Source organism: Streptomyces sp. NPDC051555, from assembly GCF_044454405.1.
In the GTDB taxonomy this organism is placed as follows: Bacteria; Actinomycetota; Actinomycetes; order Streptomycetales; family Streptomycetaceae; genus Streptomyces.
The window spans coordinates 39,661-89,900 of record NZ_JBITDP010000009.1; the positions used below are offsets into that span (position 1 = coordinate 39,661).

At 73.2% G+C, this 50,240-nt stretch carries 46 protein-coding genes; 20 read left to right on the forward strand and 26 right to left on the reverse strand.

The features are described from left to right. Positions 1–117: 117 nt before the first annotated feature. The 3 genes from ACIBEA_RS19845 to ACIBEA_RS19855 all read right to left on the reverse strand — a co-directional run bounded on the left by ACIBEA_RS19845 (position 118) and on the right by ACIBEA_RS19855 (position 2,731). On the reverse strand, positions 118–708 hold the full coding sequence (locus ACIBEA_RS19845) for an N-acetylmuramoyl-L-alanine amidase (RefSeq protein WP_399262576.1): 591 nt from the start codon (positions 706–708) through the stop codon (positions 118–120). A 211-nt stretch (positions 709–919) separates the two neighbouring features. Further along, positions 920–2,116, reverse strand: coding sequence for a globin domain-containing protein (locus tag ACIBEA_RS19850; protein ID WP_399262578.1), 1,197 nt, complete (start codon positions 2,114–2,116; stop codon positions 920–922). Between the two features lie 153 nt (positions 2,117–2,269). Continuing rightward, positions 2,270–2,731 carry an RrF2 family transcriptional regulator gene (locus ACIBEA_RS19855; protein ID WP_399262580.1) on the reverse strand — a complete coding sequence of 154 codons (462 nt, stop codon included), beginning with the start codon at positions 2,729–2,731 and terminating at the stop codon, positions 2,270–2,272. A 245-nt stretch (positions 2,732–2,976) separates the two neighbouring features. On the opposite strand from ACIBEA_RS19855, the gene ACIBEA_RS19860 reads away from it, so the two are divergent. The 3 genes from ACIBEA_RS19860 to ACIBEA_RS19870 all read left to right on the forward strand — a co-directional run bounded on the left by ACIBEA_RS19860 (position 2,977) and on the right by ACIBEA_RS19870 (position 6,218). Further along, positions 2,977–4,389 (forward strand): family 2B encapsulin nanocompartment shell protein, encoded by a 1,413-nt coding sequence (locus tag ACIBEA_RS19860; RefSeq protein ID WP_399262582.1) that lies wholly within the window; start codon positions 2,977–2,979, stop codon positions 4,387–4,389. Positions 4,390–4,414: 25 nt separating this feature from the next. Further along, entirely contained in the window at positions 4,415–5,491 is a 1,077-nt protein-coding gene (locus ACIBEA_RS19865) for a family 2 encapsulin nanocompartment cargo protein polyprenyl transferase (RefSeq protein WP_399262584.1), read from the forward strand. Between the two features lie 142 nt (positions 5,492–5,633). Further along, positions 5,634–6,218 carry a GNAT family N-acetyltransferase gene (locus ACIBEA_RS19870; protein WP_399262978.1) on the forward strand — a complete coding sequence of 195 codons (585 nt, stop codon included), beginning with the start codon at positions 5,634–5,636 and terminating at the stop codon, positions 6,216–6,218. Between the two features lie 160 nt (positions 6,219–6,378). On the opposite strand, the gene snpA is transcribed toward ACIBEA_RS19870, so the two are convergent. Then, entirely contained in the window at positions 6,379–7,044 is a 666-nt protein-coding gene (snpA, locus tag ACIBEA_RS19875; protein ID WP_399262586.1) for a snapalysin, read from the reverse strand. 212 nt (positions 7,045–7,256) lie between these two features. On the opposite strand from snpA, the gene ACIBEA_RS19880 reads away from it, so the two are divergent. Beyond that, entirely contained in the window at positions 7,257–8,252 is a 996-nt protein-coding gene (locus ACIBEA_RS19880) for a LysR family transcriptional regulator (protein WP_399262588.1), read from the forward strand. A 30-nt stretch (positions 8,253–8,282) separates the two neighbouring features. Here the strand turns inward: ACIBEA_RS19880 and ACIBEA_RS19885 are convergent, their stop codons facing one another. Then, entirely contained in the window at positions 8,283–9,104 is an 822-nt protein-coding gene (locus tag ACIBEA_RS19885) for a hypothetical protein (protein ID WP_399262590.1), read from the reverse strand. A gap of 199 nt (positions 9,105–9,303) precedes the next feature. On the opposite strand from ACIBEA_RS19885, the gene ACIBEA_RS19890 reads away from it, so the two are divergent. Together ACIBEA_RS19890 and ACIBEA_RS19895 are read left to right on the forward strand one after the other, a co-directional pair. Continuing rightward, on the forward strand, positions 9,304–10,233 hold the full coding sequence (locus ACIBEA_RS19890) for a DUF4097 family beta strand repeat-containing protein (RefSeq protein WP_399262592.1): 930 nt from the start codon (positions 9,304–9,306) through the stop codon (positions 10,231–10,233). Between the two features lies 1 nt (position 10,234). Further along, positions 10,235–11,146 carry a helix-turn-helix transcriptional regulator gene (locus ACIBEA_RS19895; RefSeq protein WP_399262594.1) on the forward strand — a complete coding sequence of 304 codons (912 nt, stop codon included), beginning with the start codon at positions 10,235–10,237 and terminating at the stop codon, positions 11,144–11,146. Positions 11,147–11,171: 25 nt separating this feature from the next. On the opposite strand, the gene ACIBEA_RS19900 is transcribed toward ACIBEA_RS19895, so the two are convergent. The 4 genes from ACIBEA_RS19900 to sodN all read right to left on the reverse strand — a co-directional run bounded on the left by ACIBEA_RS19900 (position 11,172) and on the right by sodN (position 13,751). Next, the gene (locus ACIBEA_RS19900; RefSeq protein ID WP_399262596.1) at positions 11,172–11,705 is read right to left on the reverse strand and encodes a Clp protease N-terminal domain-containing protein; all 534 of its coding nucleotides are present in this window, start codon (positions 11,703–11,705) and stop codon (positions 11,172–11,174) included. After that, positions 11,705–11,914: a helix-turn-helix domain-containing protein gene (locus ACIBEA_RS19905; protein WP_399262598.1), complete on the reverse strand. Its 210-nt coding sequence runs from the start codon at positions 11,912–11,914 to the stop codon at positions 11,705–11,707. Before ACIBEA_RS19905 ends, ACIBEA_RS19900 begins: the two co-directional genes overlap by 1 nt. A 105-nt stretch (positions 11,915–12,019) precedes the next feature. Further along, positions 12,020–12,982: a zinc-binding dehydrogenase gene (locus ACIBEA_RS19910; protein ID WP_399262600.1), complete on the reverse strand. Its 963-nt coding sequence runs from the start codon at positions 12,980–12,982 to the stop codon at positions 12,020–12,022. Positions 12,983–13,355: 373 nt separating this feature from the next. Continuing rightward, a complete protein-coding gene (sodN, locus tag ACIBEA_RS19915; protein WP_399262602.1) occupies positions 13,356–13,751 on the reverse strand; it encodes a superoxide dismutase, Ni in 396 nt (131 codons plus the stop codon). 153 nt (positions 13,752–13,904) lie between these two features. Between sodN and sodX the strand changes: the two genes are divergently transcribed. Beyond that, positions 13,905–14,306, forward strand: a complete 402-nt coding sequence (gene sodX / locus ACIBEA_RS19920; RefSeq protein WP_399262604.1) for a nickel-type superoxide dismutase maturation protease — start codon at positions 13,905–13,907, stop codon at positions 14,304–14,306. Here the strand turns inward: sodX and ACIBEA_RS19925 are convergent. Continuing rightward, entirely contained in the window at positions 14,210–14,839 is a 630-nt protein-coding gene (locus tag ACIBEA_RS19925) for a CGNR zinc finger domain-containing protein (protein WP_399262606.1), read from the reverse strand. The genes sodX and ACIBEA_RS19925 overlap by 97 nt on opposite strands. A 94-nt stretch (positions 14,840–14,933) precedes the next feature. Between ACIBEA_RS19925 and ACIBEA_RS19930 the strand changes: the two genes are divergently transcribed. Then, positions 14,934–15,695, forward strand: coding sequence for a class I SAM-dependent methyltransferase (locus ACIBEA_RS19930; protein ID WP_399262608.1), 762 nt, complete (start codon positions 14,934–14,936; stop codon positions 15,693–15,695). 88 nt (positions 15,696–15,783) lie between these two features. Here the strand turns inward: ACIBEA_RS19930 and ACIBEA_RS19935 are convergent, their stop codons facing one another. The 3 genes from ACIBEA_RS19935 to ACIBEA_RS19945 are packed head-to-tail and all read right to left on the reverse strand — an operon-like array spanning position 15,784 to position 18,472. Then, positions 15,784–16,536, reverse strand: coding sequence for an amino acid ABC transporter ATP-binding protein (locus ACIBEA_RS19935; RefSeq protein ID WP_399262980.1), 753 nt, complete (start codon positions 16,534–16,536; stop codon positions 15,784–15,786). 11 nt (positions 16,537–16,547) lie between these two features. Next, on the reverse strand, positions 16,548–17,489 hold the full coding sequence (locus ACIBEA_RS19940) for an amino acid ABC transporter permease (RefSeq protein WP_399262610.1): 942 nt from the start codon (positions 17,487–17,489) through the stop codon (positions 16,548–16,550). A 29-nt stretch (positions 17,490–17,518) separates the two neighbouring features. Next, positions 17,519–18,472, reverse strand: a complete 954-nt coding sequence (locus ACIBEA_RS19945; RefSeq protein ID WP_399262612.1) for an ABC transporter substrate-binding protein — start codon at positions 18,470–18,472, stop codon at positions 17,519–17,521. 528 nt (positions 18,473–19,000) lie between these two features. On the opposite strand from ACIBEA_RS19945, the gene ACIBEA_RS19950 reads away from it, so the two are divergent. After that, positions 19,001–20,203 (forward strand): NADP-dependent malic enzyme, encoded by a 1,203-nt coding sequence (locus tag ACIBEA_RS19950; RefSeq protein ID WP_399262614.1) that lies wholly within the window; start codon positions 19,001–19,003, stop codon positions 20,201–20,203. 98 nt (positions 20,204–20,301) lie between these two features. Here ACIBEA_RS19950 and ACIBEA_RS19955 read toward each other — a convergent pair whose 3' ends face one another. Continuing rightward, entirely contained in the window at positions 20,302–20,487 is a 186-nt protein-coding gene (locus ACIBEA_RS19955; RefSeq protein WP_356415216.1) for a DUF6104 family protein, read from the reverse strand. Positions 20,488–20,655: 168 nt separating this feature from the next. Here ACIBEA_RS19955 and ACIBEA_RS19960 point away from each other — a divergent pair, with 168 nt between their 5' ends. From ACIBEA_RS19960 to fxsT, 7 genes are all read left to right on the forward strand, one after another. After that, complete coding sequence (locus ACIBEA_RS19960) at positions 20,656–22,737, forward strand: trypsin-like peptidase domain-containing protein (RefSeq protein ID WP_399262616.1); 2,082 nt, start codon at positions 20,656–20,658, stop codon at positions 22,735–22,737. Between the two features lie 88 nt (positions 22,738–22,825). Then, positions 22,826–23,836 (forward strand): AAA family ATPase, encoded by a 1,011-nt coding sequence (locus ACIBEA_RS19965; protein ID WP_399262618.1) that lies wholly within the window; start codon positions 22,826–22,828, stop codon positions 23,834–23,836. A 6-nt stretch (positions 23,837–23,842) separates the two neighbouring features. Further along, on the forward strand, positions 23,843–27,409 hold the full coding sequence (locus tag ACIBEA_RS19970; RefSeq protein WP_399262620.1) for an SAV_2336 N-terminal domain-related protein: 3,567 nt from the start codon (positions 23,843–23,845) through the stop codon (positions 27,407–27,409). Between the two features lie 103 nt (positions 27,410–27,512). Then, on the forward strand, positions 27,513–27,701 hold the full coding sequence (gene fxsA / locus ACIBEA_RS19975; protein ID WP_399262622.1) for an FxSxx-COOH cyclophane-containing RiPP peptide: 189 nt from the start codon (positions 27,513–27,515) through the stop codon (positions 27,699–27,701). Positions 27,702–27,845: 144 nt separating this feature from the next. Continuing rightward, the gene (locus tag ACIBEA_RS19980) at positions 27,846–29,150 is read left to right on the forward strand and encodes an FxsB family cyclophane-forming radical SAM/SPASM peptide maturase (protein ID WP_399262624.1); all 1,305 of its coding nucleotides are present in this window, start codon (positions 27,846–27,848) and stop codon (positions 29,148–29,150) included. Then, positions 29,147–30,430, forward strand: coding sequence for an HEXXH motif domain-containing protein (locus ACIBEA_RS19985; protein ID WP_399262626.1), 1,284 nt, complete (start codon positions 29,147–29,149; stop codon positions 30,428–30,430). The genes ACIBEA_RS19980 and ACIBEA_RS19985 overlap by 4 nt, the downstream gene beginning before the upstream one ends. Positions 30,431–30,504: 74 nt before the next feature. Further along, positions 30,505–33,507: an FxSxx-COOH system tetratricopeptide repeat protein gene (gene fxsT, locus ACIBEA_RS19990; protein WP_399262628.1), complete on the forward strand. Its 3,003-nt coding sequence runs from the start codon at positions 30,505–30,507 to the stop codon at positions 33,505–33,507. 12 nt (positions 33,508–33,519) lie between these two features. On the opposite strand, the gene ACIBEA_RS19995 is transcribed toward fxsT, so the two are convergent. The 6 genes from ACIBEA_RS19995 to ACIBEA_RS20020 all read right to left on the reverse strand — a co-directional run bounded on the left by ACIBEA_RS19995 (position 33,520) and on the right by ACIBEA_RS20020 (position 36,742). Then, entirely contained in the window at positions 33,520–34,689 is a 1,170-nt protein-coding gene (locus ACIBEA_RS19995) for a methyltransferase domain-containing protein (RefSeq protein ID WP_399262630.1), read from the reverse strand. 6 nt (positions 34,690–34,695) lie between these two features. Next, a complete protein-coding gene (locus ACIBEA_RS20000; RefSeq protein WP_399262632.1) occupies positions 34,696–34,845 on the reverse strand; it encodes a hypothetical protein in 150 nt (49 codons plus the stop codon). Between the two features lie 14 nt (positions 34,846–34,859). Beyond that, the gene (locus tag ACIBEA_RS20005) at positions 34,860–35,084 is read right to left on the reverse strand and encodes a hypothetical protein (protein WP_399262634.1); all 225 of its coding nucleotides are present in this window, start codon (positions 35,082–35,084) and stop codon (positions 34,860–34,862) included. A 61-nt stretch (positions 35,085–35,145) separates the two neighbouring features. After that, on the reverse strand, positions 35,146–36,024 hold the full coding sequence (locus tag ACIBEA_RS20010; protein WP_399262636.1) for a helix-turn-helix domain-containing protein: 879 nt from the start codon (positions 36,022–36,024) through the stop codon (positions 35,146–35,148). A gap of 9 nt (positions 36,025–36,033) precedes the next feature. Beyond that, positions 36,034–36,552 (reverse strand): DUF6879 family protein, encoded by a 519-nt coding sequence (locus ACIBEA_RS20015; protein ID WP_399262638.1) that lies wholly within the window; start codon positions 36,550–36,552, stop codon positions 36,034–36,036. Continuing rightward, positions 36,533–36,742, reverse strand: a complete 210-nt coding sequence (locus ACIBEA_RS20020; protein ID WP_399262982.1) for a hypothetical protein — start codon at positions 36,740–36,742, stop codon at positions 36,533–36,535. Before ACIBEA_RS20020 ends, ACIBEA_RS20015 begins: the two co-directional genes overlap by 20 nt. 218 nt (positions 36,743–36,960) lie before the next feature. On the opposite strand from ACIBEA_RS20020, the gene ACIBEA_RS20025 reads away from it, so the two are divergent. Further along, positions 36,961–37,197: a hypothetical protein gene (locus tag ACIBEA_RS20025; RefSeq protein WP_399262984.1), complete on the forward strand. Its 237-nt coding sequence runs from the start codon at positions 36,961–36,963 to the stop codon at positions 37,195–37,197. A 98-nt stretch (positions 37,198–37,295) separates the two neighbouring features. Here the strand turns inward: ACIBEA_RS20025 and ACIBEA_RS20030 are convergent, their stop codons facing one another. The 5 genes from ACIBEA_RS20030 to ACIBEA_RS20050 form a co-directional block, all read right to left on the reverse strand. Then, on the reverse strand, positions 37,296–41,183 hold the full coding sequence (locus tag ACIBEA_RS20030) for a multifunctional oxoglutarate decarboxylase/oxoglutarate dehydrogenase thiamine pyrophosphate-binding subunit/dihydrolipoyllysine-residue succinyltransferase subunit (RefSeq protein ID WP_399262640.1): 3,888 nt from the start codon (positions 41,181–41,183) through the stop codon (positions 37,296–37,298). Positions 41,184–41,453: 270 nt separating this feature from the next. After that, a complete protein-coding gene (locus ACIBEA_RS20035) occupies positions 41,454–42,521 on the reverse strand; it encodes an ATP-binding protein (RefSeq protein WP_399262641.1) in 1,068 nt (355 codons plus the stop codon). Beyond that, complete coding sequence (locus ACIBEA_RS20040; protein WP_354382789.1) at positions 42,518–43,267, reverse strand: response regulator transcription factor; 750 nt, start codon at positions 43,265–43,267, stop codon at positions 42,518–42,520. The genes ACIBEA_RS20035 and ACIBEA_RS20040 overlap by 4 nt, the downstream gene beginning before the upstream one ends. Positions 43,268–43,349: 82 nt before the next feature. Next, positions 43,350–44,150, reverse strand: coding sequence for a spermidine synthase (locus ACIBEA_RS20045; RefSeq protein WP_399262643.1), 801 nt, complete (start codon positions 44,148–44,150; stop codon positions 43,350–43,352). A gap of 179 nt (positions 44,151–44,329) precedes the next feature. Next, positions 44,330–46,132 carry a glycoside hydrolase family 3 protein gene (locus ACIBEA_RS20050; protein WP_399262645.1) on the reverse strand — a complete coding sequence of 601 codons (1,803 nt, stop codon included), beginning with the start codon at positions 46,130–46,132 and terminating at the stop codon, positions 44,330–44,332. Between the two features lie 138 nt (positions 46,133–46,270). Here ACIBEA_RS20050 and ACIBEA_RS20055 point away from each other — a divergent pair, with 138 nt between their 5' ends. Beyond that, positions 46,271–47,005, forward strand: coding sequence for a TetR/AcrR family transcriptional regulator (locus ACIBEA_RS20055; RefSeq protein ID WP_399262647.1), 735 nt, complete (start codon positions 46,271–46,273; stop codon positions 47,003–47,005). 57 nt (positions 47,006–47,062) lie between these two features. Here the strand turns inward: ACIBEA_RS20055 and ACIBEA_RS20060 are convergent, their stop codons facing one another. Then, a complete protein-coding gene (locus ACIBEA_RS20060; protein WP_399262649.1) occupies positions 47,063–47,662 on the reverse strand; it encodes a hypothetical protein in 600 nt (199 codons plus the stop codon). Positions 47,663–47,698: 36 nt separating this feature from the next. On the opposite strand from ACIBEA_RS20060, the gene ACIBEA_RS20065 reads away from it, so the two are divergent. Further along, a complete protein-coding gene (locus tag ACIBEA_RS20065; RefSeq protein ID WP_399262651.1) occupies positions 47,699–49,102 on the forward strand; it encodes a glycosyltransferase family 39 protein in 1,404 nt (467 codons plus the stop codon). A gap of 58 nt (positions 49,103–49,160) precedes the next feature. Further along, on the forward strand, positions 49,161–50,003 hold the full coding sequence (locus tag ACIBEA_RS20070; protein ID WP_399262653.1) for a sulfurtransferase: 843 nt from the start codon (positions 49,161–49,163) through the stop codon (positions 50,001–50,003). Positions 50,004–50,240: the final 237 nt, after the last annotated feature.

Consider the following 50,240-nt stretch of genomic DNA (forward strand, 5'->3'; position numbering starts at 1 on the left):
CGGGCGGGGGGCGGGCCCGGGGGGGGGGGGGGGGGGGGGGGGGGGGGGGGGCCCCCCCCCCCGGGGGGGGGGGGGGGGGGGCGGGGGCGGGGGGCCCCCCCCCCCCCCCCGGCCAGGTCATTTCAGGAGCTCCGTGACGCGGTCCCGCATCGACCGCATCGTGAACCCCTTCGGATCGATCTTGCCCGGCTGCCATTCGAGGTGGCCGATGACCGAGCGGGCGGTCCACCCGTGCACCCGGCAGAGGGCCGCCGCCGCGCGGGCGATGGCGTCGAGCTGGACCTCGGGCCAGGGGTCCTCGCCATCGCCGAGGTTCTCGCACTCGAACCCGTAGAAGCGGGAGTTGCCGTCGGTGTCGGCCCGGTCGTCCGGCGGCAGCGCCTTCTCGGCGATCACCGCGGCCAGGACGTCCCGGTCGCCGGCCCCCGCGTGGTTGGCGCGGCCGTAGCCCACGAGGTGGACCGTGCCGTCCTTGGTGATGACCCCGTGGCACAGCGGGCCGGGAAGCTCGTCGTAGCCGTCGCGACAGATCTCGACGGTGTGCTCGGCCCCGTGGGTGACGGTGTGGTGGATCATCACGCCGTTGACGGGGCCCCAGGGGCCCTTGTGGTTGCGGTTGTGGGTGCGCCAGGAGCCGACTTGGACGACGGTCAGTTCCTCGCCCCGTAGTGCCCTGATGAACCGGTCCGCGGACATGGGTGCGGCCACGGCCACCTCCTTTGCGGTGCGCGACAGTCACCTTGAGTGTCCGTCTCGTTACGCAACGGGTGTAGCGGAGGCGATCCACGTGGAGCCAGGTCGTTCGTACGGCGTACGAGTCGTGTGCGAGCCGATCCGGACAGTCGGACTCTGTCCCCGGCCGCCCCGCACACCCCTCGCATCCCGCACGCCCCTCGCGCCCCTTGGTCCCCGGCGGGCCTCAGGCCGCGGCGAGCCACAGGTCGGGCCCGAACACCTCGTAGTGGATGTCGGCCGCCGCCACGCCCTTGGCCAGCAGCTGCTCCCGCACCGCCCGCATGAAGGGCAGCGGTCCGCAGAGGTACGCCTGCGTGCCGGGGGCGACGGGGACGTCCGTCAGATCGACCCGGCCCGCGCGGTCGCCGGCCTCGGGCTCCGCCTCGTACCAGAACAGGGCTTCGGGGCCGGCGAGCTTGCCCGCGACCGCCCGGTGGTCGGTGCGCAGCGCGTGGTCGGCGGGGGAGCGGTCGGCGTGCACGACGGTGACGGGGGTCGCGTGGCCGGTGTCGGCGAGGTGCTCCAGCATCGACAGCATGGGGGTGCAGCCGATCCCGGCCGAGGCGAGCAGCAGCGGCGCCCCGGGGGCGCGCAGGACCAGGTCGCCGTAGGGCGCCGAGACGCGCAGCCGGTCGCCGGGGCGGACGTGCGCGTGCAGGTGCCCGGAGACCTCGCCGTCGGGGCCCGCGGCCGCCGGGCCGTGCACCCGCTTGACGGTGAGGGAGCGGGTGGGTACGCCGGGGGCGCTGGAGAGGCTGTACTGGCGGATCTGGCGCGCACCGTCGGCGAGGGCGACCTGGACGGAGACGTACTGGCCGGGCTTGAAGTCCGGCGCCGGGGCGCCGTCGGCGGGGACGAGGTGGAAGGTGGCGCAGTCCGCGGTCTCCTCGGTCCGGCCGGCGACGGTCCACTCGCGCCAGACGTCGCCGGCGGTGACCCGCTGCTCGGCGTACAGGCGCTCCTCGATGGCGATGAGGGCGTTCGCCATCAGCCAGTAGACCTCGTCCCAGGCCGCGGCCACCTCGGGGGTGACGGCCTCGCCCAGGACCTCGACGATGGCGGCGAAGAGGTGGGTGTGGACGACCGGGTACTGCTCGCGGGTGACGCCGAGCGAGGCGTGCTTGTGGGCGATGCGGTGCAGCATCACGTCGGGGCGCACGTCCGGGTGCTCCACCAGGTGGGTGGCGAAGGCGGCTATGGAGCCGGCCAGCGCTTGCTTCTGCAGGCCGGCTGCTTGGTTGCCGCGGTTGAAGAGGTCGCGCAGCAGCTCCGGGTGGGCGGCGAACAGCTTCGTGTAGAAGAGCTCCGTGATGTCGCCGATCGCCGCCCCGACGGCGGGCAGGGTGGCTCGGACGGTGGTGGTCGACTTCTCGGACAGCACTGGTGCACCTCGCGTAGTGGATACCGTAAGTGGTATATAAAACTCATATTTAAGGGTGAAGGGAACTCCACCGCGGTGCGGAATTCCGTTCGAACCGCCCCTCGGGATCAGGCTAGGCAGCCGGACGGCCGTCGCGTATCGGCCAACCGGCCCTCATCGCGCGGGACTTTGGGCCCCCGGTGCGGCGCCGCTGCCGAGGCCCAGCAGGAGCGGCCCGGTCGGGGCCGCCACCAGGCTGTTCACCGTCAGCGGGTCCAGTGCGGCGAAGAAGGCCTCCTGGGCCCGGCGCAGCGCGCCGCGCAGGATGCACGCGGAGCGCAGCGGGCACGGGACCGTGCCGTCGCAGTCGACGACGTCCCCCGCCCCCTCCAGCTCGCGGACGATCCCGCCGACCGATGCCGAGCGCCCGGCGGCCGTGAGCGCCAGCCCGCCGCCGCGCCCGCGCCGCGCCTCGACCAGTCCCAGGTGCTGCAGTTTCGCGACCACCTTGGCCGTGTGCGTGTAGGGCACCTCCATCGCGGCCGCCACCTCGCGGGTGGTGGGGAGGTCCGTCTCCTCGACGGCCAGGCGCATCAGGACGCGCAGTGCCAGGTCGGTGAATCGGGTGAGGCGCATGCCGCCACTCTAGAAAACTTGCATCTTCGAGGCAAATTAAAGGTGATGGGGTGGCGGAGGCTCGGCGCGGGAGGGGGAGATGGCTGGAACCGGTGGGGTCCCAGAGGGGCGTGGGGCGTGTGGGGGCCCATCACCATGCCCATCCCCCGGACGGAGTAGTCCCACCCTTTTGTGTAATGGTCCCACCACACTCCGTGCTGCAAGGCTTCACTCGCAGACCCATGGAGTGATCGAAAGGGAAACACATGTCGGTCCAGGCAGGTTCCGAGTCCGAGGCCCAGCCTCAGCAGCCGCAGCGCAGTCTCGCGACAGCAGCCGCGCGGAACTTGGCAACCACCACCAAGTCCAAGCCGCAGATGCAGGAGATCACCTCGCGGTGGCTGCTGAAGATGCTGCCGTGGGTTTCGGTGCAGGGTGGCACCTACCGGGTGAACCGCCGCCTCACCTACACCGTCGGCGACGGTCGCGTGGAGTTCATCAAGACCGGTACCCAGGTCCAGGTGATCCCGGCCGAGCTCGGTGAACTGCCCCTGCTGCGCGAGTACGAGGACCTCGACGTCCTCACCGAGCTCGCCCAGCGCTGCCAGCAGGTCGACTTCGAGGTCGGCCAGGAGCTGACCTCCTTCGGCAACAGCGCGGACCGGGTGTTCCTGCTCGCCCACGGCCGGATCGACCAGATCGGCCCGGGTCCCTACGGCGAGGACGCCGTCTTGCGCACGGTCGCCGACGGCGCGTACTTCGGGGAGAACGCGCTCACCGACGACGAGGCGATCTGGGAGTACACCGCCCGCGCCGCCACCTCCGGCACCGCGCTCGTCCTGTCCCGCCAGGACTTCCAGCTGCTCGCCGACCGGGTGGACTCGCTCCGGGCCCACGTCGAGCAGGTGCGCTCCCAGCCGGCCCACGACACCAACAAGCACGGCGAGGCCGCCATCGACCTCTCCGCCGGTCACCGCGGCGAGGCCGTCCTGCCCGGCACCTTCGTGGACTACGAGGCCCGGCCCCGCGAGTACGAGCTCAGCATCGCCCAGACCGTCCTGCGGGTGCACACCCGCGTCGCGGACCTCTACAACCAGCCGATGAACCAGACCGAGGAGCAGTTGCGGCTCACGGTCGAGGCGCTGCGCGAGCGCCAGGAATTCGAAATGATCAACAATCGCGAGTTCGGCCTGCTCCACAACGCCGAGTACGACCAGCGGATCCAGCCGCACGACGGCGCCCCCAGCCCCGACGACATGGACCAGCTGCTCAGCATGCGCCGCGGGTCCAAGATGTTCCTCGCCCACCCCAAGGCCATCGCCGCCTTCGGCCGCGAGTGCAACAAGCGCGGGCTGTACCCGGAGTCGATCGACATCGGCGGCCACCGGGTGCCGTCCTGGCGCGGCGTGCCGATCTTCCCGAGCAGCAAGATCCCGGTCAGTGACGCCCGTACGACCTCCATCCTCTGCATGCGCACCGGCGAGGACGACGGCGGTGTGATCGGCCTGCACCAGCCCGGCATCCCCGACGAGATCGAGCCGAGCATGTCGGTCCGGTTCATGGGGATCAGCGAGCAGGCGATCATCTCCTACCTGGTCACGGCCTACTTCTCGGCCGCGGTCCTGGTGCCGGACGCCCTCGGCGTGCTGGAGAACGTCGAGATCGGGCGCTGGCGCTGAGCCGGCGGCCCGGGGGGACGACGGCATGACGGCCACCGAGGAACGGCCGGTCGGCGAGGGGGCGGCGACCGGTCCGGAGGCACCGCCCGGCGACGGGCAGGAAGCCGCGCTCCTGCTGGCCAGGACAAGAGAAACGGTCAACCCGCGACTGCGCCGAACGGTCGAGGGCCTGCCCGGTTCGATGCGCAGCGTGGCCATGTACCACTTCGGCTGGGAGCAGGCCGACGGGACCCCGGCCGAGGGCCAGGCGGGCAAGGCCATCCGGCCCGCCCTGGTCCTCGCGTCCGCCCAGGCGCTGGGCGGGCACGCGGACGACGCCGTACCGGCGGCCGTCGCGGTGGAACTGGCGCACAACTTCACCCTGCTGCACGACGACGTGATCGACGAGGACGTGCGCAGGCGCGGCCGGGCCACCGCCTGGAGCGTCTTCGGGGTGCCGGAGGCGATCATCTCCGGTGACGCGATGATGGCGCTGGCGCTCCAGCAGCTCGCGGAAGATCCTCACCCGGCCTCGGGGCGGGCCTCGGCCCGGCTCTCGGCCTGCGTCATCGAACTGTGCGGCGGTCAGCAGGCGGACATCGGCTTCGAGCGCCGCGAGCGCGTCTCGCTCGACGAATGCCTGTCCATGGCGATGGCCAAGACCGGGGCGTTGCTGGGGTGCGCCTGCGCCCTCGGGGCGCTCTACGCCGGGGCCGGCCCCGAGGAGGTCGACGCGATGGACGCCTTCGGTCGGGAGGCCGGACTGGCCTTCCAGCTGATCGACGACCTGATCGGCATCTGGGGGGACCCGGAGCACACCGGCAAGCCCGCGGGCGCCGATCTGAGGGCGCGCAAGAAGTCCCTGCCCGTCGTGGCCGCCCTCACCTCGGGCACCGCGGCGGGAGCCGAACTGGCCGCCCTGTACGCCGGCCCCATGGAGGCGGCCGACGTGCGCCGGGCGGCGGACGCGGTGGAGCGGGCCGGCGGGCGGGACTGGGCGCAGGCCCACGCCGCCGACCGGATGGGACGGGCCGTACAGCAGCTCGCCCGGGCCGTGCCGGATCCCGGGGCGGCGGACGGGCTGCTGGCCCTGGCGGAGTTCGTGACCCGCCGGACGCGCTGAGACGCGCCGGCGGGCGGCAGGAGGCCGGTTCCGGTACCGCAAGGTGCCGGAACCGGCCTTTCCGCTGCCTCGGCTCAACTCTAGGATCGCGCAAGGTTGTTACGCGTGGCGAAAGGTGAGGCTGATGGGTGCGGAGACGGTCATGGAGATACGCGCCGGCGGGCCGGGCGACCGGGACGCGGTGGCGCGACTGCTCGACGCGGCCTTCTTCGACGATCCGGTCAGCACCTGGGTCTTCCCGGAACCGGAGCACCGGCGCGCCGTGCACGCCGCGTTCCTCGGCGTCTTCGTCGACGTGGCCCTGGCCGAGGGGCGGATCGACTGCGCGGCCGACGGCTCGGCCGCGGCGCTGTGGCTGCGGATCCCGGCCGGCGAACCGGAGGGCGAGGACGAGGTGCCGGCGCGCATGCGCGAGGCCGCGGACCCGGACAACGAGCGGTGCGAGCTGGTGGGCCGGCTCATGGGCGAGGTGCACCCCACGTCCGAGGAGCACGAGTACCTGCTCATGATCGCGGTCGACCCGGACCGGCAGGGCGAGGGGCTGGGCACCGAGTTGATCCGCCCCGTGCTGGAGCGCTGCGACCGGGACGGCGTGGCGGCGTACCTGGAGGCCAGCAGCGAGCGGAGCATGCGGCTCTACGAGCGGCTCGGATGGGAGTTCACGGGCACCCCGGTGCGGCTTCCCGACGGCCCGCCGATGTGGCCGATGTGGCGCAAGCCGCGCTGATCCGCGGGCCGTTCGCGCGAGGGGCGAGAGGGTGCTCCTGAGCGGCGCCCTGGTGGGGCAGGAGCGCTCGCTCAAGGAGCCGGACGGTCCGATCCGGCGGCCGCGGACGGCCCGGGTCCCTGGCGGGAACCCGGGCCGCCCCCCGTGCGGCCGGGCCGGATCAGCCCTTGGTACCGAGGCCCGAGGCGAAGCCGTTGACCCACAGCTGGTTCACGCGGGAGCGCTCGGCGGCGTTCGGGTTGGGGTTCTGACACGACGTGCCGGGTCCGCCGCCCGACATCAACTCGCTGCACGGGCCCGAGTAGTGGTCCGGCAGCCCGAGGACGTGCCCGGTCTCGTGGGCGGTCACGCGGGTGGAGTTGTACTGCTGGTTCTGCGCGTAGTCGAGGAAGATGTAGCCCCGGCCGTGCCCGTCCGTGCTGGCGTACGAGCCGCGCGAGTCGTTGCCCTCGCGGTACGAGAAGTTCCCGCCCGAGGACACCTCCTGCAACTTGACGTTGGAGACCGAGGAGTTCCAGATCTGCGTGGAGCGGGATATCTGGCTGCGGAAGCTGGGCGCGCTGCGGGTGTTGTAGGTGACCGTGACGGCCATCAGGCCCGGGTTCGCGGCGCGCTGTTCGGCGACCGAGCGCTGCACGGCCTCGAAGAAGGCGCGGTTGGCGTTCGCGTTCTCCGTGGAACGCTCGTAGGCCGCGTACGACGCCGGGCTGCCGGTGGGGGCGGCGGCCGGGGCGGCGCTGGCGCTGGTGGCGGGGAGGACACCGAGGGCCGCGGCGAGGCCGAGTCCTGCGGCGGAGGCGAGCACGGTTCGTCGGGAGTGGCGCATGTGGGGGCTCCTGCTCATCCGGTGCGGTGGGGGGTGGAGGGTCGTTCGGTACCGGAGTCTGCGGGAGCCGGAGCGGGCGGCGGATGATGTCAGCGGCCGATAGCGCGGGACTATCGGTGAGATTTCGGCAGGGCAACTTCCGTGAGAATGGCGGGATTCGGGGGGCTATCAGTGGCTGGTGCGGTCCACGGGGGCCGCCCTACTCTCGGGACATGGAGCTCGAGGTGAGGCACTTGCGCGCGCTGTGCGCCATCGCCGACGCCGGCAGCCTGCACAAGGCGGCGCGGCAGCTCGGGGTGAGCCAGCCCTCCCTGACGACCCAACTGCGCCGGATCGAGAGGGCCCTGGACGGCGAGCTGTTCCTGCGCGAGCGCACGGGGTGTCGGCCCACTCCCTTCGGACGGACCGTACTCGGCCGGGCGAGACCCCTGTTGGAGGACATGGCGGCCCTGGTGGCCGAGGCGCGGGCGCTCGCCCACGGGCCGCGGCTGCGGATCGGCTCGACCGCCAGCAGCGCGCTGCCGGGCTGGCTGCGCAGGCTGCACCGGCGGCTGCCGGACACCGACACCTCGCTCGTGGTGGACGTATCGGCCAACGCGCTGCTGCGGATGGTGGCTTCGGGACAGCTTGACGTGGCCTTCGTGCACGAGGTGGAGGGCTTCCCGCTGCGGGTGCCGCAGGGGCTGGAGGTGCACGTGCTGATGGAGCGCGAGCCGCAGTTCGTCTCGATGGCGCGGGACCATCCGGCGGCCAGCCGGCCGGTGGTGGAACTACGGGAGTTCGCCACCGACCGGTGGACGGTGGACCCCTCCGTCGACGGAGAGTGGGACGGGCTGCGGCGGGTCCTCGCGGGTGCCGGACTGCATCCCCCGGTGCTCCACGCCGACTACCACACCGCCGCGTCGCTGATCGTCTCCGGCGAGGCGGTCGCCCCCTGCCAGCCGACCTCCGGGCCGCGCGAGGACATGGCGATCCGCCCGCTGTACGGGGACCCGCTCGCGGTGCGCCTGCTGCTGGCCACCCGCCCCGGGGCGCACGCGGAGGTCTACGAGGACCTGCGCGCGGCCTACCGCGAGGCGGCGCTGGGCACCCCGCCGTACCGCGCCTGGCTCCACCACCACGAGAGCCCGTTACTGGAGGCGGACGCGGAGGTGGGGGCGGGCGCCGGCGCCGGCGCCGGCTCGGAGACGGAAGCCGAAGCGGCGTAACGATTCTTCACCGGCGGCGACGCCGGGCGACTAGGTCGTGCGGCGGGCGTGGTCGTAGGCGAGGCCCAGGGCGCCGTGTGCGACCAGGAGCGCGCCCGCCGTCAGCCAGCCGGAGTTGCGGCGGCGGGCCGCCCACAGCATCAGGGGGGCTCCGGCCGCGACCTGGGCCGCGCCCACGAGGCGGGCCCGGGGGCCGCGGAGCCAGGGGCCCAGCGGGCCGTCCTCCACGACGTCGAGTTCCGCCCGTACCGCGTGGCGCCAGCCGGACCACTCCAGGGCCTCGGCCCCCGGGGCGACGCGGGCCGCCTCCCGCAGCCGGTCGGCGCGCTCGCCGGGGGCCAGCCCGGCGGGCAGGGCCAGCCCGGCCCGGGCCAGCAGTGCGATCAGCCCCAGCAGCCGGGTCCCGCCGTCGGCGGCTTCGTCGGGGCGGGTGAGCCGCTCCAACTCCTCCAGGTCCAGTACGGGATCCAGGCCGAGCCGCGCGGTGAGCGTGCGCATGGCGTCCGGGTCGCCGAGCGGGGTCCCGTCCGCCGCCCATCCATAGGACACGGGCCGCCGCAGCCCCGACGCGAGGGCGAAGCCGCTCTCCCCGGACTCCCACCACACGCCCAGCACCGGCCAGTTGCCGCCGACCGCCAGCGCCGAGGTCCAGCCGGTCAGCACCTCGGCCAGGGACTCCTCGGCCCCGGACGCGCCGGCGGCCGGGTGGCGCTCGGGGACCAGGGCGCTCCAGTCGCCCGCCGGGGCGAGCACCAGGCGCTCGCGCAGGACGTGGGTGGCGGCGGGCCGGACGGTGGCGGGTTCGGCGCGGCAGAGCAGCAGTCCGCCCGCCGAGGTCTGGGAGATCGACATGCCCACACGCTAAGGCAAATCCCCCCAACCCACCCAAATGGAAGAGTGCGAAGGGGCGCGGCGCCACGCGGCGGCGCAGCGCCGCCCGAGCCGCTTGACTTCCGGCAACCGCGATATATCGTGTTACTCAGAAGACGCGATATGTTGCGTCATGCCGAACCCCGGCACCCCGCGCGTCCGCCCGAGGAGGATCAGCACCATGGCACACCAGACGACCTGGTCCATCGCCGAACCCCAGCAGCTCACCTTCGAGGAGCCGGTCGCCGAGCTCCGCGTCCGCGTCGTGGGCGGCACGGTGAATGTGGTCGCCGCCGCCGAGGGGCCGGCCCAGCTCCAGGTCACCGAGGTCAGCGGGCCGCCCCTGCACGTGGTGCAGGAGGGCGACGTCCTCACCGTCTCCTACGAGGACCTGCCCTGGAACGGCTCGCAGAACCTGCGCAAGTGGTTCGACTCCAAGCCGTGGAAGGCCTGGACGGGCTCCGGCTCCGAGGGCGGACGCAAGGCCTGGGAGCGCAGCGCCGTCATCTCGCTGACCGTGCCCGCCGCCACCCGCGTGCAGGTCGCGACCGTCAGCGCCACCGCCTTCGTCTCGGGCATCGCGGGCGCCACCGACGTCAACGGCGTCTCCGGCGACGCCACCCTGGTGGGGCTGTCCGGGGCCGTCAAGGCGCACACGGTCTCCGGCAGCGTGGAGGCCCAGGCGCTCAGCGGGACCCTCGGCTTCCACTCGGTCTCCGGCGGGCTGACCGTGGTCGAGGGCGCGGGCGGCAGCGTACGGGCCGACTCGGTCAGCGGTGACATGCTGCTGGACCTCGACCCGGACCAGACGTCCCCGCAGCCGGTGGACATCGCGCTCAACTCGGTCTCCGGGCAGGTCGCGATCCGGCTCCCGCACCCCACCGACGCCCGCGTCGAGGCCAACACCGCCACCGGCGGGGTCTCCAACGCCTTCGAGGACCTGCGGGTCTCCGGCCAGCTGGGCGCCAAGCGGATCACCGGCACACTGGGCTCCGGGACCGGCACGCTGCGGGCCACGACCGTCTCCGGTTCGATCGCGCTGCTGCGCCGCGAGCCGGCCGACGCGGCCGCTCCGTCCGCCCCCCTGGAACTCGAAAAGAAGGTGCTCTGACATGCCGCCCGTCTTCGCCCACGGCCGCCTGCGGCTCTACTTGCTGAAGCTGCTCGACGAGGCTCCGCGGCACGGGTACGAGGTGATCCGCCTGCTGGAGGAGCGCTTCCAGGGGCTGTACGCGCCCTCCGCGGGCACCGTGTACCCGCGGCTGGCCAAGCTGGAGGCGGAGGGGCTCGTCACGCACGCCACCGAAGGCGGGCGCAAGGTGTACTCGATCACCGAGGCGGGCCGCGCCGAACTGGCCGACCGCAGCGGTGAACTGGCCGATCTGGAGCTGGAGATCCGCGACTCCGTCTCCGAGCTGGCCGCCGAGATGCGCGACGACGTCCGGGGCGCCGCGGGCGACCTGCGGCGCGAGATGCGGGCGGCAGCGGCCGCCACCGCTTCCGACACCCGGGTCGAGGACGAGACCTGGCGACTGGCCAAGGAGGAGCTGCGCCGGGCCCGCCAGGAGTGGAAGGAGCAGGCCCGCCGGGCGAAGGACGAGAGCCGCCGGGCCCGCGAGGAGGCCCAGCAGGCCCGGCGCCAGGCGAAGGAGGCCCAGGACCGGGCCCGCGAGGAGGTCCAGCGCATCGCGAGCCAGCTCCAGGAGCAGTTCACGAAGTCCGGGGTCCGCGAGGGGCTGTCGGACTTCACCGACAAGATCGGCACCCTGGCGGGCGTCTGGCTGGGTTCCACCGCGACCCACGACGGGGCCAAGGCCCGGGCGGCGGAGTCCGGATGGGCCGAGGACCTGAATCCGACCGAGGACCCGGCGCGCGACCTCGACCGGCTGCTGGACCGCTTCCGTGACGAGGTGCGCGACGCGGCCCGCGACCACGGCGTCACCGCCGCCCGGCTGGAGGAGATCCGCGCCGACCTGGCGACGGCCGCGGCCCGCATCACCACCACGGTCCGCGCACCGCGCTGACGCGCCGCGGCCCCGGGCGCCCCGATCAGGCGGCGGCCGGGGCGGTGGCCGCGACACGGGCGTAGGTCACGCCCTGCGCGGCCAGCACGTCAGCCACCGGGCCCGGGTCGACGAGCAGGGCCAGGAGGAGATGGGTCTGCGTGATGGTCCTCTCGCGGCGGCCCACGGCGATCCGGAGCGACTGCGTCAGGGTCTTCTTCGCGCCCGGCGCGAAGCGGACGCGGGCGCTCTGCGGGCGGCCGCGCTGCGGGCGGGCCCCGGCCGCGGCGAGCGCGCCCTCGCCGTGGCTCTCCTCGACGCGGGCGACGATCTCGGCGAGGTCGATGCCCAGGCCCGCCAGGGCCTCCTCGTCGGCCTTCGACATCCCGCCCCGGCGCCGGGCCTCGGTCAGGGCGGCCGCGGTCGCCCCCCGGTCCACGCCGAGCCGGTCGAGCGCGCCCAGCTCCAGCAGGGCGAGCAGCAGGTGGTCCTCGGTGACCCGGGCGGCGCCGGTGCGGCGGGCCTCGTCGACCGCGCCCGTGACCGTGTCGCGCGCCCCGGCCGTGAACTTTTCGAACATCAGAGCCTCCCGTGCTTCTTGTGTACGGCCTGCCGGCTGACGCCCAGCTCGGCGGCGATGTCCTGCCAGGACCAGCCCTGGTTGCGGGCGCTGCGCACCTGTACCGCCTCCAGCTGCTCCAGCAGCCTGCGGAGGGCGGCCACGGCACGCAGGCCCACGCGCGGGTCGCGGTCACCGGCCCGTTCGGCGAGATCGGTTGCTTCCGTCATGCTGTCAATTTAGGTTGACGGGTGAGCCGTGTCAACCCGAATTGACAGACGGGGAGTGCCGCGGGCGCGGTGCGGACGGGGGAGGCGTGCGGGAGGGCCGGGCCGTCAGACCGTCAGCACCACCTTGCCGAAGAGGTCGCCCGACTCCAGCTTGGCGAAGCCTTCCCGGGCCCGGTCCAGCGGCAGCACCTCGTCGATGACCGGCCGCACCCCCGTGGTCGCGCAGAAGGACAGCAGGTCCTCCAGCTCCTCCTTCGTGCCCATGGTCGATCCGACGACCTTCAGCTCCAGGAAGAAGATCCGGGTCAGTTCCGCGTGCGCGGGCCGGTCGCCGCTCGTGGCGCCCGAGATCACCAGGGTGCCGCCCGGGCGCAGGGACTTCACCGAGTGCGACCAGGTCGCCGCGCCCACCGTCTCGATCACCGCGTCCACGCGCCGGGGCAGCCGCGCGCCGGGCTCGTACGCCTCCTGCGCGCCCAGCTCCACCGCGCGCTCGCGTTTGGCCGCGTCGCGGCTCGTCGCGTACATCCGCAGCCCGGCGGCCTTGCCGAGCACGATCGCGGCGGTCGCGACCCCGCCGCCCGCGCCCTGGACCAGGACCGAGTCCCCGGGGCGCACGCCGGCATTGGTGAAGAGCATCCGGTAGGCGGTGAGCCAGGCGGTCGGCAGGCAGGCGGCCTCCTCGAAGGACAGCTCCGCGGGCTTGCGCAGAACGTTCCAGGCCGGCACGGTGACCTGTTCGGCGAAGGTGCCCTGGTAGCGCTCGGTCAGGATCGAGCGCGGCTCGTCCGGCCCGACCCCGTGGCCGCTCTGGCCGATCACGGAGTGCAGGACGACCTCGTTGCCGTCCTGGTCGGTCCCGGCCGCGTCGCAGCCCAGGATCATCGGGAGCTTCTCCCGGCCGAGACCCACCCCGCGCAGCGACCACAGGTCGTGGTGGTTGAGGGAGGCGGCCCTGACGTTCACGGTCACCCAGCCGGGGCGTGCCTCGGGCGCCGGGCGCTCGCCCAGTTCGAGGCCGCTCAGCGGCTGGTCACGGTCGATTCGGGCGGCGTAGGCAGCGAACATGCGGCCAGACGCTACCGCCCGGTAGGGGGCCGCCGCCAGGGTTCCCGGCACACCCGGCCTGTCTTTCGGATCACGTCGGCCGGTCCGGCGGTCGGTCCCGCGGCACGGGCCTTCGGGCCTACCGGAACGGGCCTTCGGACCCCCGGTCGTACCGCAGAGCGGAATCTTTGTTCGATCGTCAAATACCTGTATGGGCAGCGCCCTTGTGTGTTCCATGGGGTTAACCGGAACGTCATGGGCAAGCCAGGAACCAGGGTACGATTCTGGCCAGGCGCCACCAGGCAGCCCTCCCGGCACGGGGGCCGGGAGGGATGTGCGCAGAGGGGCCCGGTCGCATCACAGCGACCGGGCCCCTCCGCGTGCGCGCCCGGGATCAGGCGGCCTTGGTCTCCCAGAAGATGCGGTCGATCTCCGCGATCAGTTCGAGGGCCTTCTGGCCCGTCGCCGGGTCGTTCGACGCCTTGGCGGCCGAGAGGGCCTTCAGGGTGTCGTTGACCAGGGAGTGCAGCTGCGGGTACTTCTCGAAGTGCGGCGGCTTGAAGTAGTCGCTCCACAGCACCGAGACGTGGTGCTTCGCGAGCTCTGCGCGCTGCTCCTTGATGGTGATGGCGCGGGCACGGAAGTCCGCGTCGTCGTTGGCCTGGTACTTCTCCTGCACGGCCTTGACGGACTCGGCCTCGATACGGGCCTGGGCGGGGTCGTAGACGCCGCACGGCAGGTCGCAGTGCGCGCTGACCGTGACCTTGGGAGCGAAGAAGCGGGAAAGCATGGGGGTGGGTCCTCCTCGTGATCGTCTTCTCAAGGGGGAGATTACTCCGTGAGAAAGCGGAATTCGCGGGCGGCCCCGTGGGCTTAGGACAAAAGTCCAGCGTCACGATGGGGGCGGTGAGCGAACGTACGGACGGAACCGGGAAGGTGTCACATGCACGTGCCGATCGGGATGGTGGAGGTGTACGGGCCCTCGATGGCCCCCACCCTGGACTCCGGCGATCAGCTGCTCGTCCACTACGGCGGGCGCGTGCGCCCCGGTGACGTCGTGGTGCTGCGCCACCCCCTCCAGCAGGACCTGCTGGTCGTCAAGCGGGCCGCCGAGCGGCGCGGGGGTGGCTGGTGGGTGCTCGGGGACAACGGCTTCAACGAGAGCGGGGACAGCGAGGACTACGGCGTGGTGCCCGACGAGCTCGTGCTGGGCGTCGGGCGGCTGCGCCTGCGGCCGCCCGCCGCCGGTCAGACCTCGCTGGCGGCCCGGGCGTCCTGGCTGGCCCGCGCGGTGCGTCCGCTGTTCCCGGACCCGAGCGCCTCCTCGCGCTTGCGGGCCCGGTAGGCGGCCACGTTGGCCCGGGTGGCGCAGCGGTCCGAGCAGTAGCGCCGGGACCGGTTGGTGGAGGTGTCGAGGTAGGCGTTGCGGCACGGCGGCGCCTGGCACAGGCCCAACCGGTCCGCGCCGTAGGACGTCAGGTGGAACGCCAGGCCCATGGAGGCGATCGCGGCGTACCCGGCCGAGGCGTTGGAGGGGTGGTCGGCGAGGTGCATGTGCCAGTTGGGCTCGCCGTCCGGGCCGGGCGTCTCGTGCCCGGAGATCTGCGGGCTCACGGGGAACTCCATCAGGAGCGAGTTCAGCAGGTCCACCGCCAGGACGTGGTCGCCCGAGTCGGCCGCCTCGAAGATCGCGCGCAGCCGCGCGCGGACGTTGCGGAAGCGGGTGACGTCGGCGTCGGTGACCCGGCGGGCGTCCTGGAGGCTGGGCCCGAACAGGGCCCGGGCCGTCTCCGCCGACGTCAGCGCATCCTTGCCACGGGCCGGCTCCTCGGTGTTGACCAGGCGCACGGCATAGTCCGAGTAATGGGCCAGTTCCACTTGTAGTCCTTACGGATGAGGATTAGTGTGCGGGTGTGCCGTTCGGGTAACGGCCACTATGCCTTCTAGGGTATTACGGGTGGAGGGGTTCGAGATGACGGACGCAGCGACCGGAACGGACTGGCAGGCCTGGCAGGACAGCTGGGACCGCCAGCAGGAGTGGTACCTCCCGGACCGCGAGGAGCGGTTCCGGGTCATGCTGGACATGGTCGAGGCGGTCGTCGGCACGGCGCCCCGGGTGCTGGATCTGGCGTGCGGTACGGGAAGTATCACGGACCGCGTCCTCAAACGGTTCCCGAACGCCACCAGTACGGGCGTCGACCTCGACCCCGCCCTGTTGACCATCGCCGAGGGTCACTTCGCGGGCGACCCGCGGGTCACCTTCGTCACCGCGGACCTCAAGGACCCCGACTGGGTCGCGCGGCTCCCGCACGACGGCTACGACGCGGTGCTCACCGCCACCGCCCTGCACTGGCTGCACAGCCCGCAGCTCGCCGTGCTCTACGGGCAGCTGGCGCCCCTGGTGCGCCCCGGCGGCGTCTTCATGAACGCCGACCACATGCCCGACCCGGCGACCCCGCTCCTCAATGCCGCCGAGCGCGCCCACCGCCACGCGGGCATGGACCGGGCCCGCGCCGAGGGCGTGCTCGACTGGGCCGAGTGGTGGGCCGTGGCCGCGGCCGACCCGGTGCTCGCCGAGCCCACGAAGAAGCGGTACGAGATCTACGGCGAGCACGCCGACGGGGACACCCCGGACGAGGCGTGGCACGCCCGCACCCTGCGCGAGGCGGGGTTCGCGGAGGCCCGTACCGTCTGGCGCTCGCCGTCGGACGCGCTGGTCCTAGGACTCAAGTAGGGGATTCGGGCCGCAGGCCGGCGGAGCGACGAAGAGGGGCGGTACGGACATCGTCCGTACCGCCCCTCTTCGCACCGCGTGCGCGGGGTTACAACACCTTGGACAGGAACGCCTTCGTCCGGTCGTGCTGCGGGTTGCCCAGGACGTCGCGCGGGTTGCCCGCCTCGACGACCACGCCGCCGTCCATGAACACCAGGCTGTCGCCGACCTCGCGGGCGAAGCCCATCTCGTGCGTGACCACGATCATGGTCATGCCCGATTCGGCCAGGTCCCGCATGACGTCGAGGACGTCGCCGACGAGCTCCGGGTCGAGCGCCGACGTGGGCTCGTCGAAGAGCATCAGCTTCGGCTCCATGGCGAGCGCGCGGGCGATCGCCACGCGCTGCTGCTGGCCGCCGGAGAGCTGCGAGGGGTAGTTCCCGCCCTTGTCGCCCAGGCCGACGCGGTCGAGGAGCTTGACGGCGCGCGCCCGCGCGACCGCCTTGCTCTCGCCCTTGACCATGACCGGGGCTTCCATGACGTTCTCTATGGCCGTCATGTGCGGGAACAGGTTGAACCGCTGGAAGACCATGCCGATGTCCCGGCGCTGGGCCGCGACCTCGCTGTCCTTCAGCTCGTGGAGCTTGTCGCCCTTCTGGCGGTACCCGACCAGCTGGCCGTCCACGTAGAGGCGGCCGGCGTTGACCTGCTCCAGGTGGTTGATGCACCGCAGGAAGGTGGACTTGCCGGAGCCGGACGGGCCGACCAGGCAGAACACCTCGCGCGGCGCGACCTCGAGGTCGATGCCCCGCAGGATGTGGGCGGCGCCGTAGGACTTGTGCACGGCCTCGGCTTTGACCATCGGCTGGGCGGTCACTTCGCCACCTCCGTACGGCGGAACATGTTCAGGTTGGCGCGCAGTCGCTGGAGCGGGGTCGGCGGCAGGCTGCGCAGCGAGCCGCGCGCGAAACGGCGCTCCAGGTAGTACTGGCCGACGCTGAACACGCTGGTCAGGGCGAGGTACCAGATCGACGCGACGATGAACATCTCCATCACCGCGAACGAGGTGGCCGCGATGTCCTGAGCGGCCCGCAGCAGGTCCGCGTACTGCACGGCGACGACCAGCGACGAGGTCTTGAGCATGTTGATGAACTCGTTGCCCGTCGGCGGCACGATCACGCGCATCGCCTGCGGGAGCACGACCCGGCGCATCGTCTGCGTGCGGGTCATGCCCAGTGCGTGGGACGCCTCCGACTGCCCTTCGTCGACCGACTGGATGCCGGCCCGGACGATCTCCGCCATGTACGCGCCCTCGTTGAGGCCGAGACCCAGCAGGGCGGCCAGGAAGGGGGTCATGACCTGGGTCATCTCGTCCTTGTAGAACCCGAGGTTCAGGATCGGGAAGATCAGGGCGAGGTTGAACCAGATGAGCAGCTGGACGTAGACCGGGGTGCCGCGGAAGAACCAGATGTAGAACCAGGAGATGGTGCTGGTCACCGGGTTCTTCGACAGCCGCATCACGGCGAAGGCGACGCCGAGGACCAGGCCGAGCGCCATCGCCGCGACGCTGATCAGGACCGTGTGCCACAGGCCGCTGAGGATGCTCGCGTCGAACAGCTTCTCGGGAACGGTCTGCCAGCGCACGTTGCCCTGGGAGAAGGCGTAGATGATCGCGCCGAACAGGACGAGCGCGATCACCCCGCTGATCCAGCGTCCGTAGTGCCGGACGGGGATGGCGCGGATCATTTCGGGCGGGACGGACCCGGCCGGCGGGGTGTCCGCCGGTCCGGGGACCTTTTCGAGCTTGTCAGTCACAGTGACTGCCCTTCAGTGCTGCGTGGGGGTCACTGACCTGCGTTGACCTGGGCCTTGGTAACGGCGCCGGAGGCCGCGTTCCACTTGTCCAGGGCGGCCTTGTAGCTGCCGTCCTTGATCGTCGCGTCGATGGCCGCGGCCAGGGCGTCGCGCAGCTCGGTGTTCTTCTTGTCGATGGCGATGCCGAAGAGGCCGGCGTCACCCGGGTTGGCGACGGCCTCGAAGTCGTTGCCGCCGCCCGCGGTCTGCGCGATGTACGCGGCGACCGGGGAGTCGTTCAGGTCGGCGACGGCGCCGCCGGCCTTCACACGGGTCTGCGCCTCGGCGTCGGTGTCGAAGGCCTCGATGGAGAGCTTCGCCTTGCCGTCCTTCTCGCACTTGGCGCTCTGGTCCTTGGCGGACTGCTCGTACGTCGTGCCGCGCTGGACGGCGAGCTTCTTGCCGCACAGGTCGTCGAGGGTCTTGATGCCCTCCGGGTTGCCCTTCTTGACCAGGATGCCGGTCGACGCGGTGAAGTAGTCGACGAAGTCGACGCCGTTACCGGTCTTCTGGCCCTTGTCGTCAAGGCCCTGCTGGCGGGCCTTGGTGTCGCTCATGGAGGACATGACGACGTCGGTGCGACCGGTGGGCAGACCGCCCAGCAGGGTGGCGAAGGTGCCGGAGGTGAACTCGAACTTCACGCCGAGCTGCTTGCTGAGGGCGGCGGCGATGTCGGGGTCGACACCGACGATCTTCTCGCCCTCCTTGAACTCCATCGGGGCGTAGGTGGCGTCGGTGCCGACCTTGATCACGCCGGCGTCCTGGATCTTCTTCGGGAGCTTCGAGAACAGCGGGGCGCTGCTCGTCTTGCCGCCCGTGTCGGAGCTCTTGTCGGTCTGGTCGCCACACCCGGTGAGGATCAGGGCGCCGGCGACCGCGATCGCGCCGACCGCGGCGATCCGGGACCGGGCGGCAGTCGTGCGGCGGGTGGTGCTTGCGGTCATGAGCTGGTTCCTCCGACAGGGGTGGAAAGCATCCGATGGCGGTCGGGCACGCACCTTCGAGTGTCGCGACCTTGTGTGATTACGGCATCTTGCCATTCGGACTGGCGCATTCAGGATGCCCATCAGGTCAAAATCGCATAACGGGCGACCCCGGTAACCCAACATCGCTGCGGGGATGGGCTGTCGCGGCCGGAGTATGCACCGTCCGAGGCCTTCTTTACCGGAGTTTTTGCGGCCCGTCTCGGGTGCTGGACACAGACTCTTGGACTTTTCGCCGAAACTAGGACAAGAGGCTTATGGTCGAGCAGGAATCGACTCGTCTGGGTGAGCGTTCTTCGGGTAGAACGGATCCTTACACCCCTCATCCGGGGCTCAGGGCGCGCGTGCGGCGCGCCCGCGCGTACGAACCTCCCCTTCGCGGAGACGGATCAACCAACCCGTCGACGCGGAGTACGGACGCGGTGCCCGCCCACCCCTTAACCAGGAGTGGTCACCCTCAACGAATTAAAGACTTAAGGGGTTAAGAAAGTGGCAGCGGAGATCGTCAATCCTCGCAGCGACAGCGTTACGGACAACAACCCGGATGCGGTGTTCGCGCTTCACCGCGGCGGAAAGATGGCCATCGTGGCCACCGTTCCCGTCCGGGACAAGGACGACCTGTCCCTCGCATACACGCCCGGCGTGGCCAAGGTCTGCACCGCCATCGCGGAGCAGCCCGAGCTGGTCCACGAGTACACCTGGAAGTCCAACGTGGTCGCCGTCGTCACCGACGGTACCGCCGTGCTCGGACTCGGTGACATCGGGCCGGAGGCCTCGCTCCCCGTCATGGAGGGCAAGGCCATTCTCTTCAAGCAGTTCGGCGGTGTCGACGCGGTTCCGATCGCGCTCGCCACCAAGGACACGGACGAGATCATCGAGACCATCGTCCGGCTCGCCCCCTCCTTCGGCGGGGTCAACCTGGAGGACATCTCGGCGCCCCGCTGCTTCGAGATCGAGCGCCGCCTCCAGGAGCGCGTGGACATCCCGATCTTCCACGACGACCAGCACGGCACCGCCATCGTGTCGCTGGCCGCCCTGCGCAACGCCGCCAAGCTCACCGGCCGCACCCTCGCGGACCTGCGCGCCGTGATCTCGGGCGCGGGCGCGGCCGGCATCGCCATCGCCAAGATCCTGGTGGACGCCGGCATCGGTGACGTCTGCGTCACCGACCGCAAGGGCGTCGTCTCCGCCGACCGCTCCGACCTCACGGACGTCAAGGCGGAGATCGCGGGCCTCACCAACAAGACCGGTCTGACCGGCTCCCTGGAGGACGCCCTCGTCGGCGCCGACGTCTTCATCGGCGTCTCCGGCGGTACGGTCCCCGAGGCCGCGGTGGCGACGATGGCGAAGGACTGCTTCGTCTTCGCCATGGCCAACCCGAACCCGGAGGTCCACCCCGACGTCGCGCACAAGTACGCGGCGGTCGTGGCCACGGGCCGCTCGGACTTCCCGAACCAGATCAACAACGTGCTGGCGTTCCCCGGCATCTTCGCGGGCGCCCTCAAGGTCCGGGCCTCCCGGATCACCGAGAACATGAAGATCGCCGCCGCCGACGCCATCGCCGGCGTCGTCGGTGACGAGCTGGCCGCCGACTACGTGATCCCGTCGCCCTTCGACGAGCGCGTCGCCGCGGCCGTCACCGCGGCCGTCGCCGCCGCGGCCCGCGCGGACGGCGTGGCGCGCCTCGCCTGAGCGAGCCGCCCGCAGCAAGGCGCAGTACCCAGTACGCCGAAGGCCCCGCCGCATCACTGCGGCGGGGCCTTCGGCGCATCCGGACGGGAAGGGGGCGACTACTCGTCGTCCTCGTCCTCGTCGTCGAGCCGGGCCAGCCAGGTGGCCAGCCGCTCGACCGGGACCTCGAAGTCGGGGTTCAGGTCCACGAAGGTGCGGAGCTGCTCGGCGAGCCACTCGAAGGTGACCTCCTCCGCGCCGCGCCGCTTCTCCAGCTCCTCGATGCCGCGATCGGTGAAGTACAAGACAGGCTCCGTGCGTGAGGGGGGTGTTTCCCGGCCAGGATAATCCGCGTCGGCCGGACACCTCCCGCCGGGCACCGGGCAGGGCTAGCCTGGATGGCCTCAACACGCTTGGCGGACGCAGTCGTTGGTTGCTGCTGGGTGCTGATTCACCGGGACCGGGGGCGGGGGATGGCGGACGGGCGCACGGGCGACTCCGCGCGCGCCTTCGAGCTCCTGGAACCCCTCGTCCAGGCCGCGACCGTACGCGTCCACGCCCCGCCGAACGGGTATGAGGACCCTGGGACCGGAGCCACCTGGGGCAGTGGGTTCTTCATCGCTCCCGGCTGGGTCCTGACGTGCGCGCACGTGGTGGGCGAAGGGGGCGGTGGGATGCGGCTGGTCGGACGGGAGGTCGGCATCACCTTTTCCTCCGGCGGGGACGGCGCCACCGGAACCGTCGCCGGACGCGTGGAATGCGTCCTGCCCGAGCGGCTGGAGCAGCGGCGGCCGGGCGGGCCCGGCCTGTGGGAGCTGCCCGACCTGGCGCTCGTGCGCGTCCTGGCCCCCGTCTCGCACGCCTGCGTCTGGCTCACCGACCGGGCCAGGCCCCGCTTCGACGAGGTCGCGTACTTCGGTTGCACCGAGGACCTGGGCGCCCCCGAGATCACCGGCCGCACCACCCGGTTGCGCGGCACCGCGGGCAACGGCGCCGCCATCCGGCTCGGCGCCGAGGACGAGATCGAGCACGGCATGTCCGGCGGCCCGGTCGTCGACCTGGCCCGCGGCGAGGTCGTCGGCGTGGTCAAGGCCCGCGCGCGCGGCGGCGGCGGGCTCGCCGTCTCCGTCGTCCAGCTGCGCACCCTGCCGATCTCCGCCAAGAGCCGGATCGGGCTCTACCGCCGCGTCATGCAGGCCCACGACCTGCACCACTACGACCAGCACCTCAGCGACGTCGACAACCGCCGCACCTGGACCGACGCGCACGACGAACTCCCGCGCCCCGAGCCCGACCCCTACGGCGGCCGCCAGCGCCTCACCCCCGGCGAGCGGACCATCCTGTGCGGGCTGCTGGCCGAGCTGCCCCCGCCCGGCTCCTCCGAGGCCGTACGGACGCTGGTCGAGGCGGCCCGCGGCGAGGAGCCGGACCCCGGCCCGTTGGCCCCGCTGAGCTGGCGCGACGGGCTCGGCCTGCTCTACGACCCGCCCGGCGGGGTCAGCGAAGCCGCCGCCATGCTGCGCTACGCCACCGACGTCAGCGTCGCCGAACACCGCGAGCCGCCCGCGCCCGGCGCCGACGAGGAGCTCTGGGACTGGGTGCGGGCCACCGCCGAGCGGCTGTGGCGACCCCTGCGCCGGGAGCTGGGCGAGCGGCACGAGCGGGGCCTGCTCGAACGCGAGCGGGCGCGCGAGGAGCGCAGGCTGGCCGCCGCCGGGCAAGCCGTCCGGATCGGACCCGCCCGCGCCGCCGAGATCCTCCCGCCCGGCCCCTCGGTCCTGCTGGAGGTGTGGGCGCACAGCTGGGAGCGGGTCTACGACTGGCGGGTGTCCGTCCTCCTCGGCCCCGAGCACCTGACCCCCGTCGACGCGGGGGAGCGGGCCACCCTCGCCGCGCTGCCCGAGGTGCTGCGGGCCCCGCTCGCCGAGGCCTTCCGGCGCTGCGACACGCACGAGGGGGCCGCGCTGCTGGAGGCCGCCGTCGCACCCGACCTCTTCACCCTGCCCGTGGACGAGTGGGTGGTGGCGGGCGCGGCCCCGGTCGGCACCCAGCGGCCCGTGGTCTTCCGCCACCCGCCCGAGCCGGAGCCGCCCGCCACGGACGACGGCCACCGCCGCGCCGACCGCTGGGCCCGGGTCCAGGCCGGACCGCTGCTCGACGAACGGGCCGACTGCGACCGGGGACGCCGGCGCACCCCGACGTACGCCTGGCTCGACGGCCAGCCCGACAACACCGTGCCCGTCCACTGTCGGGCCGCGGACGCCGACCCCACCCTCGGATCGCTGCACTCCGCCCACCGCGCCGGCTACGGGGTGGTGCTGTGCCGGCGCCCCCCGGCGGACCCGACGCTGCCGTGCGCGCCCTTCCACCGCGCCCTGCGCGAGGAACTCGCCGACGCGGGCCGCGGCGGCGTGCTGGCCCTGCGGCTCCAGTCCCTGCGGGGGCGGGCCCACGGGCACGACCCCGACGCGTACTGGGCCGCCGGGCTGGGCCTGGTCTGGGACGACCCCGGGCGCCCGCTGCCGGACGACGAACCGTTGCAGGGGGACCTGTGAGCCGCAGCCGTGCCGGGGCGGGGCCCGCCGGGCCGCACCGCGGGATCGGGATCGGGATACGGGCGGCCGCCACGAAGGGGGAGCGACCATGAACGACGAGTGGCTCATCTACCGCGGGGTCGGCGAGCCCCACGACGGCATCGACGCCCTGCCGCCCCCGCCGCCGTGGCGGGACTTCGACGGCGGCCCGGTCATCGAGCCCGGTGAGGCGGCCGGCGCCGTCGACGGCGCCGCCACCCGGCGGCTCGGCGCCCACCGGCACGCCGCCGAGATGCACCGGCCCGAACCGGAGGAACTCGACGTCATCAACGCCGCGCTGTACCTGCGCCGGCCCCTGCTGGTGACCGGCTACCCCGGCACCGGCAAGTCCACCCTCGCGCACGCCGTCGCGCACGAGCTGAAGCTCGGCCGCGTCCTGCGCTGGCCCGTGGTCTCCCGGACCGTCCTCCAGGAGGGCCTCTACCGCTACGACGCCATCGCCCGCCTCCAGGACGTGCAGATCGCCGCCGGGGGCGGCGATCCCGGCGGGACGCCCGGCATCGGGAAGTACATCCGGCTCGGGCCGCTCGGGACCGCGCTGCTGCCCACCGACCGACCGCGGGTCCTGCTCATCGACGAGCTGGACAAGAGCGACATCGACCTGCCCAACGACCTGCTGAACGTGCTGGAGGAGGGCGAGTTCGCGCTCCCCGAGCTGGAGCGGGTCGCCGACCGCGAACCCGAGGTCCAGGTCCTCACCGACGACGGCGCGAAGGTGAGCGTCCGGGGCGGCCGGATCCGCTGCCGGGCCTTCCCCTTCATCATCCTGACCAGCAACGGCGAACGGGACTTCCCCGCCGCCCTGCTGCGCCGCTGCATCCAGCTCAAGCTCGGCCCGCCCGGCGAGAAGCGGCTCGCCACCATGGTCCGGGCCCACCTGGGCGAGGAGGCGGCCGCGCTCGGCGCCGACCTCATCCGGGAGTTCCTCAGCCGCTCCCAGAGCGAGCTCGTCGCCGCCGACCAGCTCCTCAACGCCATCTACCTCACCCACCACGCGGCGCCGCCCACCCGGGAGGACCTCGCCGACCTGCTCATCCAGCGGCTCGACCGTTCGAGGTGAGGGCCCGTGACCGCCGCCGCCGGACCGCCGCCCGGAATCCGTGACCTGACCGCGCTGCTGCGCGCCGCCGGCCTCGACCCCTCCGTCGAGGAGCTGGCCGACGCGCTCTGGCTGGCCGGGCACACCCGGGCGGCCCGGGGCGCGGGGTCCGCGGCGGCGACCGGGGCGGGCGCGGTCGACGGGACCGGGACCCGCGCGGTGGGCGACCCCGGGGCACAGGAGACGGACGGCAGGGACGGCACGGAGGGGACGGAGGGTACGGACGCGACCACCGGCGCGGGGGTCGGGGCGCCCGACCCGGAGCCGGGGCGTGCGGGCCCGCACGAGGAGGACCGCCTCGACCTGTACGTCCCCGGGCGCGGGGGCCCGTACCGTCCGGGGGAAGCCGGAGCGGAAGCGGAACCGGAGGGCGGCGCCGGGATCCGGGTCCGGGTGCCGACGGCGGCCGCGCTGCCCCGGATCCTGGACATCCAGCGGGCCCTGCGCGCGCTCCAGCGCCGCCGGCCACCCGCGCCCCGGGCCCGCAGCGTGCTGGACGAGCCGGCGACCGCCGAGGCCAGTGCCCGGGCGCTGGGCCTGGTCATCCCCGTGATGCGGCCCGAGACCCGGCGCGAGAGCACGATGCGGCTGGTCCTGGACGCGTCCCCGTCGATGGCCGTCTGGCACGACATGTTCGACGAGTTACGGGCGGTGTGCGAGCGGCTGGGGGCCTTCCGGGACGTCCAGGTGCACTACCTCCACCGGCTCGCCGACGGCCGACCCGCGATCGGAGCCGGAGCGGAACCGGAAGTGCGGATGCGGTCCGCGGACGTGTTGCGCGATCCGACCGGGCGCGGGCTGACCATGGTGGTCTCCGACTGCGCCGGGCCGCTGTGGCGCGAGGGCGAGGCGCAGCGCCTGCTGCACCGCTGGGCCCAGTGCACGCCCTGCGTGGTCGTCCAGCCGCTGCCGCAGCGGCTGTGGGGCCGCAGCTGGCTGCCGACCGAGCGGGGCACGCTGGCCCGGCGCGACGGCGGCGAGCCCCACCTGGAGTTCCGCCCCGACCGGCCGCCGCGGCCGGGTCGACCGGTCGGCGGGCTCACCGTGCCCGTGCTGCCGCCCAGCGCGCCCGCGCTCGGGGCCTGGGCCCGGTTGGTGGCCGGGCTGGGCAGCGGGGCCGTACCGGCCGAGGTCGGGCGGGTGCTGGCCGACCATCCCGCGGCGCCCGCCCCGCTGCCGCGGGCCGCCCGGCCGCCGCGCGAACTGGTGCGCCGCTTCCGCTCCTCGGCCTCGCCGCGCGCCGTGCAGCTCGCCGTGTACCTGTCGGCGACCCCGCTCGCGCTTCCGGTGATGCGGCTGGTGCAGCGCACGATGCTGCCCGACTCGGAACCGTCCGACCTCGCGGAGGTGCTGCTCAGCGGGCTGCTGCGGCGCAGCGGTCCGACGCCGGGGCAGTGGTACGAGTTCGTGCCCGGGGTGCAGGACGTACTGCTCGGGCCGCTGGGCCGGGACGAGGCCGCGCTGGTGCTCAAGCACTGCTCGGAGTACGTACTGGCCCACTTCGGGCGGGGCGTGCGCAACTTCCCCGCGCTCGCGGTCTCGCAGCTCACCGGCGCCGCGCCGGCCGGTGCGGCGCCGGTCGGGGAGCCGGAAGCGGACACCGGCGCCGCGGTGGCGGCGGGGATCGGTCCGGGCACCGGGGGCGGTGTCGGTATCGGGGCCGGTGTCGGGGCCGGGGAGGAGCCGGGGCGGGTGCCGGTCCCGCGGTTGCCGCAGCTGCCGCAGGCCTTCGCCCAGGTCTCCGCCAAGGTCGTGCGCCGCTACCTGCCCGGGCCGCAGGACACCCCGCCCGGGGTCGAGGAACCGCCCCCGGGCGGGGCGGCCCCCGTGCCCGGCCGGGCCTGGGCCGTGCGCACCGCCCGGACGCGGCTCGCCGTCTTCGACCGCGACCGGGACGGCGGCCAGCGCGCCCTGTACGAGGCCGTCGCCGTGCTGCGGCGCGCCGTGACGGCGCCGCCCGGACCGGGGGACCCGGCGGGCGAGGCCGAGTTCGAGCTGGCCGGGGCGCTGCTGCGGCTCTGGGAGGTGCAGCGGGACTTCGACCTGCTGACCGAGGCCGAGCGCACGGCGCGCGCGGTGAGCGCGCTGCCCGGCATGGTCCGGGCCCGCGCGCTGCTCGGCCGGGTGCTCTACGAACGGGCCGTCGCCGCCCTGCCGGGCTCCGGGCCCGAGGCGGCCGAGCTGCTGGCCGCCGCCGAGCGCGAGTTCGCGGCCGTCGGGGCCGTGCCCGAGCTGGAACGGGAGCTGCGCCTGGACTGCGCGATCCGGCGGGCCCGGACCCTGATGCGGCTCTGCGAACTGCACGACGACCCGGCGGCGCTGCGCGAGGCCCTGGGCGCGCTGGAGGTCTTCGACCGTGCGGAGCGGGAGCTCGGCGGCAAGCCGGACGGGGGGCTCCAACTGGCCCTGGGTCGGGTCCTGCTGGCCCTGGCGGACCGCGAGCCGGACCCGGCCGCGCGGACCCTGCTCGCCGACCGCGCCGCCACCCGCCTGGCGGCGGGCCTGGCTCCGCTGCTGCGCGCCCGCACGGGCCCGGGGGCGCGGGGGGCGGCGCCGGACGAGGAGCGGGCCGCGGGGCCGGGGGCCGGGGCCGCGCCGCCGGACGGCGGGGCCGCGGGGGAGCGGGGCTGGGTACGGGTGGAGCTCGCCCGGGCGCTGCGCTACGTCCCGGAGCGGCTCGACGAGGCGCCCGGGGTGCTGACGGCCGCGCTGGCCGACGCCGCCGGGGAGCCGGAGCTGCGGCTGGCGGCGCTGGTGTGCCTGGCCCGGGTGCACCGGGAGCGGTACGCGCGGGACGCGGACCCCGCGGACCTCGAAGCCGCGGCCGACGCCTACGGCCGGGCCCGGCGGCTGATCCCCCGGGACGGGGAGGCCTACGGGGAGTTGCTGCCCGAGTGGGGCGACGTACTCCTGGAGCGGGCCCGCGCGAGCGACGGGCAGCGGTTCGTCTCGACGGCGGTCCGGGTGCTGCGGGACAGCCGCGCCGCCGTGCCGCAGAACGATCCGCGGGCCCCGCACCGGCTGCACCGGCTCGCCGCGGGCCTGCGGCTGCGGCACTCCTACGAGGGCGACCTGGTCGACCTGCGCGAGGCCGAGTACCTGTTGGAGCTGGCGGTCCGGCACGCCCGCGGCCCCCTGGAACGGGCGAACGCCTGGCGCGAGCACGGCGACGTGCAGCAGGAGATCCACGCCCAGACCCGGGCCGTCGACCGGCTCGACCGCGCGGCCGACTCCTACCGGCGGGCATGGCGCGCCGCGATGGAGGCCGACCGCACGGACCGCCAGGAGGCCGCGGTCGAACTGGCCGCCCGCGTACAGATGTTGCGCGGTCAGGTGCTGGAGCGCCTGGCCCGACCGCGGGCCGCGCTGGACGCCTACCGGGGGGCCCTGGAGCTGTGGCAGCGCCTCGAAGGGGCCGGGTCCGGGTCGGCGGCGGCGACCGGGTCCGCGGCCGCGGCCGGGTCCGGCGGCGGCCCCGACGATCGGCGCGAGGCGGTGCGCGCGCGGGTGCGTGCGCTGGAGGCGGCACTCTGACGTGCCTCGGGGCGCCCCTCCCGTGACTGTTTCCGCTCCCCGGGCACCGGGAAAGGGGAGTGGACCCATCGAACACACGACGCAACAGGGGGACGGAAAAGCCATGGTGACAAAGCATCAGGAAGTGGTCGTACGCCGGTGTCCGGGACAGCTGCCGGACCTCTCCGGGCTCGATCTGGCCGCGCTGCGGGGCATCGACCACCCGGTGCTGGCGGACGTGGTCGAGGGCATGGTGGAGCGCGTCACCCACCCGGCGGAGATATTGAACGCCTTCGACTCCGGCGTCGACTGATCCGACCGGCTCCCTGCCGGCTCCCGGCCGACCACCGGCCGGTCCGAACCGGCAGAAAACGCCCCCTGGTTGACCACTTTCCGCCGTTAGCCGTACACATCCACCGGGCAGGGATGGACCGTCCGCAGCGGGAGGAACAGTCGAATGAGGCAGACGACCACGCGCGACGCCGTGCTGCCCGCGCACCGCGTCCACGCGCCCTGGCCCTACACCCGGCTCGACGTCCCCGCGCTGCGCGCCGCGGGCCACCGTCCCTATCCCCTGCGCCAGTTCGTCCTCAAGACGCGCAGCCGCTGCAACCTCGCCTGCACCTATTGCTACGTCTACTCCATGGCCGACCAGGGCTGGCGCGCCCAACCCGCGGCGATGCCCGCCGCCACCGCCGCCCGCGCCGCCGACCGGATCGCCGAACACGCCGCCGCCCACGCCCTGACCCGGGTCGACCTCGTCCTGCACGGCGGCGAGCCGCTGCTCACCCCGCCCGCCGGCCTCGCCGCGCCCGTCGAGGCGGTCCGGGCGGCCCTCGCCCGCCGCTCCCCGCGCACCCGGGTCACCGCCACCGTGCAGACCAACGCCACCCTGCTCACCCGGGGCAGGCTCCAGGCGCTCGCGGCCGCCGGGATCCGGGTCGGCGTCAGCCTCGACGGGGGGCTCCCGGCGCACAACGCCCGGCGCGTGGACCACGCCGGGCGCCCCGGCTTCGCCGCCGCCGCGCGCGGTCTGCGCCTGCTGGCCCGGCATCCGGAGAGCTACGCCGGGGTGCTGTGCGTGGTGGACGTGGACCAGGATCCGGTGGAGACGTACGCCTCGCTGCTCGCCTTCGCGCCGCCCACCATCGGGCTGTTGTTACCCCTGGCCAACTGGGCCGACCCGCCGCCCGGCGCGGCCCCGGGCACCACCCCGTACGCCGACTGGCTGACCGCCGTCTTCGAGCGCTGGTGGCACGACGGGGTGCGCCGGACCCGCATCCGGCTCTTCGAGGAGATCATCGCCCTGCTGCTCGGGCTGCCCGCCGCCAACGAATCCCTGGGCCTGGCCCCGGTCACCACCGCCGTCATCGAGACCGACGGCAGCATCGAACAGGCCGACTCCCTCAAGTCCGCCTACGAGGGCGCCGCCGCCACCGGGATGACCCTGGACAGCCACAGCTTCGACGAACTCCTCGACCACCCCGGGCTGGCCGCCCGCCAGCTCGGCCGGGCCGCACTCGCCCCCGGCTGCCGCTCCTGCGAACTCGTCGAGGTGTGCGGGGGCGGCCACTACCCGCACCGCTACCGGCCCGGCCGGGGCTTCCGACACCCCTCCGTGTACTGCGAGGACCTCCAGGTGCTCATCCGGCACATCGCGGCGGCCCTGCACCACGCCGCCACAGCAGCCACAGCCGTCACAGCCGCCACCGCGGCGCCGACCGCCGCCACCGCGGGCGGCCCCGAGCGGGCCGCTTCGTGACCCGCCCCGCCCCCGGCGCCGCGCCCGCCGCCCCCGACCCGCTCCCCGGCTTCTCCGTCACCTCCCACCTGCTGCGCGCCCTCTCCTCCACCGAACCCGGCGCCGAGGGCACCCGGCTGGTCCGCGACATCCGCCGCTCCAAGCGCCTGGTCCTGCTGCGCGGGGTGCTCGACGCCGCCCCCGGCGGAGCCGAAGGGGAGACCGGCCAGCACTGGGCGCTGCTGGAGGAGGCCGAGCGGCACGACCCCGGCGCGGTGCGCGACGTACTGCACTACCCGGCGACCGGGGCGTGGGCCGAGGAGACCCTGCGCCGGCTGCACGCGCCCCACGGGCCCGCCCCCGACCTCGCGCACCTCGGGGCCCTCGCCGCCGCGGCGGCCCTGCGCGCCGGAGTCGACTTCAAGCTCACCCTGCGCCCGCTGCACGGCCGCCTCGTCCTGCCCACCCTCGGCCTGCTGCGCCCCGCCCGCCCCGGGCCCGTCGCGCTCACCGAACGCTCCTGGGACCCGGCCGACCCCGCCGTCCTGGCCCTGCACGGCCTTCCGGGCGGCCGCACCGCCCTGGACGACCTCGACCCGTACCGGGCCCTGGGCCACTCCGCGTCCGTACGCCCCGCCCGCCGGCTCACCCCCAAGGGGCACCGGCGCTGGGACATCCAGTGGACCGGCGCCCTCACCCTCCTGGAGCGCTACGACTCCACCCGGGCCGGCGAGATCGGCGAACTCCTGCGCACCCTGGTCCCGCTGGCCGGCGGGGCCCGTTCCACCGGCGCCACCCTGCCGGCCGCCGCCGGATCCGTCCTGGTCCGCGGCCAGGCCCCGCCCGCGCTCGCCGCCACCCTCGTCCACGAGGTCCAGCACGGGAAGCTGACCGCCCTCGCGGACGTCCTCACGCTGCACACCGCCGACCGCACCCCCTGCTACTGGGCCCCCTGGCGCGCCGACCCCCGCCCGTTGGAGGGACTGCTGCACGGCGCGTACGCCCACCTGGCCCTGGCCGGCTACTGGCAGCGCGCCGCCCTCTACGGCGCCCGCGGGGCCTGGGCCCGGCACGCCCGCTACCGGGCCCAGGTGGCCGCGGTCCTCCCCGTCCTCCAGGGCGCCCGCGAACTCACGGTCACCGGCCGGGAGTTCACGGCCGGGATGGCCGCCGCGGAAGCCGCCATGGACGACCTGGCACCGCCGGGTGACCAGCAGGCCGTCGCGCGCCGGGCGATCGACCACGACCGTCGCGCCTGGTGCGAGGACCACCCCGAACTCGCCGCATTCGCCGCGTCCTGAGGAGGGCTGAGCCCCCGTCACCTGCGGTACCTTTTCAACCCCGTCCACCGCCCGGATTCCAGGGAGACGGCCGCATGACCACCGGTAGTCGCCACGACCGCGACACAGCGGCGCAGCCACAGCGCTTCGTCATCAGCTTCGCGGGGTTCAACCGCCCCTGGGCCGTGTGGATCGCCCACCGGCTGGAGGAGCACGGCCACCGCGTGGCCCTCCAGCGCTGGGACCCGCAGAACAGCCCCGGCCTCGACGAGGCCCTCGACGACCTCGCCCGCGGCGGCAGCCGGGTCCTGGTCGTCCTCAGCGAGCGGTACTTCTCCGCGGGCACCCACACGGACGAGGAATGGAACACGGCGCTGCGCACGGTCACCGCCGCCCACCCCGACCGGTTCGCCGCCGTCTGCCTCACCGACGCCCCGCTGCCCAGCGCCGTCGCCGCGCTGGAGAAGACCGACCTGTGGGGGTTGGACGCCTACGAGGCCGAGTACCGGGTGCTGCGCAGGCTGGAGCTGCCCACCGACCGGATCGGCACCGAGACCGGCCGCCGCGGCCCCCGCTTCCCCAACGACCCGCCCGAGATCTGGGGCCGCGTACCGCGCCGCAACCCCCGCTTCACCGGCCGCAACGACGTCATCGGCAAACTCCGCGCCGCCCTGACCGAGGCGCCCCCCGGCGCCGCCACCGTCACCCTGCTCGGACTGTCCGGCGTGGGCAAGACGCAGGTCGCCACCGAGTACGCCTACCGCTTCGCCTCCGAGTACGACGTGGTGTGGTGGGTGCCCGCCGAGGACCGGCCCACCCTGCGCGAGCGGCTCGCCGACCTCGCGCCCGCCCTCGGGCTGCCGCGCGGCGCGGGCAGTTACGGCGAGCAGATCCGGGCCGTCCTCGAAGCGCTGCGCCGCGGCTCCCCCTTCAACCGCTGGCTGATGGTCTTCGACGGGTGCGACAACCCCGACGACCTGACCGACCTGCTGCCCGGCGGCGCGGGCGACGTCATCATCACCTCGCGCAACCGCGAGTGGGGCAACCGGCACACCAACCTGGTCGAAGTCCCGCTCTACGCCCGCCCCGAGTCCATCACCTTCATCCGCCGCCGCGCCCGCCGCCTCACCGGGGACGAGGCCGACCAGCTCGCCGAGGCGCTGGAGGACTACCCGCTCGCCCTCGACCAGACCGCGGGCTGGCTCGCCGACTCGCCGCTGAGCGTGGGCGATTACCTCGCGCTGCTGCGGCGCAGGCTGGACTCCCGGGAGGCGGTCGCCGTCTCCGACGACTACCCGCTGCCCTTCCCGACCGCGCTCGCCATACTCCTCAACAACGTCCGCGAGAACTTCCCCGACGCCCTGGCCCTGCTGCGGCTGTTCGTGTTCTTCGCGCCGGGCCCGGTCCCGCTGCGCCTGCTCGGCGAGTTCCCCGCGGACGACGTGCCCGAGCAGCTCGCCGGGCTGATCAACGACCAGATCCGGTGGAACGCGGCCCTCAACAAGCTCGTGCAGTTCTCCGTCGTCCGCCTGGAGTACTCCGACCTGCCCGTCGAGGAGGGCGGCGGCGGCCTGGAGACCGTCCAGCTGCACCGGATGGTGCACGGCATCGTCCGCGAGAACCTCTCCGAGGACGAGGCCGAACCGCTCTCCCGCGCCGTCCGCCAGGTCCTGGCCGCCGCCGACCCCGGGCGGCCCTCCGATTCCCGGCTCTGGCCGAGGTACGCCGAGCTCATCCCGCACCTGGAGACCGCCGGAGTGCTCACCAGCACCAACCCGCGGATCCAGTCCTTCCTGCTGCGCTGCCTGCGCTACCTGATCCTGGCGGGGGAGTACCGCAGCTGCCTGCGCCTGTGCGAACAGACCGACCTGGCCTGGCGGTCCATGCTCGGCGAGGACCACGACCGGGTGCGCGAGCTGAGCTACCAATACGGCGGAGCCCTGCGCAACCTCGGCCTGTTCCGGCGCGCCGAGACCCTCACCAAGGCCGTCTCGGACCGGCTCGTCGACGAGCGGGGCGACCGCGACCTGGAGACCCTGCGGGCCACCAGCGCCTACGGCGGCGTCCTGCTGTGCATCGCCAAGTTCGAACCGGCCCGCGCCCTCTTCGAACACTGCCTGACCACCTACCGCGAGCTCCTCGGCGAGGACGACTCCACCACGCTCAACGCCCAGAACAACCTGGCCGCCACCTACCGGCTGCTGGGCCGCTACCAGGAGGCCTACGACCTCGACCTGGAGACCCTGCGACGCCGCGAGCGGGTGCTGCGCTCGCACCACATCTCCACCCTCTCCTCCGGCATCGCCTGCGCCATGGGCCTGCGGCTGATGGGCCGCTACCGGGAGGCCCAGACCCGGCAGGAACAGGGGGTCAAGCTCAACAAGCAGATCCTGGGCGTCAACCACCCGCAGACCCTGCGCGCGGAGCACAACCTCGGCCTGTGCCTGCGCCGTTCGGGGGACATCCCCGGAGCCGGCACCCGGCTGCGGACCGTCTGGGAACGCGCCACCCGGGTCTTCGGCGCCGACTATCCCTGGACCCTGATGGTCGCCTCCGACTACGCCACCTACCTGCGCGAGTACGGGGACATCGAGGAGTCCCGGCGGATCTCCGAGGCGGTGGTCCGGGGCTACCAGTCACAGCTGGGGCTGGCCCACCCGTACAGCATCGGTACGGTCGGCAACCTGGGGCTGGTGCTACGGGCCCAGGGTGAGCGGGAGGAGGCCCTGAGCCTGTGCGAGCAGGCCCTCGTCGGGATGCGGGGCGCGCTCGGGGAGCGGCACCCGTGGACCCTGGGCAGTGCGCTGAACGCGGCGGGCTGCCGCAACATCACCGGGCGGCTCGACGACGCCGTGCGGCTGAGCCGGGACACGCTGCGGACGGCGGAGCGGGTGCTGGGGCCGGACCATCCGATGGCGCTGAGCGCACAGATCGCGTTGGCGGCCGACCTGCGGGCGCTCCAGCAGACGGACGAGTCCCGCAAGAACGAGGACGACGCCCTCAAGGCCCTGACCCGCACCCTGGGCACCCAACACGTCCACACGGTCTCGGCCCGCCAACGAGTACGCCCCTACTGGGACTTCGAACCCCAACCGTAGGCCGGGTCGTTCCTACCCGGGGCGGATCAGGTCCTCCGGGCGGTCCAGCCAGGCGCGTTCCCCGGCGCTGTCCACGGTGAGCCCGAACCGCTCGAACCCGGGTCGGCCCCGATCCGTCCACCACCGGTGGGCCGCTTCCGTCTCGTCCCACAACCGGCGTGGACCGGACTGGACCACCTCGTACTCCGTGGCTCCCGGCTCGAAATCGGCCGTCGCCCACGACCGGGCGTCCAGGCTGTACGTCCACAGCGTGTAGCCGCCGTCCCCGTACGGCTCGGTGCTCCAGAAAGCACCGGGCACCCGTAGCCCGATCGCGAACTGTTCCACCCACCCGCCGATGTCGGCGGGAGAGAGGCGGGTGACGGTCCTGCGGCCGCCCGCGGGCCACCGTCGGCCGTGGAAGTGGTCTGCGTGGGTCGGCCGGTCGGTTCGCTGCTGCCGTAGCCGCATGAAGGCACTGGAACGGGTGAAGCGTCCGCCGGCGGTACCGTCCTCGCCCACGGTCAACCGGACGATGGCCTCGCCGCCGTACTCCGTTCCCCACGGAGCGACGATCAGCCCGCCCGTGACCGTCTGCTCCACCCACGGGTACGGGACCTCACCGACGGCGCACGTGGCGATCACCCGGTCGTACGGTGCTCCTCCGGCGTATCCGGCCCGGCCGTCCCCGACGATCACGAGGGGGGACAGCTCCGCGGCGCGAAGGTTCACTCTCGCGCCCCGGGCCACCTCGGGGTCGAACTCGATCGAAACGACGTTCTCGGAGCCCAGCCTGTGGGCGAGGAGCCCGGCGTTCCAGCCGGTGCCCGCACCGATCTCCAGGACCTTGTCGCCGCCCTGGACGTCGAGATCGGCCAGCATGCCGAACACCATGCTCGGCTGCGAATTGGAGCTGCTCGGGGTCCGCCCGAGGCCGTCCCCACTGTGCTTTCCGTCGTCCCATTGCGTCGTCAGCGCAATGTCCGAGTACACCGCTGCGAGCCACCCCTCGGGGTCCGCCGCACGGTCGACCAAGGGGTTCTGTTCCGTGCCGGACGGGATACCGGGCCACACCCGGGCGGGTACGAACACCTCCCGCGGCACCGCCCTGTACGTCGGCAACCAGTCGGATCGCAAGGCGCCCGAGGCGACGAGCGCGCAGGCGAGCCCCGAAGGGCCCGCCTCCTCTTCGCGCACGGTCATCCGGCGCTACTTCTTCGCGGGGCCGGAGCCGTCGGAGGTGTTACCGCCGCTCCCCGTGTCCGTACCGCCGCCGCCGTGCCCGCGGCCGCTGCTGCCGTCGTCCTGCTGACTGCCACCCTGACCGGATCCGGTGCCGCCACCGTGCTGACCACCCATGATCTTCTCCCTTTTCACTCCGTGAATCCGATGCCCGTCACGACCACGGCAACCTGGGCGGGTCGGTTGTGCGGGTGGTTCCCCAGCTCCGCGTTCTGCACGGCCACGGCCGACATGTTCCCGACCGCCCACGCGATCTCTCGATCGCTGTCGAGCGCGTCACACACCCCGCACCCCGGCACGGGCACCGGTTCGCGCGGACCAGCCCATCCGGCCTCCTGCTGCGTTGCCGTCGTCATCCCGCACACCTCCGTGTCGCCTGCCGGACGATGGCAACGCTAGGGGGAGGAGCGCCTCAACTCACAGGTGATTGCACGAGGTTGCACAGCAGTTACCGAGTGCTTCCATGGCGGAAGTGATCAGCGCACGAGCGGGCGCGCCGTAGACGGCCAGCTCGGCCAGTTCCGTGAATGCCTCGGCGTACATGGCTATTTCGCTGGGCTGGGTCAAGGTGAGGTATCCAGAGATCAGCTCGACGTTGACCTGTGCCGAGTCGTAGAGCCAGAACCCCTCGGCCGGCCAGCGCTCGCGATCCGGCGCCATGGGCACAACCCCCACGCTCACGTTGGGAAGCGAGGCAACCGAGACCAGGTGGCCGAGCTGTCCGGACATCACCTCAGCGCCCCCGATCCCGGTCCGCAAGACGGATTCCTCGACGAGGAAGGCGAATCGCCGGTCACCCTCGTAGAGGACCTTCTGACGCTCCATGCGGACCGCGACCGCCTCGGTCACATCATCCACCAGGCCTCGCCGTCGTTGGATCGCTTGCAGCGCTGCTGTTGTGTACGGGCGCGTCTGGATCATGCCCGGCACGAGCCACGACGAGTACGAGCGGAATCGGCGGGTCCGCTGGTACAGCGGTAGGCGGGCCTCTTGCGCCTGCTTGAGTCCGGCACGCTCCATACGCCGCCAACCCACCCACATGCCTTCGGCCGTCCGCAGCGAGGCAATCAGGTCTTCGGCCTGATCCTCGGCTCCGCATGCCTGGCACCACGCCCGGATGTCGTCGGCGGACGGGGGCGTACGGCCGTTCATGATGCGGGACGACTTGGACGGGCTCCACCCGCAGAGCGCTGCGAGGTCGAGTCCGGTCAGCCCGGCATCCCGGCAGAGCTCCCCGAGTCGATCCGCGAGCGCCTGCCGGGCCTGCTGGGCACTGGAAGAATCAGAGAGGGCCATGGTGCGCAGTCAGCTCGGCCGGTACTCCGCATGCGGGATGGCCCGCTCCCATGCCACCTCGTACGCCGCTGCGTACTGCGCCGCCAACTCCGAGTCGTGGCGGACTTCCATGCGCGGGCCGGTCCACTGACCCTCGCCGCTGAAGTGGTGCAAGATCACGGTCTCCCCGTCCATGACCCATCCGTCCAGCACGGGGAGCAACAGATCGCGCCCCCGGGAGCGAGGCAGCCAACGCACGTCCTCGTCCGCTGCGACGTTCGAGAACGTGCCGTCGTACTCGTACCGCACGTAGTCACTCAGCGGTTCGGAGACAACGCGCAGTCGACGCATGACCACGCCTCGGCCGGTCGTCTGGGCCACCACGTCCAGCCACGACCGCCACCACGAATCACGGTCGGCAGGGTCGTACCGGTGTCCCCCTTGCCAACGTACGAACTCCGGGTCGTCCCGCATGTAGCTGTCTCGCATTTCAAGGTGCATGGCTGACCGCTGCGCCTTTGCGAGTGCTTCACGTACCGCTGTTGCCACCGTTGTCCTCACTGTCCGGGCGGGGGATGAACTGGAGCATGTTGGCAGGCAGTCGGATCACGGTCTCGTGGTCCGGTACATCGGTTGAGTGGCCGGGCACCGAGCCGACTTCCTGAGCCTGCCGGATGGTCAGCTCATCCGCCTTCCACGACTGGATGATCAGGTCTCCGGTCGTGTCGTCCAGCCAGATCGTGGGAGAGCCGTCATCGGGGGTGTTGGGTCAAATGCCTAGGAACTTCAGGGCCATTGGGCGCTCCTGTACCGAGGTCGGTTGCACAGCTGTGCACGAGCTTCGTCCCTCCGGCTGGGCCGCACAAGAGGGCAACCGGACGACGAGAGACCTCGCACCCGCCGCCCTGGTCAGGGTGACGGGCCGTGACGGTCGGGGGCGCGGGTCGTTGGGTGGGCATGAAGAAGATGATCACCACCGCGGCCCTGGTCCTCGCGGGCGTCGCCCTCGCCGCGCCCGCCCACGCCGACAACGAATCGAACTTCGGCGGCGGGGTCAACGCGGCCAACAACTGGAACTTCACCGCCGCCGCCGTCTGCTTCCAGGAGCTGGCCGTCGTCCCCGTCGGCGGCGCGTGGAACGGCAACACATTCAACCACTGCACCAACGGCAACGTCCTGAACCACGCGAACTAGAGACGGCCAGGCCCGACCGCAGGTCGGGCAGGACGCCGGAAGGCCCGGCCCCCTCGGGGGTCGGGCCTTCCTTGGCTGACTCGGCTCAGCGGCAGCGACTAGGCCTCGAAGACCTCGTTCATCAGGAGCTGCTGCTCCGCCTGGTGGCGCTTGGCGGAGCCGACGGCCGGGGACGAGCCGTGCGGACGCGAGATGCGGCGCAGGCGCTCACCGGCCGGGACCTCGGCGCCGACGGCCAGGTCCAGGTGGTCGATCAGGTTCAGCGCGATGAACGGCCACGCACCCTGGTTCGCCGGCTCCTCCTGCGCCCAGAGGTACTTCGCCGCGTTCGGGAACTTGGCGATCTCGGCCTGGATCTCGGCACCCGCCAGCGGGTACAGCCGCTCGATGCGGATGATCGCGGTGTCGGTGATGCCGCGCTTCTCCCGCTCGGCCTCCAGGTCGTAGTAGACCTTGCCCGCGCAGAAGACGACCTTGCGGACCGCGCTCGGGTCCACGGTGGAGTCGCCGATGACCGGACGGAACCCGCCGGTGGTGAACTCCTCCGCCTTCGACGCCGCAGCCTTCAGGCGCAGCATCGACTTCGGGGTGAAGACGATGAGCGGCTTGTGGTGCGGGTTGTGGACCTGCCAGCGCAGCAGGTGGAAGTAGTTGGAGGGGAGGGTGGGCATGGCCACCGTCATGTTGTCCTGCGCGCACATCTGGAGGAAGCGCTCGGGGCGCGCGGACGAGTGGTCCGGGCCCTGGCCCTCGTAGCCGTGCGGGAGGAGCAGCGTGACGCCGGACGTCTGGCCCCACTTCTGCTCCGCCGAGGAGATGAACTCGTCGACGACGGTCTGCGCGCCGTTGACGAAGTCACCGAACTGGGCCTCCCAGAGGACCAGCGCGTCCGGACGGGCCAGCGAGTAGCCGTATTCGAAGCCCATGGCCGCGTACTCGGAGAGCAGCGAGTCGTAGACGTTGTAGCGGGCCTGGTCGTCCGAGAGGTAGAGCAGCGGGGTGTAGTCCTCGCCGGTCTCCCGATCGATCAGGACCGCGTGCCGCTGACCGAAGGTGCCGCGGCGCGAGTCCTGGCCGGACAGCCGGACCGGGGTGCCCTCCATCAGCAGCGAACCGAAGGCCAGGGTCTCGCCCATGCCCCAGTCGATGGTGCCCTCGTCGATCATCGCCGCGCGGCGCTGGAGCTGCGGCAGCAGACGCGGGTGGACGGTGACGCCCTCGGGGATGGTGACCTGCGACTCGGCGATCCGCTTGACGACCTCCTGGGAGATGGCCGTGTTGACGGTCACCGGGAAGCCGGCCTGCGGAGCCACCGGCGCCGGAGCGGCCAGTGCGGGCTGCGTGGCGGCCTCGCGGACCTCCGCGAAGACCTTCTCCAGCTGGCCCTGGAAGTCCTGGAGCGCCTGCTCGGCCTCTTCCAGGGTGATGTCGCCGCGACCGATGAGGGACTCGGTGTACAGCTTGCGCACCGAGCGCTTCTTGTCGATCAGGTCGTACATCAGCGGCTGCGTGAAGGCCGGGTTGTCGGACTCGTTGTGCCCGCGGCGGCGGTAGCAGATGAGGTCGATGACCACGTCCTTGTTGAACGCCTGACGGAACTCGAAGGCCAGGCGTCCGATGCGGACCACGGCTTCCGGGTCGTCGCCGTTCACGTGGAAGATCGGCGCCTCGATCATGCGGGCCACGTCGGTCGCGTACATCGACGAGCGCGAGGACTCCGGGGCGGCGGTGAAGCCGACCTGGTTGTTGATCACGACGTGAACGGTGCCGCCGGTGCGGTATCCGCGCAGCTGCGACATGTTCAGCGTCTCGGCGACGACGCCCTGGCCCGCGAAGGCCGCGTCGCCGTGCAGGGCGACGGGCAGGACGGTGAAGTCCGTGCCGCCCTTGTTGATGATGTCCTGCTTGGCGCGGACGACGCCCTCCAGGACCGGGTCCACCGCCTCCAGGTGCGAGGGGTTGGCGACCAGCGAGACCTTGATCTGCTCGCCGTCCAGGCCGGTGAAGGTGCCGTTGGCGCCCAGGTGGTACTTGACGTCGCCGGAGCCGTGCATCGACTTCGGGTCGAGGTTGCCCTCGAACTCGCGGAAGATCTGCGCGTACGACTTGCCCACGATGTTCGCGAGGACGTTCAGGCGGCCGCGGTGGGCCATGCCGATCGCGACCTCTTCGAGGCGGGCCTCGGCGGCCGAGTCGATGACGGCGTCGAGCAGCGGGATGACCGACTCGCCGCCCTCCAGGGAGAAGCGCTTCTGGCCGACGTACTTCGTCTGCAGGAAGGTCTCGAAGGCCTCGGCGGCATTCAGCCGGCGCAGGATGCGCAGCTGCTCCTCGCGCTCCGGCTTGGTGTGCGGGCGCTCGATGCGGTCCTGGATCCAGCGGCGCTGCTTCGGGTCCTGGATGTGCATGAACTCGACGCCGGTGGTGCGGCAGTACGAGTCGCGCAGCACGCCGAGGATGTCGCGGAGCTTCATCATCGACTTGCCCGAGAAACCGCCGACCGCGAACTCGCGCTCCAGGTCCCACAGGGTGAGGCCGTGCTCGGTGATGTCGAGGTCGGGGTGCTTGCGCTGCTTGTACTCCAGCGGGTCGGTGTCGGCCATGACGTGGCCGCGGACCCGGTAGGAGTGGATCAGCTCGAAGACGCGGGCGGCCTTCGTGACGTCGTCGTCGTGCGAGGCGTCGATGTCCCGGAGCCAGCGGACCGGCTCGTACGGGATCCGCAGCGCCTCGAAGACGTCGTCGTAGAAGCCGCTCTCGCCGAGCAGCATGTTCGCGACGACGCGCAGAAACTCGCCCGAGGCCGCGCCCTGGATGGTGCGGTGGTCGTAGGTCGAGGTCAGGGTCATGACCTTGGAGATGCCCAGCTTGTTCAGGGTGTCCTGCGAGGTGCCCTGGAACTCGGCGGGGTAGTCCATCGAGCCGACGCCCATGATGACCGACTGTCCGGGCATCAGGCGGGGCACGGAGTGGACGGTGCCCAGGCCGCCGGGGTTGGTCAGCGAGACGGTGACGCCGGTGAAGTCGTCCATCGTCAGCTTGCCGACGCGGGCGCGGCGGACGATGTCCTCGTACGCCTGCCAGAACTCGAAGAAGTTGAGGGTCTCGGCCTTCTTGATGCCGGCGACGACGAGCTGGCGGTCGCCGTTCGGCTTCACCAGGTCGATCGCGAGGCCGAAGTTGATGTGCTCCGGCTTGACCAGGGTCGGCTTGCCGTCCTTCTCCGTGAAGGAGTAGTTCATCGACGGCATGGCCTTGATGGCCTGCACCATCGCGTAGCCGATGAGGTGGGTGAAGGAGATCTTCCCGCCCCGGGCGCGCTTCAGGTGGTTGTTGATGACGATGCGGTTGTCGAACAGCAGCTTCACCGGGACGGCGCGGACGGACGTGGCCGTCGGCACCTCCAGCGAGGCGTTCATGTTCTTGACCACCGCCGCGGCGGGGCCGCGGAGCGTCACCAGCTCGGGGCCCGCGGGGGCCTCGGCGGCGGGCGCGGCCTTGGCGGCGGCGGGAGCGGAGGGGGCGGCGGCCGGAGCCGGTGCCTGAGCGGAGGGCGCGGCCGGTGCGGCGGCCGGGGCCGGGGAGGTGACAGTCACAGCAGGGGCACCAGAGGGGGTGGCAGGAGCAGGGGCAGGAGCTGACACGGGCGTGGGCGCGGCGGCGGGGGTCGGCGCGGCGAGCGCCGCCCCCGTGGCGGCGTCGGCGGCCTGCGGGGCCACGGCGGCGGGGGCGGCCTGTGCGGAGGCGCCGTCCGTCGTCGGGGACTTCTGGGGCTCTTCCGCCTTGGCCGCGGCGGCAACGCCACCCGGCTTGTAGTCGGCGAAGAAGTCCCACCAGGCCCGGTCTACCGAATTCGGGTCCTGGAGGTACTGCTGATAGATCTCGTCGACGAGCCACTCATTCGCGCCGAAGCCTGAGGCAGGGGTCTTCCCGCTCTCTGCTGATTCGGTCGTGGTGCTCGAGTTACTGGGGGACTGTGGCGACACGGCGGCAACCGCCCTCTTCCGCTTCACAAGGTATGGACAGCGGGAATAAAGGCTACGCCTCCCCGACGGTCTGATGCAGACCGGGCGGGACTTCCGTCGTGCAGGTCACATCGAACGGCGGGTTTCGCCGGTAGGAATGGCGGGAAACAAGCGTGGTTCGGGTAGGGGTCACCGAGGTTGCGGCCCCCTGGCTTCGCACCCCTGACGGACCCCGGACCGATGTGGCCGAGATCATGTCCTTCCCACTCGAACCCTACGTCAACACGCTCCCTACGAGCTGCCCGGAAGTGTGACAAGGATCCGGCAACCACGAGGAGATTCGGCCACGCCGATGTGGCCTCCGTGCAGGCCGACGGCCCAGCGGGCGATCGCCAGGCCGAGTCCCGTGCCGCCGTCACCGCCCCGGGCGCTGCCCCGGTTGAAGCGCTCGAAGACCCGCAGCCGCTCCGACTCCGGAATGCCCGGGCCCTCGTCGATCACCTCCAGCGCCAGGCTCCCCGCCCCCTCCGCGGACCGTGCCCGGACCGTGACCCGGCCGTGCGGCGGGCTGTGCTTGACCGCGTTGTCGATCAGGTTCGCCACGACCTGGTGGAGGCGCTCCGCGTCCGCGTGGGCCGCCAGCTCGGGCGGGAAGACGTCCAGGTGCAGGTGGACGTCGTTGCGGGTGTGCCCGCCGGAGCCGGTGCTCAGCCCGGGTCGCCCGGCCGCCGCCAGGCCCGATTCCTTCAGGACGCCCGACAGGTACGGCCACACCTCGAAGCTGCGGGCCTTGAGCGGGACCACACCGTTGTCCACCCGGGACAGGTCCAGCAGGGTCTCCACGAGCCGCCCGAGCCGCTCCGTCTGCTTGAGCGCCGTGCGCATCGTCTCGGGGTCCGCGGCCGAGACCCCGTCCACCACGTTCTCCAGCACCGCGCGCAGGGCCGCGATGGGGGTGCGCAGCTCGTGGGAGACGTTCGCGACGAGCTCCTTGCGGTGCCGGTCCACCGCCTCCAGGTCGTCGGCCATCAGATTGATCGTCGCGGCGAGGTCGCCCAGCTCGTCGCGCCGGCCCGAGCCGCGCACCCGGCGGGTGAAGTCGCCGTGGGAGATCGCCTTGGCCACGGTGGTCATCTCGTCCAGCGGCGCGGTCAGGCTGTGCGCCACGAACTGGGTGATCAGCATCGAGGCGATCACCGAGAAGACCGTGATGAAGCGGACCTCGGTCGCCGTGCGCATGGCCACCATCAGCAGGCCCGTGGTGATGAAGACCGAGACCACCACCAGGGTGCCCAGCTTGGTCTTGATCGAGAACGGCGAGTAGGGCCTGAGCCCGGGCCCCGGCAGCCGCCCGCTCACGGCTGCGCCGGGGTCTCCAGGGCGTACCCGACGCCGTGGACCGTACGGATCCGCTCGGCGCCGATCTTGCGGCGCAGGGCCTTGATGTGGCTGTCGACCGTGCGGGTCCCGGAGGCGTCCGCCCAGTCCCAGACCTCCGCCAGCAGCTGTTCCCGCGAGAGCACCGCGCGCGGGGTGCCCGCGAGGCAGACCAGCAGGTCGAACTCGGTCGGCGTCAGGTGCACGTCCTCCGCCTGGACCCGGACCCTGCGCTGCGCGTGGTCGATCTCCAGGTCGCCGAGGCGCAGCGTGGAGCCGCGCGGGGCGTGGGCGGCGATCGTCGCCCGCTCCACGCGGCGCAGCAGGACGTGCGCCCGGGCGGCCAGCTCGCGCATCGAGAACGGCTTGGTCATGTAGTCGTCGGCGCCGACCCCGAGGCCGACCAGCAGGTCCGTCTCGTCGTCGCGCGCGGTGAGCATCAGGACCGGTACCGGCCGCTGGGCCTGGACCCGCCGGCAGACCTCCAGCCCGTCGAAGCCGGGCAGCATCACGTCGAGCACGAGCAGCTCCGGCAACCAGCTCTCGGCGGCCGCGACGGCGGAGGGCCCGTCCGCCGCGGTCTGCACCTGGAACCCCTCGGCGCGCAGCCGGGCGGCGATGGCCTCGGCGATCGTGCGGTCGTCCTCGACGACGAGTACCCGCCGCTGTGCGCCGGGGGTGGCGGGTGACGCCGCGGCCCCGTTGTGGGTGGTGTGTGTCTGATCCATGTCCCGCCCCGGATAGTCCGACGGGGGACCCGTGAAGATCCCGCGTGTTGGGGTGCAGCGTAGAGGAGGCGCAGGGCCGCGGCTACGAGGGGTTCAGGGCGAGGTGGACGACGTCCGGGACACCTCGGGCAACCGGCACCTCTTCCGTCCGTACCGAGCTGAATCCGGCATTCCGCAACGCGTGCTCGAACAGTGCGGACGGTTGTGCGGACCATACGGCGAGCACCCCGCCCGGGGTCAACCGGGCCCGGCAGGCCGCCAGTCCGGCCGGAGCGTAGAGGCCGCGGTTGTCCTCGGTCACGGTCCAATCGGGGCCGTTGTCGATGTCCAGACAGAGGGCGTCGTAGGGCCCGGAGGCGGGATCGAGCAGGTGTGCGATCAGATCCGCCCGGACGATCTCGACGCGCGGGTCCGCCAGGGCCGGGCCCGAGATCGCGTCGAGCGGCCCGCCGCGGTGCCAGTCGATGACCGCCTCCTCCCGCTCGACCACGCTGATCCGCCCCCAGTCGCCCCGGGCGGACGCGTGGGCCAGCGAGAAGCCGACCCCGAGCCCGCCGATGAGCAGGGCCGGGCGCGCTGCCGGTGCCGCGCCATCGGTCGCCCCAGTCTCCCCGGTCTCCCCGGTCGCCCCGGAGGAGCCGGTCAGGGCGAGTCGGGCGGCGTCGACGAGCAGGCGCTCGGAGCGCCCGTCGGAGGTGTCCATGAGGAAGCAGCCGTTGGCGATGATCTCGTACGTCCCGCCGCGGCGGCGCAGGATGACCTCGCCGTACGGGCCCTGGCGGCGGTCGATCGTGACGGGGGCGGTGTCGGGCGCGGCGGGGCCGGTGGGGGAGACGGAGGAGGCGGGGGAGGCGGGGGAGGCGGAGGAGACGAAGGCTGACACGGGCGGATCCTCTCCGTGACCGGGCGGTCACTCGACCCCACAACGAAGCCCCGCCGGCGGGGGTTCCACCGGCGGGGCACGGTTCGTCAGGTTCGTCAGGTCCGTCATCTCCGTCAGGTCCGGGGCCGGTCCGTCAGGTTCGTCGGGTTCGGCGGTCCGTCGGGGGCGACCCGCGGCGGTCACCCCCCGGCGGGGGGTGCGTCCGGCAGGCGCAGGCCGTGGCCCGCGGGGAAGACGGGGTCCAGCGTGTCGTTCGGTACGTCCGGGCGGGACGCGGCCACGGCGGCCATCGACCGCGGCAGTTCGAACGGCAGCCGCCCCCGCGCCTCGGCCCGCCCGAAGGCCACGTCCAGCAGCGCCGCGTCGGCCGCGCCGTAGTCCGCGATCAGCGCTGCCGCCCGCTCCGCGATCTCCGGGAGTACGGCGGCCCGCTCCAGGTTGACGCACACCAGCGTGGGCACGGTGTCGAGCAGGCCGAGGATCCCGGCCAGCTCCGGCTCCGGGAAGGCCAGCGAGCCGGAGTGGAAGAAGGACTCGAACACGTTCTCGCGGGGTTCGTACGGCGTGCGCAGCCGCAGCACCGCCAGGTCCGCCCCGGCCGGGTCGGCGACCACGTCCCCGTACGCCGCCGCCACCGCCGGGTCCACGTTCTCGACGTACAGCTTCGGCCGACCGGACAGCGGCAGGAAGGAGTCCCGGTTGGTCAGGACGGTCAGGGAGCGCCGCTGGGCCGCCGCGCCGAGCGCCGTGAAGTCGGCCCGGCCGACCGTGGCCTCGGCGAGGTCGGGGTCGACGTACGGGTTCTCGAACAGGCCGAGGACGAACTTCTCCCGCAGCAGGCGCCGTACGGAGGCGTCGATCCGGGACTCGGTGATCCGCCCGGAGCGCACCAGCTCCACGACGACCTCGGGGCACTGCTCGCCGCCGAACTGGTCCGCGCCCGCGTCCAGGGCCCGCGCCGCCCGCTCGGCGACGGACAGGTGCTCCAGCCCCCAGGCGCGCGCCGGGTGGACCTCGCCGAAGATCACCGAGTCCGTGAGCAGCCCCCAGTCGGTGCAGACGATCCCCTCGAAGCCGAGCTCCTCGCGCAGCAGGCCGGTGACGACGCCCTTGTTGAAGCCGAAGCCCACCTCCTCCCAGTCCGTCCCGATCGGCTGGCCGTAGTACGGCATCATCTGCGCGCACCCGGCCGCGATCGCCGCCTTGAAGGGCTCCAGGTGGTGCTCGCGCATCCCGCCCGGGTAGACCTGCTCCTTGCCGTGGGCGAAGTGCGGGTCCTCGCCGTCCTTCTGCGGGCCGCCGCCGGGGAAGTGCTTGACCATCGCGGAGACCGACTCCGGCCCCAGGCGCTCGCCCTGGAGGCCGCCCACGTACGCCCGCACCAACTCGCCGGTCAGCTCGGCGTCCGAGCCGAAGGTGCCCGTCTGGCGGGCCCAGCGGGGCTCGGTGGCCAGGTCGATCTGCGGGTGCAGGGCGACCCGGAAGCCCACGGAGAGGTACTCGCGCCGCACGGTGTCGGCGAAGGCGCGCACCAGCTCGGGATCGCCGATCGCGGCGAGGCCGAGGGCTTCGGGCCAGGCGGAGAAGGCGCCGGAATTGAAGGAGGCGCCGATGTTGTCGGTGAAGGCGTGCCGCGGGTCGGTGGAGAGGGTGACCGGGATGCCGAGGCGGGTGGCCGCGGCCATCTCCTGGACGGAGTTCTGCCACAGCGCCATCTCGCGGGCGCCGTAGGTGCCCAGCAGGTTGAAGTGGGTCAGCAGCCGCTCGCCGATCAGCTCGGGCGTGGCGTGCGGGAGCATCGAGCCGTCGGTGTCCGTGACGGGCGTGCCGTCGGCGTTCATCATCAGCATCGAGTGGAACAGCTGGCCCGCCTTCTCCTCCAGGGTCATCCGGGAGAGCAGGTCCTCGACGCGCCGCTCGACGGGCAGGCCGGCGTCCCGGTACGGGTGCTGGGGGTCCTGGGGGTCCTGGGGGAGCGGCACGGGGTACTCCGGCGTGGGCTGGGAGGCGGGCGGACGCGTCCAGCCAAGCGCAAAAACCTTGTACCCACTAGGTATTCGGAAGTGACCTGGGTCACCGGCCTCCCGGGCCCTGGGAGGCCCCGCACTAGGGTGGTCCGCATGGCAGCAGCAGCACGGGAGCAGGGGCGCACGGCCCGCAAGGGCGCGGGCGGGGCCGCCGCGGCCCGGGGCACCTACGCCGTGGGCGACGCCCGGCGCCAGAAGATCCTCGACACCGCCGTGGACCACTTCGCGCGGTGGGGCTTCCACGCCTCCTCCCTCGCCCGCATCGCCGACGACTGCGGGATCACCCAGGGCGGGCTGCTGCACCACTTCCGCGGCAAGGAGGACCTGCTGCTCCGCGTCCTCGCCCAGAGCGAGCTGCACGACGTGGAACGGCTCTTCACGGACCCGCCCGGCGGCCGTGACGGGGGCGCCGTCCCCGCGGACGAGGGGGCGGTGGCCCGTTACTTCGCCACCGTCGTCGCCCTCGCCGCGGACAACGCCCGGCGGCCCGGCATCGTCCGGATGTTCCAGACCCTCGTCGGCGAATCCGGCAACCCGGGCCACCCCGCACACGCGTACTTCACCGAGCGCTACGCCCGGGTGCTCGGCCGGACCGTCGCCCTGCTGGAAGCGGGTGTCGCGTGCGGGGAGCTGCGGGCCGACACCGACTGCGAGGCGGCCGGCCGCGAGACCCTGGCCGTCATGGACGGCCTCCAGATCCAGTGGATCCTGGCACCCGCGGCCGTGGACATGCCCGTCCTGCTGCACGCCTTCCTGGACCGGCTGCTGCGCGGCATCTCGGCCGCGGGCACGGGCCTGGCGCCGTACGTCCCGGACGCCCGGGCCTAGGCAGCGGCTGGAGCGGGCGGGCCCTCGATCGCCGGGCGGGCGGGGCCGGGCGGGCCCTCAATCGCCGGGCGGGCTGGACGGGTCGAAGGACGGTAGTGCCTCCAGGACCTTCCGCAGGGACGGCGGGATCGCGCCGTCGGCCGCGACCACCTCGTGGCCGTCGTGGGTGAAGGCGTAGGTGAAGCCGTCGTACACCGTCGCTCCGCCCGTGGCCGAAGGCGGCGGGTGGGCGAAGTCGACCTGCCGGACGGCGGCGCGCAACCCGTCGAGGCGGGCGGCCGTCAGCTTCCCCGTGCCCACCGGCTTCGCCGAGCCGTCCAGCAGGGTCCACGACCCGTCGTCCAGAACGTCCAGGCTGCTCCGGTGCCCGGCGAAGCCCCCGCTGCGGGTGACGCGCAGCAGCTGCTGCGCGGCCCGGCTCGGGGTGACGTGGCCGGTGGGGGTGCCGGGGGCGGTCGGTGCCGCGCTGCCGGAGCCGGTGGTGCCGGGAGCGGCGGTGGGGGTGGGGGTGGGGATGGGGGTGGGGGCGGCGCTGCTGGACCCCGGCCCGGGGGCGGGTCCGGCCGGTCCGGTGGACGTGCAGCCGCCGAGGGCGAGCACGAGTACGACGGTCAGCGCGCCGACGGCCGATGCGGCCGTCGTTCGGTACGTTCGCACACCCCACCTCCGTGAGGACTCGGGTCGCCCCCGAGTATGGAGGTCCCGCGCCCGCACGTCACCCGGAGGCACACCATCAGCCGCAACACCGCCTGGTTCCGGCCGTGGCCCGGAGCGTGGCGCTGGCTGCCTCCGCTGCTCGCGCTCGCCCTCGGCCTGTGGGAGCTGCCGCGCGGCGGCTCCATGTGGCGCGACGAGTCGGTGACGTACCAGGTCGCCCACCGGACCTTCGGGCAGCTCACCGGCCTGCTCGGGCAGGTCGACGCCGTCCACGGCGTGTACTACCTGCTGATGCACGGCGTCTTCGCGCTGTGGGACGGCGGGTCGTGGGCGCTGCGGCTGCCCTCCGTCGCCGCCACCGCGCTCGCCGCCGCCGGCGTCGCGGCGCTCGCGCACCGGCTGGCCGGGGAGCGGGCCGCGCTGCTCGCGGGAGCGGCCTACGCCGTGGCGCCCCCGGTGCAGATGTACGCCCAGGAGGGCCGCTCGTACGCGCTGGTCGCGGCCGCCGTGATCTGGGCGACGTACTTCCTGGTGCGCGAGCGCTGGGTCGCCTACGCCGTGGTGCTCGCGCTCGGCTGCTGGCTGCACGAGTTCGCCGTACTGGCCCTGCTCGCGCACGGCTTCGTGGCGTGGCGCTCGCGGGCCTGGCGGTGGAGCGCCCTGGCCGTGGCGCTCTCGCTCGCCCCGCTGGTGCTGCTGAGCGCGGGGCAGGCGCAGCAGCAGCTCGGCTGGCTCGGCCGCCCGAAACCGGCCGACTGGGCGGCGTACGCCGTGGTCGCGGGCGCGGCGCTGCTGCTCGCGCGGGGGATCCCGGACCGCGCGCTCGTGCGGGTCGCGCTGCCCCTGACGCTCGTACCGCCCGGACTGCTGCTCGTCGTCTCGCTGGTGCACCCGCTGTACGTCGACCGGTACGTGCTCTACGCCCTCGCCGGTCTCGCCCTGCTCGCGGGGGCACGGCTGGCGGCGGGGGGCCTGGTCGCCTGGGTGGTGGCGGCCGCGCTGCTGGTGTCGTTCGGTTTCTGGTCGGCGTGGCTGCGGACGCCCGAGAGCCGCAAGGACGACGTCCTCGCCGTCGCGGCGGCCGTCCGGGCCGAGGCCCGCCCGGGGGACGCGGTGCTCTTCATGCCGGCGCGGCGGCGCGAATGGCTGCTGTCCTCGCCCGGGGTGTACGGGGCGCTGGACGACGTGGCCCTCGACCGGTCCCCGGCGACCTCGCGCACCCTGTGGGGCACCGAACTGCCGGCGGCGCAGCTGCGCGCCCGGCTGCTCGCGGCCCCCCGGGTCCTCGCGGTCCTCGACCCGGTGGGCGAACCGGTGGACCCGTACCCGCGGGAGGCGGTGAAGCGGCAGGCCCTGGCCACGCACTTCGACCTGTGCCGGATCGTCCCCGTCCACGGCGCCCGCCTGGCCGTCTTCGCCCGCCCGGGCGGCTGTTCGTAGCCACCTCGGGAGCCGGTTGGGCAGGATGGGGGACCCCGCCGTACCCAGGAGGCTTGAAGTGACGGTCAGTTCCCCCTTCGACCACCCGCTGATCGGCGTGCGACGGCTCGCCGAACTCCTCGGGGAGGACGGGCTCGTCGTGCTGGACGCCTCCGTCGGGGCCCACCGCGGGGCGCCCCGGCGGATCGCCGGGGCGCGGCCCTTCGACCTCGACGGCGCCCTTTCCGACCACACCGCCCCCGCGCCGCACGCCATGCCCGGCCCCGAGGCCTTCGCCGGGGCCGTCCGGGCCCTCGGGATCGACGACACCAGCGCCGTGGTGGTCTACGACGGCGCGGGGATCCACTCCAGCGCCCGCGCCTGGTGGATGCTGCGGGCGATGGGCTTCGACCGGGCCGCGGTGCTCGACGGCGGACTGCCCGCCTGGGAGGCGGCCGGGCTGCCGGTCGAGGAGCTGCCCGCGGGGTACGACGGGCCCCGGGGGACCTTCACCGCCCGGCCCCGGCCCGGGCTGATCGTGGACAGCGCCGCCGTCGCCGCGGCCCTCGCGGATCCGGCGGGTGCGGCGGTCCTGGACGCCCGTACGCGCGAACGCTTCGCCGGCACGGCCCCCGAACCCCGGGCCGGGCTGCGCGGCGGGCACATGCCGGGCGCGCTCAACCTGCCGTTCGGTGAGCTCCAGCGGGGCGGTGCGATGCTGCCGGAGGCGGAGTTGCGGGCCGCCTTGCGGGGGGTGGCGGGGGATCGGGAGCGGCTGTTCGTCAGCTGCGGTTCGGGGGTCACGGCCTGTGTGCTCGCGCTGGGGGCGGTGTTGGCGGGGTACGCCGATCCGGGGGTGTACGACGGGTCGTGGAGCGAGTGGGGCGCCCCCGGCCCCCTCCCGGTGACCACCGGTCCCTGACCACGCCCTCGGGGCCCGCGCCCCGGCCTCGCGTCCACACCCTCCGCGCCCCGTGCCCCGGCCTTGCGTCCACGCGGGCCGGGGTCGATTCCTGCCGGGCCAGATTCAGCCGGTCCGGCGCTGCCTTCACGTGGGCCGGGCCAGATTCAGCCCGTCCGGCGTTTGAGGGCCCGCCGGGGGCCCCCGGGGGCGGGGGGGGGGGGGCGGGGCGGGCCCCCCACGGGGGAACAAGACCCC

What these genes read in the sequence shown, in the direction of transcription:
- snpA (WP_399262586.1), bottom strand. Translation starts at nt 7,044, where the DNA reads ATGCGCCACTCCCGACGAACCGTGCTCGCCTCCGCCGCAGGACTCGGC.
- ACIBEA_RS19895 (WP_399262594.1), top strand. Translation starts at nt 10,235, where the DNA reads ATGCCGCCCGTCTTCGCCCACGGCCGCCTGCGGCTCTACTTGCTGAAG.
- ACIBEA_RS19930 (WP_399262608.1), top strand. Translation starts at nt 14,934, where the DNA reads ATGACGGACGCAGCGACCGGAACGGACTGGCAGGCCTGGCAGGACAGC.
- sodX (WP_399262604.1), top strand. Translation starts at nt 13,905, where the DNA reads ATGCACGTGCCGATCGGGATGGTGGAGGTGTACGGGCCCTCGATGGCC.
- ACIBEA_RS20000 (WP_399262632.1), bottom strand. Translation starts at nt 34,845, where the DNA reads ATGGGTGGTCAGCACGGTGGCGGCACCGGATCCGGTCAGGGTGGCAGT.
- fxsT (WP_399262628.1), top strand. Translation starts at nt 30,505, where the DNA reads ATGACCACCGGTAGTCGCCACGACCGCGACACAGCGGCGCAGCCACAG.
- ACIBEA_RS19855 (WP_399262580.1), bottom strand. Translation starts at nt 2,731, where the DNA reads ATGCGCCTCACCCGATTCACCGACCTGGCACTGCGCGTCCTGATGCGC.
- ACIBEA_RS19995 (WP_399262630.1), bottom strand. Translation starts at nt 34,689, where the DNA reads ATGACCGTGCGCGAAGAGGAGGCGGGCCCTTCGGGGCTCGCCTGCGCG.
- ACIBEA_RS20025 (WP_399262984.1), top strand. Translation starts at nt 36,961, where the DNA reads ATGAAGAAGATGATCACCACCGCGGCCCTGGTCCTCGCGGGCGTCGCC.
- ACIBEA_RS19910 (WP_399262600.1), bottom strand. Translation starts at nt 12,982, where the DNA reads ATGTTCGCTGCCTACGCCGCCCGAATCGACCGTGACCAGCCGCTGAGC.
- ACIBEA_RS19860 (WP_399262582.1), top strand. Translation starts at nt 2,977, where the DNA reads ATGTCGGTCCAGGCAGGTTCCGAGTCCGAGGCCCAGCCTCAGCAGCCG.
- ACIBEA_RS19890 (WP_399262592.1), top strand. Translation starts at nt 9,304, where the DNA reads ATGGCACACCAGACGACCTGGTCCATCGCCGAACCCCAGCAGCTCACC.
- ACIBEA_RS19885 (WP_399262590.1), bottom strand. Translation starts at nt 9,104, where the DNA reads ATGTCGATCTCCCAGACCTCGGCGGGCGGACTGCTGCTCTGCCGCGCC.
- ACIBEA_RS19960 (WP_399262616.1), top strand. Translation starts at nt 20,656, where the DNA reads ATGGCGGACGGGCGCACGGGCGACTCCGCGCGCGCCTTCGAGCTCCTG.
- ACIBEA_RS19865 (WP_399262584.1), top strand. Translation starts at nt 4,415, where the DNA reads ATGACGGCCACCGAGGAACGGCCGGTCGGCGAGGGGGCGGCGACCGGT.
- ACIBEA_RS20010 (WP_399262636.1), bottom strand. Translation starts at nt 36,024, where the DNA reads ATGGCCCTCTCTGATTCTTCCAGTGCCCAGCAGGCCCGGCAGGCGCTC.
- ACIBEA_RS19965 (WP_399262618.1), top strand. Translation starts at nt 22,826, where the DNA reads ATGAACGACGAGTGGCTCATCTACCGCGGGGTCGGCGAGCCCCACGAC.
- ACIBEA_RS19980 (WP_399262624.1), top strand. Translation starts at nt 27,846, where the DNA reads ATGAGGCAGACGACCACGCGCGACGCCGTGCTGCCCGCGCACCGCGTC.
- fxsA (WP_399262622.1), top strand. Translation starts at nt 27,513, where the DNA reads ATGGTGACAAAGCATCAGGAAGTGGTCGTACGCCGGTGTCCGGGACAG.
- ACIBEA_RS19905 (WP_399262598.1), bottom strand. Translation starts at nt 11,914, where the DNA reads ATGACGGAAGCAACCGATCTCGCCGAACGGGCCGGTGACCGCGACCCG.
- ACIBEA_RS20040 (WP_354382789.1), bottom strand. Translation starts at nt 43,267, where the DNA reads ATGGATCAGACACACACCACCCACAACGGGGCCGCGGCGTCACCCGCC.
- ACIBEA_RS19880 (WP_399262588.1), top strand. Translation starts at nt 7,257, where the DNA reads ATGGAGCTCGAGGTGAGGCACTTGCGCGCGCTGTGCGCCATCGCCGAC.
- ACIBEA_RS19945 (WP_399262612.1), bottom strand. Translation starts at nt 18,472, where the DNA reads ATGACCGCAAGCACCACCCGCCGCACGACTGCCGCCCGGTCCCGGATC.
- sodN (WP_399262602.1), bottom strand. Translation starts at nt 13,751, where the DNA reads ATGCTTTCCCGCTTCTTCGCTCCCAAGGTCACGGTCAGCGCGCACTGC.
- ACIBEA_RS19900 (WP_399262596.1), bottom strand. Translation starts at nt 11,705, where the DNA reads ATGTTCGAAAAGTTCACGGCCGGGGCGCGCGACACGGTCACGGGCGCG.
- ACIBEA_RS19935 (WP_399262980.1), bottom strand. Translation starts at nt 16,536, where the DNA reads ATGGTCAAAGCCGAGGCCGTGCACAAGTCCTACGGCGCCGCCCACATC.
- ACIBEA_RS19870 (WP_399262978.1), top strand. Translation starts at nt 5,634, where the DNA reads ATGGAGATACGCGCCGGCGGGCCGGGCGACCGGGACGCGGTGGCGCGA.
- ACIBEA_RS20005 (WP_399262634.1), bottom strand. Translation starts at nt 35,084, where the DNA reads ATGACGACGGCAACGCAGCAGGAGGCCGGATGGGCTGGTCCGCGCGAA.
- ACIBEA_RS20055 (WP_399262647.1), top strand. Translation starts at nt 46,271, where the DNA reads ATGGCAGCAGCAGCACGGGAGCAGGGGCGCACGGCCCGCAAGGGCGCG.
- ACIBEA_RS20065 (WP_399262651.1), top strand. Translation starts at nt 47,699, where the DNA reads ATGGAGGTCCCGCGCCCGCACGTCACCCGGAGGCACACCATCAGCCGC.